48 protein-coding genes and 1 tRNA gene (1 of these 49 running past the window's edge) are annotated in these 57,671 nt (G+C 66.5%); 26 read left to right on the top strand and 23 right to left on the bottom strand.

The genetic code is table 11. The annotated features are described in order from the left end of the window. Window positions 1-3,715, top strand: the 3' portion of a protein-coding gene (gene hrpA, locus D3H34_RS23555) for an ATP-dependent RNA helicase HrpA (RefSeq protein ID WP_434057712.1). The gene continues 251 nt to the left of window position 1, outside the view; the window shows 3,715 of its 3,966 coding nt (coding positions 252-3,966); its start codon lies beyond the left edge, outside the window; the stop codon is at window positions 3,713-3,715. Between the two features lie 45 nt (window positions 3,716-3,760). Here hrpA and D3H34_RS23550 read toward each other — a convergent pair whose 3' ends face one another. From D3H34_RS23550 to lptF, 7 genes are all read right to left on the bottom strand, one after another. Beyond that, window positions 3,761-3,919, bottom strand: coding sequence for a DUF3309 family protein (locus tag D3H34_RS23550; protein WP_093195340.1), 159 nt, complete (start codon window positions 3,917-3,919; stop codon window positions 3,761-3,763). Between the two features lie 125 nt (window positions 3,920-4,044). After that, on the bottom strand, window positions 4,045-4,419 hold the full coding sequence (locus tag D3H34_RS23545; protein ID WP_119556664.1) for a rard protein: 375 nt from the start codon (window positions 4,417-4,419) through the stop codon (window positions 4,045-4,047). Between the two features lie 28 nt (window positions 4,420-4,447). Continuing rightward, on the bottom strand, window positions 4,448-5,620 hold the full coding sequence (locus D3H34_RS23540) for a pyridoxal phosphate-dependent aminotransferase (RefSeq protein ID WP_119556663.1): 1,173 nt from the start codon (window positions 5,618-5,620) through the stop codon (window positions 4,448-4,450). A gap of 31 nt (window positions 5,621-5,651) precedes the next feature. After that, window positions 5,652-6,593 (bottom strand): CysB family HTH-type transcriptional regulator, encoded by a 942-nt coding sequence (locus tag D3H34_RS23535; RefSeq protein ID WP_119556662.1) that lies wholly within the window; start codon window positions 6,591-6,593, stop codon window positions 5,652-5,654. Between the two features lie 63 nt (window positions 6,594-6,656). Next, the gene (locus tag D3H34_RS23530; RefSeq protein ID WP_119556661.1) at window positions 6,657-7,031 is read right to left on the bottom strand and encodes a sirohydrochlorin chelatase; all 375 of its coding nucleotides are present in this window, start codon (window positions 7,029-7,031) and stop codon (window positions 6,657-6,659) included. Beyond that, the gene (gene lptG / locus D3H34_RS23525) at window positions 7,028-8,134 is read right to left on the bottom strand and encodes an LPS export ABC transporter permease LptG (protein ID WP_119556660.1); all 1,107 of its coding nucleotides are present in this window, start codon (window positions 8,132-8,134) and stop codon (window positions 7,028-7,030) included. Before lptG ends, D3H34_RS23530 begins: the two co-directional genes overlap by 4 nt. Next, window positions 8,131-9,279, bottom strand: coding sequence for an LPS export ABC transporter permease LptF (lptF, locus tag D3H34_RS23520; protein ID WP_119556659.1), 1,149 nt, complete (start codon window positions 9,277-9,279; stop codon window positions 8,131-8,133). Before lptF ends, lptG begins: the two co-directional genes overlap by 4 nt. A 21-nt stretch (window positions 9,280-9,300) precedes the next feature. On the opposite strand from lptF, the gene D3H34_RS23515 reads away from it, so the two are divergent. The 4 genes from D3H34_RS23515 (at window position 9,301) to D3H34_RS23500 (ending at window position 13,070) form a co-directional block, all read left to right on the top strand. After that, the gene (locus D3H34_RS23515; protein WP_119556658.1) at window positions 9,301-10,842 is read left to right on the top strand and encodes a leucyl aminopeptidase; all 1,542 of its coding nucleotides are present in this window, start codon (window positions 9,301-9,303) and stop codon (window positions 10,840-10,842) included. Then, the gene (locus D3H34_RS23510; protein WP_119556657.1) at window positions 10,839-11,285 is read left to right on the top strand and encodes a DNA polymerase III subunit chi; all 447 of its coding nucleotides are present in this window, start codon (window positions 10,839-10,841) and stop codon (window positions 11,283-11,285) included. The genes D3H34_RS23515 and D3H34_RS23510 overlap by 4 nt, the downstream gene beginning before the upstream one ends. Then, window positions 11,285-11,725: a hypothetical protein gene (locus D3H34_RS23505; RefSeq protein ID WP_119556656.1), complete on the top strand. Its 441-nt coding sequence runs from the start codon at window positions 11,285-11,287 to the stop codon at window positions 11,723-11,725. The genes D3H34_RS23510 and D3H34_RS23505 overlap by 1 nt, the downstream gene beginning before the upstream one ends. A gap of 136 nt (window positions 11,726-11,861) precedes the next feature. Beyond that, window positions 11,862-13,070: a branched-chain amino acid ABC transporter substrate-binding protein gene (locus tag D3H34_RS23500; RefSeq protein WP_119556655.1), complete on the top strand. Its 1,209-nt coding sequence runs from the start codon at window positions 11,862-11,864 to the stop codon at window positions 13,068-13,070. Between the two features lie 123 nt (window positions 13,071-13,193). Here the strand turns inward: D3H34_RS23500 and D3H34_RS23495 are convergent, their stop codons facing one another. After that, window positions 13,194-13,583: a response regulator gene (locus tag D3H34_RS23495; RefSeq protein ID WP_119556654.1), complete on the bottom strand. Its 390-nt coding sequence runs from the start codon at window positions 13,581-13,583 to the stop codon at window positions 13,194-13,196. Window positions 13,584-13,805: 222 nt separating this feature from the next. Here D3H34_RS23495 and D3H34_RS23490 point away from each other — a divergent pair, with 222 nt between their 5' ends. Beyond that, the gene (locus tag D3H34_RS23490) at window positions 13,806-15,047 is read left to right on the top strand and encodes an EAL domain-containing response regulator (RefSeq protein WP_167481268.1); all 1,242 of its coding nucleotides are present in this window, start codon (window positions 13,806-13,808) and stop codon (window positions 15,045-15,047) included. Window positions 15,048-15,067: 20 nt separating this feature from the next. On the opposite strand, the gene D3H34_RS23485 is transcribed toward D3H34_RS23490, so the two are convergent. Further along, complete coding sequence (locus D3H34_RS23485) at window positions 15,068-18,118, bottom strand: ATP-binding protein (protein ID WP_147400479.1); 3,051 nt, start codon at window positions 18,116-18,118, stop codon at window positions 15,068-15,070. Window positions 18,119-18,364: 246 nt separating this feature from the next. Between D3H34_RS23485 and D3H34_RS23480 the strand changes: the two genes are divergently transcribed. The 6 genes from D3H34_RS23480 (at window position 18,365) to D3H34_RS23455 (ending at window position 24,768) form a co-directional block, all read left to right on the top strand. Next, window positions 18,365-18,895: a fimbrial protein gene (locus tag D3H34_RS23480; protein ID WP_167481267.1), complete on the top strand. Its 531-nt coding sequence runs from the start codon at window positions 18,365-18,367 to the stop codon at window positions 18,893-18,895. A gap of 150 nt (window positions 18,896-19,045) precedes the next feature. Continuing rightward, a complete protein-coding gene (locus D3H34_RS23475) occupies window positions 19,046-19,798 on the top strand; it encodes a fimbrial biogenesis chaperone (protein WP_119556650.1) in 753 nt (250 codons plus the stop codon). Window positions 19,799-19,830: 32 nt separating this feature from the next. After that, window positions 19,831-22,470: a fimbria/pilus outer membrane usher protein gene (locus tag D3H34_RS23470; protein WP_119556649.1), complete on the top strand. Its 2,640-nt coding sequence runs from the start codon at window positions 19,831-19,833 to the stop codon at window positions 22,468-22,470. A 50-nt stretch (window positions 22,471-22,520) separates the two neighbouring features. After that, complete coding sequence (locus D3H34_RS23465) at window positions 22,521-23,510, top strand: fimbrial protein (RefSeq protein ID WP_119556648.1); 990 nt, start codon at window positions 22,521-22,523, stop codon at window positions 23,508-23,510. 59 nt (window positions 23,511-23,569) lie between these two features. Then, entirely contained in the window at window positions 23,570-23,959 is a 390-nt protein-coding gene (locus tag D3H34_RS23460) for a helix-turn-helix domain-containing protein (RefSeq protein WP_119556647.1), read from the top strand. Window positions 23,960-24,078: 119 nt separating this feature from the next. Next, window positions 24,079-24,768, top strand: a complete 690-nt coding sequence (locus D3H34_RS23455; protein ID WP_119556646.1) for a response regulator — start codon at window positions 24,079-24,081, stop codon at window positions 24,766-24,768. Between the two features lie 31 nt (window positions 24,769-24,799). Here D3H34_RS23455 and D3H34_RS23450 read toward each other — a convergent pair whose 3' ends face one another. From D3H34_RS23450 to D3H34_RS23425, 6 genes are all read right to left on the bottom strand, one after another. Continuing rightward, entirely contained in the window at window positions 24,800-25,501 is a 702-nt protein-coding gene (locus tag D3H34_RS23450; RefSeq protein ID WP_119556645.1) for a response regulator, read from the bottom strand. A 307-nt stretch (window positions 25,502-25,808) separates the two neighbouring features. After that, complete coding sequence (locus D3H34_RS23445) at window positions 25,809-28,841, bottom strand: ATP-binding protein (RefSeq protein ID WP_286186127.1); 3,033 nt, start codon at window positions 28,839-28,841, stop codon at window positions 25,809-25,811. A gap of 117 nt (window positions 28,842-28,958) precedes the next feature. Then, window positions 28,959-29,336 (bottom strand): RidA family protein, encoded by a 378-nt coding sequence (locus tag D3H34_RS23440; protein ID WP_119556644.1) that lies wholly within the window; start codon window positions 29,334-29,336, stop codon window positions 28,959-28,961. After that, window positions 29,333-30,136, bottom strand: coding sequence for an alpha/beta hydrolase (locus D3H34_RS23435; protein WP_205736797.1), 804 nt, complete (start codon window positions 30,134-30,136; stop codon window positions 29,333-29,335). Before D3H34_RS23435 ends, D3H34_RS23440 begins: the two co-directional genes overlap by 4 nt. 124 nt (window positions 30,137-30,260) lie before the next feature. Beyond that, window positions 30,261-31,253: a Bug family tripartite tricarboxylate transporter substrate binding protein gene (locus D3H34_RS23430; protein ID WP_119556642.1), complete on the bottom strand. Its 993-nt coding sequence runs from the start codon at window positions 31,251-31,253 to the stop codon at window positions 30,261-30,263. A 49-nt stretch (window positions 31,254-31,302) separates the two neighbouring features. Further along, window positions 31,303-32,340, bottom strand: a complete 1,038-nt coding sequence (locus D3H34_RS23425) for a porin (protein WP_119556641.1) — start codon at window positions 32,338-32,340, stop codon at window positions 31,303-31,305. A gap of 182 nt (window positions 32,341-32,522) precedes the next feature. Between D3H34_RS23425 and D3H34_RS23420 the strand changes: the two genes are divergently transcribed. Then, complete coding sequence (locus D3H34_RS23420; protein WP_119556640.1) at window positions 32,523-33,221, top strand: GntR family transcriptional regulator; 699 nt, start codon at window positions 32,523-32,525, stop codon at window positions 33,219-33,221. A 226-nt stretch (window positions 33,222-33,447) separates the two neighbouring features. Here the strand turns inward: D3H34_RS23420 and D3H34_RS23415 are convergent. From D3H34_RS23415 to D3H34_RS23405, 3 genes are all read right to left on the bottom strand, one after another. Continuing rightward, window positions 33,448-33,538 (bottom strand) — tRNA-Ser (locus D3H34_RS23415). A 35-nt stretch (window positions 33,539-33,573) separates the two neighbouring features. Further along, a complete protein-coding gene (locus D3H34_RS23410; protein ID WP_093239542.1) occupies window positions 33,574-34,503 on the bottom strand; it encodes an SPFH domain-containing protein in 930 nt (309 codons plus the stop codon). 45 nt (window positions 34,504-34,548) lie between these two features. Then, window positions 34,549-34,974, bottom strand: a complete 426-nt coding sequence (locus tag D3H34_RS23405; protein ID WP_119556639.1) for an NfeD family protein — start codon at window positions 34,972-34,974, stop codon at window positions 34,549-34,551. Between the two features lie 217 nt (window positions 34,975-35,191). Here D3H34_RS23405 and D3H34_RS23400 point away from each other — a divergent pair, with 217 nt between their 5' ends. Then, window positions 35,192-37,492: an arginine/lysine/ornithine decarboxylase gene (locus tag D3H34_RS23400; protein ID WP_119556638.1), complete on the top strand. Its 2,301-nt coding sequence runs from the start codon at window positions 35,192-35,194 to the stop codon at window positions 37,490-37,492. A 45-nt stretch (window positions 37,493-37,537) separates the two neighbouring features. Here D3H34_RS23400 and D3H34_RS23395 read toward each other — a convergent pair whose 3' ends face one another. Both D3H34_RS23395 and fabI read right to left on the bottom strand, forming a co-directional pair. Beyond that, window positions 37,538-38,395, bottom strand: a complete 858-nt coding sequence (locus D3H34_RS23395) for a DNA ligase (protein WP_434057711.1) — start codon at window positions 38,393-38,395, stop codon at window positions 37,538-37,540. 58 nt (window positions 38,396-38,453) lie between these two features. Next, window positions 38,454-39,236 (bottom strand): enoyl-ACP reductase FabI, encoded by a 783-nt coding sequence (gene fabI / locus D3H34_RS23390; RefSeq protein ID WP_119556637.1) that lies wholly within the window; start codon window positions 39,234-39,236, stop codon window positions 38,454-38,456. 37 nt (window positions 39,237-39,273) lie between these two features. Here fabI and D3H34_RS23385 point away from each other — a divergent pair, with 37 nt between their 5' ends. From D3H34_RS23385 to D3H34_RS23330, 12 genes are all read left to right on the top strand, one after another. Next, window positions 39,274-41,106 carry an extracellular solute-binding protein gene (locus D3H34_RS23385; protein WP_119556636.1) on the top strand — a complete coding sequence of 611 codons (1,833 nt, stop codon included), beginning with the start codon at window positions 39,274-39,276 and terminating at the stop codon, window positions 41,104-41,106. A gap of 61 nt (window positions 41,107-41,167) precedes the next feature. Next, entirely contained in the window at window positions 41,168-42,199 is a 1,032-nt protein-coding gene (locus D3H34_RS23380; protein WP_119556635.1) for a microcin C ABC transporter permease YejB, read from the top strand. Between the two features lie 7 nt (window positions 42,200-42,206). Next, on the top strand, window positions 42,207-43,244 hold the full coding sequence (locus D3H34_RS23375; protein WP_119556634.1) for an ABC transporter permease: 1,038 nt from the start codon (window positions 42,207-42,209) through the stop codon (window positions 43,242-43,244). After that, entirely contained in the window at window positions 43,241-44,884 is a 1,644-nt protein-coding gene (locus D3H34_RS23370) for an ABC transporter ATP-binding protein (RefSeq protein WP_119556633.1), read from the top strand. The genes D3H34_RS23375 and D3H34_RS23370 overlap by 4 nt, the downstream gene beginning before the upstream one ends. A gap of 19 nt (window positions 44,885-44,903) precedes the next feature. Further along, window positions 44,904-46,112 (top strand): YbfB/YjiJ family MFS transporter, encoded by a 1,209-nt coding sequence (locus D3H34_RS23365; protein ID WP_119556632.1) that lies wholly within the window; start codon window positions 44,904-44,906, stop codon window positions 46,110-46,112. A 187-nt stretch (window positions 46,113-46,299) separates the two neighbouring features. Next, window positions 46,300-46,929, top strand: a complete 630-nt coding sequence (gene rimP / locus D3H34_RS23360; protein WP_119556631.1) for a ribosome maturation factor RimP — start codon at window positions 46,300-46,302, stop codon at window positions 46,927-46,929. Window positions 46,930-46,946: 17 nt separating this feature from the next. After that, complete coding sequence (gene nusA / locus D3H34_RS23355; protein ID WP_119556630.1) at window positions 46,947-48,431, top strand: transcription termination factor NusA; 1,485 nt, start codon at window positions 46,947-46,949, stop codon at window positions 48,429-48,431. A 23-nt stretch (window positions 48,432-48,454) separates the two neighbouring features. Further along, on the top strand, window positions 48,455-51,445 hold the full coding sequence (infB, locus tag D3H34_RS23350; protein ID WP_119556629.1) for a translation initiation factor IF-2: 2,991 nt from the start codon (window positions 48,455-48,457) through the stop codon (window positions 51,443-51,445). A 21-nt stretch (window positions 51,446-51,466) separates the two neighbouring features. Next, the gene (gene rbfA, locus D3H34_RS23345; protein WP_070060772.1) at window positions 51,467-51,838 is read left to right on the top strand and encodes a 30S ribosome-binding factor RbfA; all 372 of its coding nucleotides are present in this window, start codon (window positions 51,467-51,469) and stop codon (window positions 51,836-51,838) included. A 2-nt stretch (window positions 51,839-51,840) separates the two neighbouring features. Next, window positions 51,841-52,797, top strand: a complete 957-nt coding sequence (truB, locus tag D3H34_RS23340; protein WP_119556628.1) for a tRNA pseudouridine(55) synthase TruB — start codon at window positions 51,841-51,843, stop codon at window positions 52,795-52,797. Continuing rightward, complete coding sequence (typA, locus tag D3H34_RS23335; RefSeq protein ID WP_119556627.1) at window positions 52,794-54,629, top strand: translational GTPase TypA; 1,836 nt, start codon at window positions 52,794-52,796, stop codon at window positions 54,627-54,629. Before truB ends, typA begins: the two co-directional genes overlap by 4 nt. A 33-nt stretch (window positions 54,630-54,662) precedes the next feature. After that, a complete protein-coding gene (locus D3H34_RS23330; protein ID WP_119556626.1) occupies window positions 54,663-55,580 on the top strand; it encodes a DMT family transporter in 918 nt (305 codons plus the stop codon). Window positions 55,581-55,593: 13 nt separating this feature from the next. Here the strand turns inward: D3H34_RS23330 and D3H34_RS23325 are convergent, their stop codons facing one another. The 3 genes from D3H34_RS23325 to D3H34_RS23315 all read right to left on the bottom strand — a co-directional run. Next, on the bottom strand, window positions 55,594-56,277 hold the full coding sequence (locus D3H34_RS23325; protein WP_119556625.1) for a hypothetical protein: 684 nt from the start codon (window positions 56,275-56,277) through the stop codon (window positions 55,594-55,596). Between the two features lie 108 nt (window positions 56,278-56,385). Beyond that, window positions 56,386-56,781 carry a COG4315 family predicted lipoprotein gene (locus D3H34_RS23320; RefSeq protein WP_119556624.1) on the bottom strand — a complete coding sequence of 132 codons (396 nt, stop codon included), beginning with the start codon at window positions 56,779-56,781 and terminating at the stop codon, window positions 56,386-56,388. A 77-nt stretch (window positions 56,782-56,858) separates the two neighbouring features. Further along, the coding region (locus tag D3H34_RS23315; RefSeq protein WP_147400477.1) for an anti-sigma factor family protein at window positions 56,859-57,671 on the bottom strand (813 nt) is incomplete at its 5' end.

Here is a 57,671-nt window from a genome sequence, read left to right as displayed (position 1 = left end):
GTTGCCGAAGATCGCGCTGGCGCTCGGGCGCGGCAAGCTCAACGCCGAGCCGGGCAAGGGCCGCCTCATCGGCCACACGCAGCCGCGCCGCATCGCCGCGAGTTCGGTGGCCAAGCGCATCGCTGAAGAACTGAAGACGCCACTGGGCGAGGTGGTCGGTTTCAAGGTGCGCTTTCAGGATCGCCTGAGCCGCGATGCCTCGGTGAAGCTGATGACCGACGGCATCCTGCTGGCCGAGACGCAGACCGATCCGCTGCTGAAGGCCTACGACACGCTCATCATCGACGAGGCCCACGAGCGCTCGCTGAACATCGACTTCCTGCTGGGCTACCTGCGCGAGATCCTTCCGCGCCGGCCCGACCTGAAGGTGATCGTCACCTCGGCCACCATCGATGCCGACCGCTTCGCGCAGCACTTCGCTTCGGCGAAAGGCCCCGCGCCGACGATCATGGTGTCGGGCCGCACCTTCCCGGTCGAGCAGCGCTACCGCCCCTTCGAGGAATCGCGCGAGCACGACCTGAACGACGCGATTGCCGACGCCGTCGACGAGCTCTGGCGCGACCCGCACAACGCGGGCGACATCCTGATCTTCCTGCCCGGCGAGCGCGAAATCCGCGAGGCAGCCGATCACCTGCGCCGCCATGTCAGTCACCAGCCGCTGTTTCGCAGCGCCGAAGTGCTGCCGCTGTTCGCGCGGCTTTCGGGCCCTGAACAGGATCGCATCTTCGAAAGCCACAACGGTCGGCGCATCGTGCTGGCCACCAACGTGGCCGAGACCTCGCTGACCGTGCCGGGCATCCGCTATGTGATCGACACCGGCACCGCGCGCGTCAAGCGCTACAGCTTCCGCAGCAAGGTCGAGCAGCTGCTGGTCGAGCCGATCAGCCAGGCCGCGGCCAACCAGCGCGCGGGCCGATGCGGGCGCGTGGCGAACGGCATCTGCATCCGGCTCTACGACGAGAAGGACTTCGCGGGTCGCCCGCGCTTCACCGACCCGGAAATCCTGCGCTCGTCGCTCGCGGGCGTGATCCTGCGCATGAAGTCGCTGCGTCTGGGCGACGTGGCGCGCTTCCCGTTCCTGGAAGCGCCGTCGCCGCGCGCCATCGCGGACGGCTACCAACTGCTCAACGAACTGGGCGCGGTCGACGACGGCAACGAACTCACGGCCACCGGCGCCGAGCTGGCCAAGCTGCCGCTCGACCCGCGCGTGGGCCGCATGATTCTGGAAGCCCGCACGCGCGGTGCGCTCGAAGAAGTGCTCATCATTGCCTCGGCGCTCAGCGTGCAGGACGTGCGCGACCGCCCCATGGACGCGCAGCAGCAGGCCGACCAGGCGCATTCGAAATTCGACGACGAGAAGAGCGAGTTCAGCGGCTACTTGCGGTTGTGGAAGTGGATCGCCGACGCGCGCGGCGGCCACGGAGACACCCACAAGCTCAGCAACCGCCAGTACGAGCAGTTGCTGCGCCAGAACTTCATCAACATCCGCCGCGTGCGCGAGTGGCGCGACATCCATTCGCAGCTGCTCACGGTGGTCACCGAGCACAAGTGGCGCATCAACAAGGAGCCCGCGGGCTACGACCCGCTGCACCTGTCGATGCTCGCCGGCCTGCTGGGCAACATCGGCTGGAAGCTCGAGGACGACGAGGCCTATCTCGGCGCGCGCGGCATCAAGTTCTACAAGCATCCCGGCGCGCATCTGAAGAAGAAGCCCGGCCGCTGGATCGTCGCGGCCGAACTGGTCGAGACCACGCGCCTGTTCGGGCGCGGCATCGCCAACATCGAGCCGCAGTGGCTCGAACAGGTGGCGGGGCACCTGCTGAAGAAGCAACTGCTCGACCCGCACTGGGAGAAGAAGGGCGCGCAGGTCTCGGCACTGGAGCGCGCGACGCTGTACGGCCTCGTGGTGTACAGCGGGCGGCGCGTCGACTTCACCAAGGTCGATCCGGTCTCGGCGCGCGAGATCTTCATCCGCGAAGCACTGGTCGGCGGTCAGTGGGAGAGCAAATTTCCCTTCCTCACGGCCAACCGCAAGCTGGTGCGCGAGGTCGAAGGCCTGGAGCACAAGGCGCGCCGGCAGGACGTGCTGGTCGACGACGAACTGATCTTCGCCTTCTACGACGCGCAGCTGCCGGCTGACGTGGCCAGCGGCATCACCTTCGAGAGCTGGTACCGCCACGCCTCGAAGGACCAGCCGCGTTTGCTGTACCTCACGCGCGACGAGCTGATGCGCCACCAGGCAGCCGGCATCACGACGCAGTCGTTCCCGCCGACGCTGCGCCTGGGCGGCGTCGACTGCGCTGCGAGCTACCTGCACGAGCCGAGCGACGCGAAAGACGGCCTCACGGTCAGCGTGCCGCTGTTCGTGCTCAACCAGGTGAACGAGGAGCGCTGCGAGTGGCTGGTGACCGGCATGCTCAAGGACAAGATCCAGGCATTGCTCAAGAGCCTGCCGCAGCGACCGCGCTCGCGGCTGGTGCCGTTGCCCGAGTCGGCCACGAAGCTGGCCGAGGAGCTGTCGGCGCCCGAGCTGTTCGGCACCGGTTCGCTCACCGACGTGTTGCTCAAGCGCGTGCGCGACCTGACCAGCATCGACGTGAAGCGTGCCGACTTCAAGCTCGACATGCTGCAGCCGCACCTGTTCATGAACCTGCGCGTCGTCGACGAGCATGGTCGCCAGCTCGGCATGGGCCGCAACCTCGGCGCGCTGAAGGCCGAGCTGGGTGCGCAGGCACGTGGCGCCTTCCAGGCGCTCGCGGGGCTCAACGTGAAGGCGTCGCCGGCGACCAAGGCTGCGCCTGCGAATGAAGGCCGGGCACCGGCGAAGAGCGCCGCACCCGAGAAGGCCACGCCCGCGCTGCCCGCCGGCCAGCGCTACACGACCTGGACCTTCGGTGAGTTGCCCGAGCTGATGGAAGTACGGCGCGGCTCGCAATCGCTCATCGGCTTTCCGGCACTGCGCGACGAAGGCGACGCCGTGACCATCGAGGTGTTCGACGAGCCCGCCGTGGCCGCCGCCAAGCACCGCGCCGGCCTTCGCCGCCTGTTCGCGCTGCAGCTGAAGGACGCGCTCAAGTACCTCGAGAAGAACATCCCCGACCTGCAGAAGATGTCGGTCGCCTACATGCCGCTGGGCACGTCGGAAGAACTGCGCACGCAGATCATCGACGTGGCGATCGACCGCGCGTTCCTGCAGGAGCCGTTGCCGACCGACGAGTTCGCGTTCAAGAAGCGGCTCGAAGAAGGGCGCGGGCGGCTCACGCTGATCGCCAACGAAGTGGCGCGGCTCGCGGGCGTCATCCTCGTGGAGTACGCGGCGGCGGCGCGCAAGATCAAGGACACGAAGATCCAGCCCGAGGCGGTGCAGGACGCTGCGCAGCAGCTGCAGAAGCTTGTCGGCAAGCGCTTCATCGCCGATGCGCCGTGGACGCAGCTGCAGCACTTCGCGCGCTACCTCAAGGCCATCGTGCTGCGCCTGGACAAGCTGCGCGCCGACCCCGCGCGCGACGCCGCCAAGCTGGCCGAGCTGAAGCCGCAGGACCAGCGCTACTGGCGCCTCGTGGCCGAACGCAAGGGCGTGGTGGACGATCGCATGCTCGAATTCCGCTGGCTGCTCGAAGAGTTGCGCGTGAGCTTCTTCGCGCAGGAACTGCGCACGCCGCAGCCGGTGAGCGTGAAGCGTCTCGACAAGGCCTGGGCGCAGCTTCAGGCATGAAAAAAGCCCGCGGCGACGCGGGCTTTCTTCATTGCGGCGCGTGGGCTATATGCGGCCCATGAGCACGAGGATCACCACGATCAGCACCACCAGCCCGAGGCCGCCGCTGGGCCCGTAGCCCCAGGCCCGGCTGTAGCCCCAGCTCGGCAGCGCGCCGATCAGCAGCAGGATCAGGACGATCAGCAGAATGAACGAGAGGGACATGGTTTTCTCCTGGGACGTTTGTTGTAACGAGCTTTCATGCTCAACGCCCCCGGGCGCTGCAAGCGCCGGAGAGCCGCCCCTTCGGCGGTCAGGACTGTCCTACCGTGGACGTCGGCGCTGGGCTTTCAGCCTCGCACGAATTCGATCGACAAGGTCCCCACGGCCGCCAGCACCAGGCTCATCGCCAGGAAGCCCGTGGCCCCCAGCGTCAACAGCAATGCCCGTCGCCAGGGACGTGTGCGGAAGAAGTAGATCGGGATGCCCAGCACCGGAAAAACGCCTGCGAGCAGTGCCGAGCGACCGGGCGCGGGCACGCCGCGCTCCCATCCATCGGCCCGGCACCACATGTAGCAAAGCGCCGAGATGAGGAACACATGCACCACGTCGAACGCCGTGTAGTCCTTGCCCCGCAATGGCGCCACGAAGGCATCCGCCACGCCCACCACGAGGAACGAGAGGGCCAGGGCCAGCAGGATCCAACGCGGCCGGTTCATCGTCATTGCGGTGTCCGGCGCGTGGCTGCCAGCGTCAAAGCTTCGCGAGGCGGTCGAGCGCGGCGAGCAGCGTTTCGTCCTTCTTGGCGAAGCAGAAGCGCACCACGCGCTGGTCGAAGCCGTCGCCGTAGAAGGCCGACAGCGGGATTGCCGCCACGCCGATCTCGCGCGTGAGCCAGAGGCAGAACTCGGCCTCCGACAGGTCGCTCACCGCCGAGATGTCCACGCACTGGAAGTAGCTGCCTTCGCTGCGCAGCAGCTTGAAGCGGGTTTTTTCGGCCAGGCCCGCGGCGAACAGGTCGCGCTTGCGCTGGTAGAAGGCCGGCAGTTCGAGGTACGGCTGGGGGCTGACCATGTACTGCGCCAGCGCGTGCTGCATCGGCGTGTTCACGGTGAACACGTTGAACTGGTGCACTTTGCGGAATTCGGCCATCAGCGGCGCGGGCGCGGCCACGAAGCCGACCTTCCAGCCGGTGACGTGGTACGTCTTGCCGAAGCTGCTGACGATGAAGCTGCGCGCCGCCAGGCCGGGGAAGCGTGCCACGCTTTCATGGCGCGCGCCGTCGAACACCATGTGCTCGTAGACCTCGTCGCTGATCACGAACACGTCGGTGGGCGCGAGCAGGTCTTCGAGCTGGCGCATCTCGGCCTCGGTCCAGACCGTGGCGCTCGGGTTGTGCGGCGTGTTGATGATGATCGCGCGCGTCTTCGGCGTGAGCGCGGCGGCGATCTTGTCGAAGTCGGGGCGGAAGGTGCCGGGCACGAGCGGCACGCGCACGACCTTGCCGCCGGCCAGGTCGATGTTGGGCACATAGCTGTCGTAGCAGGGCTCCAGCACGATCACTTCGTCGCCGGGCCGCACGATGGCCAGGATGGCGGTGATGATGGCCTGCGTGGCACCGGCCGTGACCGTGATCTCGGTGGCGGCGCTGTAGCTGCGACCGTAGAGCGCCTCGATCTTGGCGGCGATGGCATCGCGCAGCGCCGGAATGCCGGGCATCGGCGGGTACTGGTTGTGGCCGGCCGCCATGGCGGCGGCCACGTCTTCGAGCAGCTTCGGATCGCAGTGGAAGTCGGGGAAGCCCTGGCCGAGGTTCACGGCGTTCTTCTCGGCCGCGAGCGTGGACATCACGGTGAAGATGGTGGTGCCGACAGCCGGCAGCTTGGTGGTGATCTCGGGCGTGCGGGGCGTGGATGCGGTGCTCATGGTCGGTCGTCGCGGGGAGAAAGGCTGTGGATCAGAGTTCGTAGTCTTGGTGATGGCCGCTCAGGGCTTTCGCGATCAGGTTGCGGTCGAGCCGATCGGACAGCAGCTCGGCGAACTTGAAGACGAAGTTGCGCAGGTAGGCGCTGCGCTTGAAGGCGACGCGCGCGATGTTCTGGCCGAACACGTGGCCCATCGGGCGCACCACGAGGTCGGCGTTCGACTCGTCGCGCACGGCCATCTCGGCCACGATGCCCACACCCAGGCCCAGGCGCACGTAGGTCTTGATCACGTCTGAGTCGATGGCTTCCAGCGCGATGCGCGGCGTGAGCTTCTTCTGCGCGAAGGCGTGGTCGATGCGCGTGCGGCCGGTGAACGAGGGGTGGTAGGTGATCAGCGGTTCGCTCGCCAGGTCCTCGAGCGAAATGCGTTCCTTGGCCGCCAGCGGGTGGTCCTTGGGCAGCACCAGCACGTGCTGCCATTCGTAGCAGGGCAGTGTGACCAGCTCGGCATAGCCGTCGAGCGATTCGGTGGCGATACCGATCTCGGCGATCTCGTCGATCACCATGCGCGCCACCTGGTCGGGCGAGCCCTGGTGCAGGCTCACGTTGACCTTCGGGTAGGCCTCGCGCAGGTTGGCCACGGGCACCGGCAGCACATAGCGCGCCTGCGTGTGGGTGGTGGCGATGGAGAGCGTGCCGCTGTCCTGCGCGCTGAACTGTTCGCCGATGCGCTTGAGGTTGCCCACCTCGCGCATGATGAGTTCGATGCTCGCGATGACGTGCTGGCCGGGTTCGGTGATGCGCTTCAGGCGCTTGCCGTGGCGGGCGAAGATCTCGACGCCGAGCTCTTCCTCGAGTTCGATGATGGCCTTGGAGACGCCGGGCTGCGAGGTGTGCAGGGCCTTGGCCGCCTCGGTGAGGTTCAGGTTGCGCCGCACGGCTTCCTGAACAAACTTGAACTGGTGCAGATTCATATCAAATTCCGTCTTATTGCGGAATTCATTATGCCTTTGAAGTCTATAAAAATGACCGGGACTTCAGGATTTGATGGCAATCCGGGCCAGCAAGGCGACCAGTTCGGGCGATTCGCCCACGATCGGAGCCAGCGAGAACGCCACGGCAGGCCAGCGCTGGCGCAGGGCGTCGAGCTGCAGCGGCAGGTCCTCGCGCGCGTGCTTGCCCATGCCCAGGAAAAGCGGCACCACGTGCACCGCGGTGGCGCCGTCGGAGATCAGCGTGGCGGCGGCGGTCGGCAGGTCGGGCGCGGCCAGTTCCATGTAGGCACAACTCACGCGCACGGCGGGGTCGTCCTCTCGCATGCGGGCGGCGACGGCCTCGATGGGCTCGCGCCAGCGTGCGTCGCGCGAGCCGTGCGCCAGCAGCACCGTGCCCCGCAGCGACCGCGCGGTCATCGCCTGAGGACCAGCCAGCTGAAGGCGGTCAGCGACAGCACGGAATAGATCATTCCCGGCGCCGCCGCCGTGAGCCAGGGCGACCAGTTGCTGAGGTTGCCGAGGTAGCCGAACACGTTGTTCAGCAGGAAGAAGCTGATGCCGATCATCACGCCGCCGAACACGTAGGTCGTGATGCCGGCCTGGCGGAAGTGCAGGTAGGCGAAGGGCAGGGCGAGCACCACCATCACCAGACACGACAGCGGATAGAACACCTTGCGCCAGAACTCGATCTCGTAGCGCTGCGCGGTCTGCCCGTTGGCGTTCAGGTGCCGGATGTAATCGAACAGGTCGATGGTGCTCATGCGGTCGGGTCGCAGGAGCGCGACGGACACCATTTCGGCCGTGAGCGAGGTCGGCCAGTCCATCTTCTCGACCTGGGTGGTCGTGATGCGGGCCTTGTCCGCGGCGCGCGTTTCGTAGTCCTGCTGCTCGACCTCGGACAGCACCCACTTGTCGCCGAGGATGTGCGCGGACTTGGCCATGAGCTGCTTGCTCACGTAGCCATTGCCGTCGAACTCGAAGATGCGGGTGTTCTGCAGCGAACCGTCACGCGCGATGGACAGCACATTGACCGCATACGACGTGTCGCCGCGCCTCTCCTTGAGCCAGGCGCCGGTGTTGCCGACCAGCGAATAGGTGCCTTGGTAGCGCGATTTGAGCAGCTGGCCGGTGCGCCCCGACAGCGGCGCGATGTAGTCGCCGATGGCAAAGGTGAGCACCACGAAGCCCAGGCCCAGCAGCAGCAGCGTGCGCAGCGCGCGCCACGGGCCGAGGCCGCTGGTGCGCAGGATGGTGTATTCGGAGCTTTGCGCCAGGCGCGCCATCACGAAGATGCACCCGATCAGCACCGTGATCGGCAGCAGTTCGTACAGGTGGCTGGGCACCAGCAGCAGCACGTAGATCAGCGCCTGCACCGGCCCGTAGGCCAGGCTTTCGGGCTTGCCCACGGACTGCAGCTCATCGACGAAGTCGAAGAAGAAGAACAGGCTCAGGAAGCCGAGCGTCACGAAGGCCACGGCCTTCAGTGCCTCGACGTAGATCAGTCGGCGGATGGTTTTCACGAGGTCGGGTCGATCCGGGAAGGCGGTGCGGCCGGCGGCGGGCTGCCAGCAGTGGCGGCGCTGGCGCGGGTCTGGCGGTGGGCCGACCAGTTGTTGTTGCGCAGCGTGAGCCAGGCCGTGGCGAACAGGAAGACGCCGCCGTGCAGCAGGAGCATGAAGGAGCCCATGCCGTAGCGGCCGGAGCTGATCCAGCTCTGGCCCAGGTTCAGCAGGTTGTAGTAGACGACGAAGGCGAACAGCGCGAACACCAGGTTGCCGCTGCGCCCCACGCGCGGGTTGACGCTCGACACCGTCAGCGCCAGCAGCACGAAGTTGATGGCGGCCAGCAGCATGCCGAAGCGCCAGCCCAGTTCGCCCAGGCTGGCGTCGCTGCGGTCGCGCAGCAGCGAAAGCGTGGAGCGCGCGCGCGTGGGCGTGCTGTCGCCGGTGGCGTTCGAGCTGCCGCCGGCGCGCGTGCCGTAGGTCTTGAACTCGCTGATCTTGAGGCCCGACTCCGTGAACAGGGGGCGCTCCAGGCGCTGGCCGTTGCTCAGCAGCAGGAAACGGTGGTTGTCGATGTCCTCGATGCGGCCGCTGCGCGCCGAGGTGGTGATCTGCAGGCCGCGCTCGACGGCCCAGATGAAGACGTTGGTGGCGGTGGCGCCGTCGGGCGTGTCCTTGTCGATGAAGAACACGCGCAGCCGGCCCGAGGACTCACGGAACTCGCCCGGCGTGACACGCTCGATGTCGCTGCGCTGTTCGTACTGCTGGCGCATGCCGATGGTCTGCGAGTTGGCCCAGGGCCAGCCCACCAGCGCCATGGCCGCGATCAGGATCAGCACCGGCCAGGCGAAGCGAAACAGCGGCTGGACGAAATCGGCCAGGCCGCGCCCGCTGGAGAACCAGATCACCATTTCGCTGTCGCGGTACATGCGCGAGAGCGTGCCGACGATGGCGATGAACAGGCTCAGGCTCAGGATGGTCGGCATGTAGCCGAGCACCGTGTACGCCATCACGAGGAACACCTCTTGCGGGTTCACGCTGCCCTTGGACGCCAGCCCGAGCGTGCGGATGAGCATCATGGTCATCACGATGGTGACCAGGACGACGAGGGTCGCTCCGAAGCTGCGCGACAGCTCCTTGCGTAGGGAAGAATGGAATAACATCGTTCGAGGAAAAAAAGGATTATGGACTTTCAACTCAAGACCCTCACCGTCGCCCAGGCCGCCGCCGAGAAATCCGACCTCCTCATCGTGCTGGTCGGCAGCACTCTCCCCACCGCCAAAGACCCCGTTTCCGTGCTTGCCGCCAGTGCCCGCAAGGCCGGCGACCTGCCCGACAAGGCCGGCAAGCTGCTGGCGCTGTACCGCCCCGAAGCCGTGGTGCCCTCGCGCGTGCTGCTCGCCGCCATCGGCGACGGCAAGGCCGCCTCGGTGCGCAGCGCTGTGAGCGCGGCGGTTTCGGCGGCCAAGGCCAACGGTCCCAAACGCGTGGTGATCGTGTTCGCGCAGCCGGCTGATGCCGCAGCTGTCGCCGGTGCCGTCACGGCCGCGGCCGATGCCAGCTATGTCTACACCACGACCAAGTCGAAGACCGAGCCGCGCAGCATCCGCCACCTGACGCTGGGCGTGCCCGAGGCCGTCAGCGCCGTTTCCAAGGCCTTCGACGACGCCCGCGCCACGGTCGCCGGCATCGAGCTGGCCAAGGAGTGGGGCAACCGTCCCGCCAACCACGCGACGCCCACGCTGCTGTCCGAAGCCGCCAAGGGGCTGGCGAAGCTGCCGCGCATCAAGTGCGAAGTGCTGGGCCCGAAGGAGGTCGAGAAGCTCGGCATGGGTTCGTTCGCCGCCGTGGCCCAGGGCTCGGCCGAGCCGCTGCGCTTCATCGTGCTGCGCTACCAGGGCGCGGCCAAGGACGAAGCCCCCGTGGTGCTGGTGGGCAAGGGCATCACCTTCGACACCGGCGGCGTCTCGCTCAAGCCCGCGGCCGAGATGGACGAGATGAAGTTCGACATGTGCGGTGCCGCCAGCGTGCTCGGCACCTTCCGCGCGCTCGGCGCGATCCAGCCGGCGATCAACGTGGTCGGCCTGATCCCGTCGTGCGAGAACATGAACGACGGCAAGGCCGTCAAGCCCGGCGACGTGGTCACGAGCATGAGCGGGCAGACCATCGAGATCCTGAACACCGACGCCGAAGGCCGGCTGATCCTGTGCGACGCGCTCACGTATGCCAAGCGCTTCGACCCTGCCGCCGTGATCGACATCGCGACGCTCACGGGCGCCTGCGTGGTGGCTTTGGGCGGCGTGCGCAGCGGCCTGTTCGCGAGCGACGAGTCGCTGGCCGCCGCGCTCGAATCGGCCGGCGAGGCATCGCAGGACCGCTGCTGGCGCCTGCCGCTGGACGACGACTATGCCGAAGGCCTCAAGAGCAACTTCGCCGACGTCGCCAACATCGCCGGTCGTGCCGGCGGTGCGATCACCGCGGCCAAGTTCCTTCAGCGCTTTGCGGCCGACTACGCCTGGGCGCACCTGGACATTGCAGGCACGGCCTGGAAGAGCGGGGCGGCCAAGGGCTCGACTGGCCGGCCCGTCGGCCTGCTGGTGTCGTACCTGACGAACCGCGCGGGCAGCGGTGCCACCGCTGCTGCCGCACCCAAGGCCGAGAAGGCTGCCAAGCCCGCAAAGAAGGCCGCGGCCAAGCCGGCCCGAAAGGCCCGGTCCGCACAGTGACCGACATCGGCTTTCACTACAACGCGCCCGACAAGCTCACCTACGCTTGCCGGCTGGTTCGCAAGGCCGTGAACACGCGCGGCCTGCGCGTGGTGGTGGTGGTGGGCGATACGCGCGCGCTCGATACGGTGGATGCCGCGCTGTGGCAGCTGTCGCCGGTCGACTTCGTCGCGCATTGCCGCGCCGATGCGCCGGCCCATGTGGTGGCGCGTTCGCCCGTCATCCTGTGCACCGAAGGTGCGGACGCGGCCTCGCTGCCGCACCGCGAGATGCTGGTCAACCTCGGGCTCGAGGTGCCGGCCGGCTTCGAGCGCTTCGAACGCATGATCGACATCGTGAGCGACGAGGCCAACGACCGGCAGGTCGGTCGCACCCGCTGGCGCCACTACGCCGACCGGGGCTACACGATCCAGCCGCACGATTTCGCAAGGAGCGCCTCCTGATGGCCAGCACGCTGCGCACGCCGCCCCGGTTCGTCCCGACGCTGACGACCGTGCTCGAGATACCGGCCGAGCCCGTGCCGGTTGCGGAGACGCTGCGGCCGATGGTTCCCGGGATGGGTGAGTCGGTGTCGCAGCCTTCACCACTAGACCTGGCGAGCGCCGTCGCATTGCCTGCGTCGGTGTCGCTCACGCCGGCTGAAATCGTCAGCCTCGAAGAGCAATTGCTGCACCGCGTGCTGCAGCGTGTCGACCTGTCGCTGGAAGAGCGATTGAGCGACGCCGTGTCAGCTGCCGTTCAGCATCAGCTCGACGAAATGGTGCCGCGTCTGCGCGGCGAAATCGAGGCCGTGCTGCGCGCGCTCGTCATCGAATCCATGGCCGCCGAACTCTGTGAAAACACAGGGGAAAACACAGGGTCTACGCCAGCTTCCGGCGCATAAATCCTCGGCTAAACTGCGCCGCAGGTCGGAAAGGCGTGAGGGTGCCGCTGGTCTGCGGCGCGAAACTTGCGAGGTCTGAACGCCCGGATCAAACGACCGGTTTTTTATTCTTTTCATCCAAGTTCTGGAGGTTCCCATGCAATTGAAATGGACTGCGGTCGCACTGGCTGCAATCACGCTTGTGGCTTGCGGCAAGAAAGAAGAAGCTGCTGCTCCCGCGGCGGCGCCGGCACCCACGGCTGCGGCCCCGGCCCCTGCGGCACCTCCGGCTGACGCCCTGGTCGTGAAGATCGGCCACGTCGGCCCGACCAGCGGTCCCATTGCCCACCTTGGCAAGGACAATGAGCTGGGCGCCAAGATGGCCATCGAAGACCTGAATGCCAAGGGCATGAAGATCGGCGACAAGGTTGCCAAGTTCGTGCTGGTTCCCGAAGACGACGCAGGCGATCCGAAGCAAGGCACGGCCGTCGCCCAGAAGCTGGTCGATGAAAAGGTCAACGGCATCGTCGGTCACCTGAACTCGGGCACCACCATCCCCGCTTCCAAGCTGTACAGCGACGCCGGCATTCCGCAGGTCTCGCCGTCGGCCACCAACCCCAAGTACACCCGCCAGGGCTTCAAGACCACGTTCCGCGTGGTGGCTGACGACACGCAGCTGGGCGGCACGCTCGGCAAGTACGCCGTCGAAACGCTCAAGGGCAAGAACATCGCCGTGATCGACGACCGCACGGCCTACGGCCAGGGCGTCGCCGAAGAGTTCGAGAAGGCTGCCAAGGCTGCCGGCGCGACCATCGTGGGCCACGAGTTCACCACCGACAAGTCGACCGACTTCAACGCCATCCTGACCAAGCTGAAGGCTTCCAAGCCCGATGTGCTGTTCTTCGGCGGCATGGACGCCGTGGGCGGCCCGATGCTCAAGCAGGTCAAGCAGCTCGGCCTGAACGTCAAGTTCATGGGCGGCGACGGCCTGTGCACCGGCGAACTGCCGAAGCTGGCAGGCGACGCCATCGGTGAAGACATGGTGGTCTGCGCCGAAGCCGGCGGTGTCGACGGCGACTTCAAGCAGCCGCTGGAAGACTTCAAGGCCAAGTTCAAGACCAAGAACGGCGTCGAAGTGCAGATCTACGCACCGTACGTGTACGACGCGGTCAACGTGCTGGCCGAAGCCATGGCCAAGGCCGGCTCGTCCGACCCGGAAAAGTACCTGCCTGAAGTGGGCAAGGTGCAATACAAGGGCGTGACCGGCCCGATCGCCTTCGACGAGAAGGGCGACATCAAGAACGGTGCCCTGACGCTGTTCACCTACAAGGGTGGCGTGCGTACGCAGATCGCCGTGGTGCGCTGATCGCATCGCAATCAACGGTCCTTCACCGGACCATCGAATGAAAAAAGGGCCTGCGGGCCCTTTTTTCATGCATAGCGCATTCGCGGGAGGCGTGCGGCGCGGCACGCGTTCGGTCGCTCGGTGTCAGAGCGGGGCCAGGCCCGAGGGGCGGTCGGTGTTGCAGTACTCGATGAAGGCGTCGAGGTCGTGCGACTTGTCGAACACCGCATCGGCGCCCAGTGCCTGGCAGCGCGTGCGGATGTCCGCGGTGACGTAGTTGCTCAGCACCACGACGCGCTGGTCGGCCCGGCGCTTGCGGCAGCCCGACAGCACGCCGAGGCCGGAGCCTTCCTTCAGGAACAGGTCGACGATCAGCAACTGCCAGGCGTCGGGGTGGGCGGCCAGCCAGGCGAGGGCGCCTGATTCGGTTTCGGCGAAGCCGACGACACGGCCGTTGACGAGGTCCTCGAGCGCCGGGACCAGGTTGTCCCTGATGGTCTTGTTGTCCTCGACGAGGAACGTGATGAGGGCCATGCCGCGGATTTGTTCTGTGAACCAATAGCGTAGCGCGCCGGACGCCGCCGCCGCGTAGGAGAAAGGAGACGGACGCACCGAAACCGCGCCTTCGCAACACACATCGGCGCGCGGTCCTAGCGGGTGGCTGGCGAGATTCGGACGGGTCCGATGGGGCATTCGGGCCGCGCCCGGGAAGATGCAGCACAGGTTCTCTTCGCTCCTCTTCCGGGCCCAACCACCATGATCAGAAACGCACTCGTGATCGACCAGGTCGAACGCACCGGCCTCGCGCTGGCCACCTTCATGCGCTACGCCGGCATTCCCCGCGTGGACGTCACGCGCAGCGGCCATGGATTCGTTGAGGCGCTTCAGCAACACCGCCACGACCTGCTGGTGGTGGACATCGACACGCCCGAAGTCACGGGCCTGCAGATGATCGACGCGGTGGTCGAAGCCGACAGCCCCGCGAAGCTGGTGCTCATGAGCGCCCAGCCGCCGCGCATCCTGCAGGCGGCGGTGGACTACGCCGGGGCCCGTGGTGCACGTGTGCTCTCGGCCATTGCCAAGCCGAGCACCATGGTCACGATGGCGTCCGCGGCGCAGGTGATGGCGCGCGGACGGCGTCACAGGGCCGAGCCGCGACGCGGCACGGCGTTGCCGGCGGGCGACGACGCGCCGGCCTTCACCGCGCAGGTCTTGGGCGCGGCGCTGGCCACGCGCCAGATCACCGCTCACTTCCAGCCCCGGCATTGCGCGCGCACGGGTGTTCTGCGCGGCGCCGAGCTGCAGCCTTGCTGGTACCGGCCCGACGACACCTGGCTGCCCGGCGCGGACTTCCTGCCCGCCATCGCGCACGCCGGCCTGGGCGCGGCGTTGACGCAGCGCATGCTGGACTGCGCCTTTGAACTGCTCGGCTACATGCACCCGGACCACGATCTGCGACTCGGTGTGCGTGTGTCCGCGTCCATCGCCGGCTCGGTGGCCTGGGCGCAGGATGTGGCCGAGCAGGCCGAGCGTGCAGGCATCGCCGCGGACCGGCTCATGCTGGAGATCGCCGAGGACGGTGGTGCCCGCTGCAACGACGTGCTGGCGGGGGCGGTCGCGCACCTGCGGCTGCGGGGCTTCCATTGCGCCATCGACCGCTTCGGTCAGGGCGACTCGACCTTGAGCCGGTGGCTCAAGGTGCCGTTCAGCGAGATCCAGATCGACGCGCGCCAGCTGGCGCAGGCGCGCGAGAACCCGCATGCGCGCCACATCCTCGCGAGCCTCATTGCCATGGCCCGCGAGCAGGACGCGACCTTGCTCGTGAAGGGGGCCGACAGCGAGCAGGACCTCGCATTGGCCCGCAGTGTCGGCTGCCACTTCACGCAAGGTATGCAGCACGCCGAGGCGATGCCCGAGCAGGCCTTCGCGCAGTACGCGGCGCTGCTGCGGTATGCGGCGCAACGCCAGCTGGAGTCACCACAAGCCGTGGCCTGCTGACGTGCGATCGAGGCGCGCGCTCAGCTAGCGCGCTGCGCCAATGCCGCTTCGGCGGCCGCCTGCAGCGCAGTCCAACCGGGGATGAGCTGGGTCATCTCTTCGTGCTTCGCCGACGCGCTGAGCCGTGCACACATGGCGGCGATGACCGGCTCGCCGATCATGGCGAAGGCGCCGCGCACCGCATGCAGCTGATCGCCGATGGCTTGCCGGTCACCCACATCCAGTGCCTTCTGGATCAGCAAGGCGGACGACGCCAGCGACGTGACCATGGCCTCGTGCAGGGACGCGTCCAGGGGGCCGTGCGGCCCGTTCGTGTCTACCGAACGATCGGCAACGTCGACGGCGGGGATTGACGGGGCCGCGCCCACCGTCCTGGCAATCGCCTGCTCCAATGCCGGCAGCAGCACCGGCTTGAGCAGCACGCCCGCGAAGCCTGCCAGCGAGCATTGCTGGTAACCCTCCTGCTCCAGGTGCGCCGTGATGGCGACCAGAGGCATCGACGGCAGGCGCTCGCGCAACCGCCGGGCCAGCGTGTAGCCGTCCATGCCGGGCATGTTCAGGTCGGTCAGCACCAGGTCGTAGTGCTGTGTATCGAGCAGCGCCAGCGCGGCTTCGCCATCGGATGCGACATCGGCGGCAATGCCCAGTGTGGCGAGCTGATCGCCGATCAGCACACGGTTGGCCGGGTGGTCGTCGACGACCAGCAGGCGCATGGCGCGGGCTGGCACGCCGTGCAGCGTCTGTGCCGGCTCATGGTCCTCCACGGCGGCATCGTCCTCGGCCAGTGGCACGAGCGGCAGCTCCACCGTGAAGCACGAGCCGGCCCCGGGCTGGCTGCTCACCTGGATTGCGCCACCCATCTTGCGCGCCAGCCGCTGGCAGATCGACAGCCCCAGCCCTGAGCCGCCGAACTCGCGCGCGGTCGAGGGCGAGGCCTGCATATAGGTGTCGAACAGATGGGGAATCTGCTCGGGCGGCACGCCCATGCCGGTGTCGGTCACACGGATCACGACCGGCGAGTCCTGCCCCGGCGACAGCGGGCCGACCTCCAGGGTCACCGCGCCCGTGGCGGTGAACTTGATGGCGTTGCTCAGCAGGTTGACGATGATCTGGCGGATGCGCGTCGGATCGCCTGCATAGCCGGCGGCCAGGCCTGGATGCACCTGGCAGTCGAGGCGCAACCCCTTGGCATGCGCCGAGGGCTCGAACATTTCCACGCAGGCCCGCGCGATGCCGGGCAACGCGACCCGCGCGGTCTCGAGCTTCATCTGGCCCGACTCCATCTTCGACAGGTCGAGGATGTTGTTCACGATCTCCAGCAGCGTGCGAGAGGCCTGGCGCACCGACTGCAGGCGGCGCGCCTGTACCTCGGGCGGCGCGGTCTGGCCGAGCAGTTCGAGGTTGCCCAGCACCGCGTTCAGCGGGGTGCGGATCTCGTGGCTCATGGTGGCGATGAACACCGACTTGGCGCGGTTGGCCGCCTCGGCCGCCACGCGGGCTTCCTCGCGCTTCTTGTCGATTTCGTTGCGCTCGGTGGCGTCGGAAAAGCTGCAGAGCAGGGCGTCCGCGCCCTGGTAGCGCGTGAGCGTGCATTGCAGCAGCAGCTCGCAGGCCTGGCCGTTCTTCAGCGCCAGCCGCATGTCCGCATCGTGCAGCGCGCCATCGCGACCGCGTTCGCGGTAGAGCGCGGCCATCTGCTGGTGCAGCGGTGCGGTCGGCACGGTGGCCGCCGCGTACAGCTCCATCATGCGGTTCTGCAGCAACACCTCTTCGTCGTCGAGCGCGATCAGGCACACGCCGAACGACGAGGTCGCGATGATCGCGCGGTTGAACTGCTCGCTTTCGTACACCCGCTGCGAGCGGCGGTAGGCGGGCTCGAGCAGCTTGCGCCGGAACAGGAGCAGCAGGCCCCACAGCGCACCCAGCACCACGAGCGTGGCGCCACCGTAGCGCAGCAGCTGCGGCTTCAAGGCGATGAACACCGTACGCCAGGAATAGGCGTAGACCAGCGACCAGTCGGTGCCCGCCAGCGGCGTCGAGAGGCTGAACATGCCCGCGCGATAGGTTTCACGGGGCAGGTCGGCGCTGGCCTCGCGCTGGCTGTGCGCCAGCACGGTGTCCATCAGGGCGGCGCCGTCGATCGCATCACCTGTGCGGTCGGCGGAGAGCAGCACGCGGCCGTGGCGATCGACCAGCATGGCGACCGTGTCTTCCGGTGTCTGCTGGAGACGGTTCTCCAGCACGCTGGCCGGCAGGTTGCTGACGAACACCATGAAGGGGCGGCCTTGCGCGTCGAAGCCGGGCTGCACCAGCTTGAAGGGCGACTGGTCGGGGGCCAGCAGGTCGGGCGCCGGCGGCTGCCAGGCCACGCGGCGCTGCGTGCGCCACAGGTCGGCGAGTGCCGCATCGTGGGCGAGGTCGCCGATGTCGAAGCTCAGGCGTTCGATCAGCGCGGCGGTGTCCGGCAGGCCGGTGCGGGCGAGCACGCCCTGCAGGCCGCCTTCGGGCGTGGGCAGCAGCGAGAGCAGGCGGTGGTCGGGGGTGTAGGTGTAGGCGCCGAGCGGCGAATTGCGCAGCTGCGCGACGGCGGTGACGCTGTAGGCCTGCGTTTCGAGCATGCCCAGGTGTGGCGCGAATTCACTCAGGTCGTGGGTCTTGTGCGTGTCGACCGCGGCGAGGGCCGGCGTGAGCTTCGGCTGCAATTGCAGCACCACGTGGCCGCCGTTGTGCACGAAGGCGTCCAGGGTGCCGGGGCCGGGCGGTGTCCTGCTGTTCCAGAGCAATTCGGCGTTCACCACGCCGCGCCGCATGGCGGCCTGCTTTTCCTCGATGTCGAGCTGTATCCGCGCGCTGTGCGCCGCCAGCGTGGTGCGCAGATTGGCGAAAGCGTTGCTCGCCACGTTGGACAGCACCAGGCAGGTGGCCAGGACGATCAGCAGCGACAGCAGGGCGCCGCCGCCGTACAGCAAGGCCAGCTGATAGCGCCGAAGCAGGTTCAGCTCCTGCAATTGCTGGGCTTGGGTCAGGGGGGCGCCCTGTCGGGAGCGGGTGGTGCGGGGCTGGGAGGACATAAGGAAGAGGGTGATGAATAACCAGAGAGCCGGTAAATCATCAATGGTTTCCTTTTATTTCGTGCTCCCCGGATTTATAGGACTCGTCCTATTGAAGAGGGGGATTCTTTAGGCCGAGGCTGATTAATTCGGAGAATTGAAAGAAATTAAAATTCATTCACTCTTTCGACGTACATTGATTCTGAATTGAATTTCTCAATGATGAATTTGTCAGGAGTGTTTTTCAATCAATTTCTTCCAATCATCATGAAAAAAACCCTGCTTTTCTCTACCGTTGTCGCCACCTTCGGCCTGCTGGCCCTGACCCCCGCCCAAGCCTCCGACGGCCAGATCGAATTCGAGGGCAGCATCGTGGCGAGCTCCTGCACGATCAACGGCGATGCGCCCAATTTCAAGATCGACCTGCCGGCGATTGCCAGCAAGACGCTGGCCAGCGCCACGCAAACCGCCGGTCGCGTGCCCGTGCCGATCAAGCTGACGAATTGCTCCCCCGAAGCCGGCAAGGTCCGCGTCCGCTTTGAATCCGGCGTGACGACCAATGCGGCGGGCCGCCTGGTGGTCGACGGCGGCGGTGCCCAGAACGTCGAACTTCAATTGCTCAACAGCGAATTCGACGTCGTCAAGGCCGGCTTCGCCGAAGGCGACCAGAACACCCTGCTGGTGGACACCGAAGGCGGCAGCGCCGACCTCATTTACTACGTCGAGTACTACGCCACCGACGCGGTCAGTCCTGGCGCCGTGAAGTCGCGTGTCCAGTATTCGATCGTCTACGAATAAGCCGCTGAACGCCGCCGCGCCGTCCCCGATCCGGGGGCGGCGAGGTGGAGTCTGTCCGGATCTGCAAGCCGTTTCGGGGACCTCGCACACCACGCACAGACGGCTTCCACATCCGCGCATTCCTCACGCCAAGGACCACGAGAACCGACCATGAAGATTTTTCGCAAGCTCTGCTTCCTCGCCGCCCTCGGCGCAGGTTTCACCGCCCACCTTGCACAGGCCAGCGTGGTCATCGATGGCACGCGCATCGTCTTCCCCGCGCAGGAGCGCGAGGTGACGCTCAAGCTCGCCAACGCCGGCAAGTTTCCCGCGCTGGTGCAGGCCTGGCTCGACAAGGGCGACCCCAGCGTGTCGCCCGAGAAGGCCGACGTGCCGTTCACGATGACGCCCGCGGTGTTCCGCCTGGACCCGAACAAGGCCCAGGCCCTGCGCATCATCTATACGAAGGAGCCGCTGCCGCAGGACCGCGAGTCGCTGTTCTGGCTGAACGTGCTGGAAGTCCCGCCGAAGGGCGAGGGCGGCAATCAGCTGCAGCTGGCGTTTCGCTCGCGGATCAAGCTGATGTTCCGTCCCCAGGGACTGGCGGGCAGCGCGGAAGACGCGCCCTCGCAGGTGCGCTGGGAAATGGTTGCAGCCGAAGGCGGCAAGGGCCACGCGCTGCGCGCCACCAACCCGACCGCGTACCACGTCAACCTGGGCCAGGTCGAGCTGGACGCGAACGGCCGGCGCTTCGACGCCGGCAGCAGCTACGTGCCGCCGCACGGCTCGAAGCTGTTCCCGATCGCCGGCCTGGCGCAGCGCCCGAGCGGCCCGGCCGAGGTGGTGTTCTCCGCCATCAACGACTACGGCGGCCCGCTCAAGGGGCGGCAGCCGCTCGGCGTCACCTCGCCTGCAGGCCGTTGACCCGGTTCCGATCACTTTCACCTTCCATCACCATGTACCGCGCTTCACCGCTTACCGCCTGCCGACAGACCCTGCGCCCCGTGTGCGCGGTGGTGCTGTGCGCGCTCGCGGGCTGGCAGGCGAACGCGCAGGCCAGCACGGCGGCCGGCGGGCCGTCGGCGGCAGCGTCGACGGTCGAGTTCGACATCGACTTCCTGGCGCCGGGCAGCAGCAAGGGGCTGGACCTGACCCGCTTCAACCGGGGCAACCATGTGGCTGCGGGCACGTACGCCGTCGACCTGAGCGTGAACGGCGGTTGGATCGGGCGCACCGATGTGATCTTTCGGGTTGCCGATGGTGTGGATGAGGGCGCGCAGGCGCAACCCTGCTTCGACGCGCAAGCCATGGCACGCCTGGGCATCGATGTCGAGAAGCTCGCCCCCGAGGTGCTCGAATGGCTGGCGGCCCCGCAGGCCTGCCTGCCGCTTGCGCAGAGCCTGCCCGAGGCGTCCTTCGATTTCGACTTCGGTGAGCAACGCCTCATGCTTAGCGTGCCGCAGATGGCGATGAGCCGCCGCGCCCGGGGCTACGTGAGCCCCGAGTTCCGGGACGCGGGCGTGACCGCGGGGTTCCTGGACTACAACTTCAATCTCTACAGCTCGCGCCAGCGGCATGCCGACAAGGCGCGGACCGAAGGCTATCTGGGCATGCGCTGGGGCTTCAATGCCGATGTCTGGCGCGTGCGCCACCACGGCGCCTTCAGCTGGAAGTCCGACGGCGGCAGCCGCTACCAGCGCAACGCCACCGTCGTGCAGCGCGACCTGCCTTCGCTCGGCGCGCAACTGACGCTGGGCGAGGCCCACACCTCGGGCGAGCTGTTCGACTCGACCGGTTTTCGCGGCGTGCGCCTGGCGACCGACGACCGCATGCTGCCGCAATCGCTGCGTGGCTACGCTCCCGTGGTGCGCGGCACCGCGCGCAGCAACGCCAAGGTGACGGTGATGCAGGGCACCACCGTGATCTACGAAACGACCGTGGCGGCCGGCGCCTTCGAGATCGACGACCTCTATGCCACCGGCTTCGGCGGCGACCTGAGCGTGTCCGTCACCGAGGCGGACGGCAGCGTGCACACCTTCCTGGTGCCCTATGCGGCGGTGCCGCTGTCGCTGCGCCCCGGCATGAACCGCTACAGCGTGACGGCCGGCACGGTGCGCGACAGCCAGCTGCACAGCAGCCCCGGCTTCGTGCAGGCCACCTGGCAGCACGGGTTCAGCAACCTCCTGACCGGCTACGGCGGCGTGAACCTGGCCGAAGGCCATGGCGCCGTCATGCTGGGCGGTGCCTTCAATACCTCGTTCGGCGCCATCGGTGTCGACTACACCCAGGCCACCACCTCGCTGAACGGCCAGCCCCGCATGAGCGGCGGGAGCGCGCGCATCAGCTATTCGAAGGACCTGCCCCAGACCGGCGGGAACATCGCGCTGGCCGCCTACCGCTATTCCACCGAGGGCTACGCCGACTTCAACACCGCCATGCGCATGCGCGACCTGGCTGCGCGCGGCCTGCCTGTCGAGGCCGTGGCACGCCAGCGCCACCGCACCCAGGCCACCTTCAACCAGAAGCTGGGCAAGAAGCGCGGCCAGTTGCAGATGACGGTGTCGGCCACGGGCTACTGGAACCGCGATGCGTCCGACGTGGGCTACTCGGTGGGCTACAGCAACCAGTACAAGCGCATGAGCTACGGCCTGCAGGTCTCGCGCCAGCGCATGGCGAACGGCCAGTCCGGCACGCGTTACTACGCCAACGTGTCGATCCCGCTGGGCAAGACCGATCCGGTCATGCTTTCGGCGAGCGCGGCGCGCGACAGCGACGGCCGGCTGACGGCCCAGTCGACGCTCTCGGGCACGGCGGGGGCCGACGGCGCACTGTCGTACGGCGTCACCGCCCATCACAGCGCAGGCGGCGGTCGCGAGGCCGCCACCGGCGGCAGCGCCAACCTGCAATACCGCACCTACGCCGCCGACCTGTCGGCCACGCTGGGCGTGAGCCCCGGCGCCTGGCAGGCCTCGGTCGGCGCGCGCGGCGCCGTGGTCGCCCATCCCGGCGGCATCACGCTGTCGCAGCCCGTGTCGGAAACCTTCGGCATCGTCGAAGCGCCCGACGCCGAAGGCGCGCGCGTCGCGAATGCCGCCGGCGTGCGGGTCGACAGCCGCGGCTATGCGGTGGTGCCGTACCTCACGCCATACGCGCTGAACAGCGTGGACATCGATCCCAAGGGCCTGTCGACCGACGTGGAACTGAAGGGCACGAACCAGCAGGTGGCGCCGACCGCCGGGGCCGTGGTGCTCCTGAAGTACGCGACCGTGTCCGGCCGCGCCGTGATGATCCGCGCCACCCAGGCCGACGGCGAACCGCTGCCGTTCGGCGCGGTGGTGCAGGACCCCGCGGGCGCGTCGGTGGGCGTGGTCGGCCAGGCCAGCCGGATCTTCGCGCGCGGCCTCGAAGACGAAGGCCGGCTGACGGTGAAGTGGGCGGAAGGCGCGGCATCGCAGTGCCGCATCGACTACCAGTTGCCCACGCGGCCCGTGCATGCAGCCGAGGCGAAAGCCGACAGCTACGAACAGATCGATGCGGTGTGCAGTGCGGCCCCGGCGCAAGTCGCGGCGGTACCGCCCGTGTCCGTGACCCGATAGGCGGACCCGATGTCCGTTCCTGTCGCCAACCCGATTTCGAAAGTCCGACGATGAAAAAACTGCTTCATATGGCCATGACGGCCGGCGCGTTCATCCTGCTGAACGCGGTGTCCACCCACGCCCAGGCGCAGGAGCCGTGCGCCGATCCTTTCCGCTACGACCTGATGGGGCCGGCGACGATCAGCTTCAACCCGAGAGTCGATGTGGGGAGCACGCTGTGGAGTGGCGCTGTCAGCGCCGTGTCCAGTGGCGGCGGGTGCACCGTGCCGTCGGCAACCTACACCATGTACTTCGAAGGCACTGCGGGCCAGGCGGGGACGCAGCTCTACGAGACCGGCATCCCCGGCATCGCCTACCGCCTCAAGTTCGGTGCGTTCTGCACGACCAACTGGTGGCCTGCGCAATGCACGATGAAGTTCGGCGCCCTGGCCGTGTTTTCCCATGCGCTGACCATCGAACTGGTCAAGACAGGTCCGATCACGGGTGGCGGTGTGCTGACCGGGACCTACGGCAAGTGGTTCGGCGGCGCCGCCAGGCATGTCTACAAGGTCTATTCGTGGTCCGGCGCCACGACGCTGCGCCCCATCGTTCCGACCTGCGCGGTGATGTCCGAGTCGCGTTCGATCTCGGTCGGCCTCGGCGACGGCATTCCGGCGCGCACCTTCACCGGCATGGGCACTCACTCGACGGCCGCGCCGTTTCACATCGCGCTCCAGTGTTCGGGAGGCGACGAGGGGAAGACCACGGGCGTCCACGTGACGCTGACGGACCAGACGAACCCCGCCAACCGCTCGAACATCCTGTCGCTCACGCGGGACTCGACCGCCACGGGCATCGGCATTCAGGTGCTCAAGGACTCGACCGTGCTGAGCTTCGGCCCCGATTCGAGCGAGGCGGGAAACATGAACCAGTGGTCCGCGGGGGAGGCGGCCAACGGCGTCTTCACGATCCCGCTGAGCGCGCGCTACGTGCAGAACGACTGGCTCGTGCGAGGCGGCAAGGCCAGCGGCCGCGCGACTTTCACGATGAGCTACCAGTAACGACAGCCACAGCGCCAGGTGCGCACACACAGGATTTTTCAAAGGGAAGAGTTATGCGAATGATCGGAAACCGGCTTCACAAGGAGCGCAGCAGACTGGGGCTGAGCGCCGCGGCCATTGCGGTGCTCGGCGGTGTGGACGGCAGCACGCAGGAGTCGTTCGAGCGCGGGGAGGACTACCCCGACGCCGCCTACCTCGCGACCATGGCCGTCATCGGCATCGACGTGCTCTATGTCGTGACCGGCATGCCGACGTGCACCGAGGAACTGTCCGTGAGCCGGGACGAAGTGGCCCTGCTGCGCGCCTACCGGACCTCGGACGACCACGGAAAGAAAGCCGCGCAGGCGACGCTGCAGGCCATGGCGCAGACTTTCCCGGGCGACATGGTCTCGCCCGGCGCGCTGGGCGAGACCTCCACCGAAGCGCCGCACCGGCCCCAGACTGCCTGACATCGGCGGGTCCGAAAGTGGAGGGCGACAGGTAAGATGCCGCCGCAGCGGCTGCACTCATGCAGCGCACAGAAAAACAGGCGCCCCATCGCGCTCACAAGGGGCGAGTGGAGAAGGAAATGGATCGTTTCGAAATCCGAGTCATTCTGGCGGACGACCATCCAGGCATGCTGGCCGGCGTCAAGCACGAGCTGGCCTCCGTCGAGACGCTGTCGCTTGTCGGCGAGGCGGCCAATTCGACCGGCCTGATGGCCTTGCTGGAAACAACGCCCTGCGACGTGCTGGTGTCCGACTACGCGATGCCGGCCGGCGAGTATGGCGACGGGGTTTCGCTGTTCAAGCTCATCAACCGCCGCTACCCCGACATCCAGATCGTGGTGCTGACCATGCTCGACAACCCGGCCGTGCTGCACACGCTGGTGTCCAGCGGCATCCGTTGCATCGTGAGCAAGTCCGATGCCGTGACCCATCTGATTCCCGCCATCCATGCCGCACGCACCGGCGGGACGTACTACTCGCCCACCATGGACGGGGTGGTGCGCTCCATCGACTGGGACGTGCGCAGCCGCAACACCGCGGGCGTGCTGAGCCAGCGGGAGTCGGAGGTGGTGCGGTTGTATGCGTCGGGCCTGACGGTGACAGAGATCGCCGAGCAGTTGCACCGCAGCAAGAAGACCATCAGCACGCAGAAAACCAAAGCCATGGAAAAGCTCGGCATCGCGCGCGATGTCGACCTGCTGCGCTACGCGATGGAAAACGGCCTGACGGCAGCCGCGGCTACTGCCGCGACCGACGCTCCGCAGGAGTAGGCGCAGGCCGTCTTCCCGGCCCGGCCCGGGATCAGTGCCAGGGCAGCGCCGTCAGGCCCTGCGTCGGCGGCACGGCCGACGTGTTCGTGAGTCCCATCTCCATGCCGTAGCGCACGAGGTCCATGTCGCGCAGGATGCCGAGCTTGGTCATCGCCGAGCCCTTCTGCGTGCTGATGGTCTTCTTGCTGCGATGCAGCCGCTCGGCGATCTCGGTCACGGTCAGCCCCGAGACGAACATGCGCACCACTTCCAGCTCCCGCTTGGAGAGCGTGGCGTGGGGCTGGGTGTTGGTTCGGCCCGGGTCGGTGCGGGCGGCGATCTCCGCCATGCTGGGCGAGAGGTAGCGGCCGTTCGCGTAGGCCGCATGCACCGCCGGCAGCAGGTGGCTCACCGAGTCGGCCTTGTTCACGATGCAGGGCACGCCGATGTCCAGCAGCGAATGGATGATGCCCGGGTTGTCGAGCATGGTCATCACCACGATCTTCAACAGCGGGTAGCGCTGGCGCACGAGCGAGAACAGCGTGATGCCGTCGCCGTGCAGGCCGCCGGGCATGGCGTAGTCGGACACCAGGATCTGGCAGTCGTGCAGCTTGAGCAGCTCCATCATTTCCGTGGAGTCGCGCGCGGCACCCACGACGGTCACCGCATTGCTTTCGCGCAGCGTGCTCTCGATGCCGATGCGAACGGCGGGATGATCGTCCGCGATCAGGACGCGGAGGTGGAGTGGCTTCATGGCGGATCCCGTTGAACAGAAAGAGTGGTCGTGCCAGCGCAAGGTGCGGCAGGAAGGGCCACTGCTGTTGTCGAAGATGCATTCAAGGGGCCGTGAAGACAGTGTCCAGGGCCGCTCCAGCAGAGGCTGTCTGGACTTTATGTGTCGCCCCTTCGTCCGTTAAGCGGCCTGATCCGATAGCGGGCCACGGATGCATAGGACCAGTCCGAATCTGTCGGACATGAGGCCAAAGAGGCTAGGACATGAAGCTGTGCGTGTCGGCCTGGGTCCGAAAACGGCTTCGGACCGCGCCGGGTTCGGACCGGGTTCAGATCGAGGCGACGGCCTTGGGGGCCCTGCGTTCGAGCGCAGTGTGGGCCGCACGCTCGAAGCGATCGAAGGCCTGCGCCAGCGCCGGCAGGTCCGCATCGCGCAGCTGCGCTTCCATGGCGGCGCAATCGGCCGCGAGCCCGGCTTCGTGGATCAGCGCGAAGGAACCGCGCAGCGAATGCAGCCCGGCTCCGAGCGCGACGGCATCGGCTGTGCCCAGGGCCGTCCGGATGGCTGCCGCGGTGTCGTTCAGCGATCGCGCGAGTGCCTGATGCACCGAGTCGGGCAGGGTGCCCTGGGCAATGTCTTGCCGGTGAGCGTTGGCGGGTGGCTCGGTGTGCGGGCCCTGCTGGGTCAACTGCCGCACGGTCCGGTCGAGCGTGTCGAGCAGGATGGGCTTGATCAGCGCGGTGTCGATGCCCGCCGACTCGCAGCGCTCGCGTTCGTGCACTGCAACGTCGGCCGTGAGCGCAACGATGGGCACGCGCGAACCCTGCGCCCGCAGCGCGCGCGCCAGGGTGTAGCCGTCCATGCCCGGCATGTTGATGTCGGTGATGACCAGGTCGTGCCGGCGCGTGGCGAACAGGTCGAGCGCCTGCAGGCCACCTGACGCCTGGTCGGAGGTGTAGCCCAGCGTTTCGAGCTGCATCTTGACCAGTTCGCGGTTGGCCGGGTGGTCGTCGACCACGAGGATGTGCGCCGTGGTCGTGCCGGCCTGCGCATCGGCGGTGGAAGGCGCGGGGGCGCGCGCAAGCAGGGCGGGCGCGGCGGGCAATGGCAGCGTGACCAGGAAGGTGCTGCCCTTGCCCGGCGCACTCACGACCTGGATGTCGCCGCCCATGAGCCCGGTCAGCCGGCGGCACAGCGCCAGCCCGAGACCGGTGCCGCCGAAGCGGCGCGCGATGCTGCTGTCGGCCTGCGTGAAGGGTTCGAACAGCGCCTTCTGTTGTGCTGCCGTCATGCCGATGCCGGTGTCGCTGACGCCGATCACCACCGGCGACGCGGGATCGGTGTCGTCCTTCAGGTAGACCTCGAGCAGCACATCGCCGGTCTCGGTGAACTTGATGGCGTTGCTCAGCAGGTTCATCAGCAACTGGCGGATGCGTGTCGGGTCGCCGAGGTAATGCGGCGCCAGGGCGTCGTCGATGACGACATCGAGCCCGAGCCGCTTGGACTGCGCCAGCGGCGTGAAGACCACGATCACCTGTCGCGCGATGTCCGCAAGGTCGAAGCGGATCGACTCCAGGCGCATCTGGTCCGACTCGATCTTCGAGAAGTCCAGGATGTCGTTGATGATGCCCAGCAGCGCGGTCGACGAAGAGGTCACGGCACCGAGCCGCTCGTTCTGCGACGGCGACAGCGGCGAGCGCTGCAGCAGCTCGAGATTGCCCATGATCGCGTTCAGCGGCGTGCGGATCTCGTGGCTCATCATGGCCAGGAAGGCCGTCTTCGCGTGGTTGGCCTGGTGCGCGGCTTCGCGGGCGCTCTCCAGTGCGCGCTCGGCGTTCTTGCGCGTCGTGATGTCGGAGAAGTTGCACAGCAGCACGTCGTTGCCCTGGTACTTGGTGCGCACCACGCTCACCAGCAGCTCGTTGACTTCGCCGTTGGCCAGCGTCACGGGCAGCTCCAGGTCGGGCAGCCATTCGGGCGAACCGGGGGCGTCGTCGTACAGGCGCAGCAGGCGCTGCGGCAGCGGCGGGTCCTCGGGGCGCGCGTTCTCGGTGCAGGCCTGCATCACCTGGTTCTGCAGCAGCACTTCACCCGAGGGGTAGCCCAGCAGCGCCAGGCCCGAGGGCGTGGTCGCGACCATGGTGCGGTTGAGGTTCTCGCTCTCCACGATGCGCTGGGAGCGTGCGTAGCCGGGCCGGAACACCTTGCGGTCGAGCAGGATCAGCGCGGCCCAGATGAAGGCGATGAGCAGCAGCATGGCGCCGGTATAGATCGCAAGGCGCGGCCAGAGCTCGGAGGCGATGGTGCGCCACGAGAACGCGTAGAGGTAGGTCCACGTCGCGTCGGCGATCGGCTCGCGCAGCGTGAAAAGCCCGTCGCGGTATTGCAGGCTCGCGCTGCCGGGGGCCAGCGACGCCTGGGACTGCTGCAGCGCCCGCGCCTGCAGGCCTTCGGTGCCCGTCGGACCGTGCGCCTCGGCAATCACGCGGCCCGAGGGGTCCACGAACATCGAGATCTCGTCGTGGCGCTCGTTCGACAGGCGTGAGGTGATGATGTCCAGGGGGTAGTCGTTCACCAGCACGACGAAGGGTTGTCCCTCGTGAAAGCCGGGTTGCGCCAGGCGCAGGACGGTCTCGCCAGTGAAGGGGCTGATCGCCGGCGGCAGCCAGACGGCCGTGGCGGTGTCGCGAAGCCGGGCGACGACGGCCGGGTCGTGGAGGTCGCCGAGGTCGGGCGCGATGCGCTTGAGCAGCTCCGCGGTGCTGCGCGCGCCGTGGATGCCGAGCAGGTCGCTCGTCGCGGGCGCGGGAACCACGGCGAGGAAGCTCAGGTCGGGTGCGTAGAAGTAGCTCGAATGCAGCTGCAGCGTCTTGGTGTAGGCCGCCGAGCGGTAGCCGACTTCTTCGGCCAGCCCGAGGTACTGCGCGAACGACTCGGCCGGACGCTGCGCCGACAGGTCGCCCAGCAGCAGCATCGGCGGGAATCCCTTGTTGCTCGGCAGGACCATCCGGCCCTGTCGGGCGGCGAACTCGTCGATCAGCGGCCTCTGGGCGCGGGCGCGCCGCTCCCAGGCGCCTTCCTCATGAAAGATGTTGATCCGCACCGAGCCCTGGCGCACGAAGAGTTCCAGGTGCAGCAGCGCCTTGCGCACCGTGAACTCGGCCTGTCGCTCGGCAACGTAGTCGCGCACCTGCGCAGAGAGCATCAGCCCCGTGGCGACGAGCAGCACCAGGGAAGTGACGGCGCCGCCCACGTACAGCATGGCGCGCTGGTAGCGGTTCAGCAGGCTGATCACGCCGCGTGGCGAGGCGCGAGAGGAGGCCCCGGGACTGAAGAAGCGTCGGATGTCGCTGGGCGTCATGGCGTCCGTGTGACCGGGGCAAGAAGAAGATGGTCGCCATGGTAGGGCACTGGCGTGCCCGCGCGTGCGCTCACGGCGTCATGAATCTCGATGCGCCCGCTGTGGCGCATGTGGATTTCAAGGGCCGATGGCTGCGTAGACGACCATTTCCACGCGCATGCCGGGCACGACCAGGGCCTTGACGACAACGCTGGAGCGATTGGGGTAGGGCGCGGCGAAGAACTCCCTGTAGACGGCGTCGACGGCAGGCATGTCGCGCTCGTCGGTCAGGTAGATCAATACCTGGGCGACGTCGCTCATCCGGCCTCCCGCGGCAAGCACGGCACGCTGGATGTTCTCCAGCGTGAGGCGTGCCTGTTGCGCGATCGGTCCGGTGTCGATGGTGCCGTCCGCGCGCACGGCGGCATGTGTCGTGAACAGCAATCCGCCGGCCTTCACGGCCCACGAGAACGGCTGTGCAAGGGCCGGCAGCCCGATGTCGATCACTTCCTTCATGGCTGGTGGTCCTTCACGAGGTCTGCAAGCCGGCCGTACCACGGCGCTGCCGGGTCGCGAAGGCTGGTGTGGGTGGCGAAGTGGTCGAGTCCGGGCTCGACATGCAAGCGGCTCGGCCCCGGTTGCCGGGCCAGCAGGGCCGCCATCCGGCGGTTCGAGTGGATGACCCTGGCGCTGTCCGAATCGCCGTGGCTGAGCCACATCGGGACGTCGTTTCCTGCGGTCCAGCACAACGGGCTCATCAATGCGTCTTCGGAGGCGTCGTTCAGCACCATCGTGTAGATGCGCTCCTCCAGGCTGTCCGCCGGGGGCTCGGGGTGGTGCAGGTCCATGATGCCGCTGATGGGAAGGCAGGCGCGAATGGCAGCAGGAGGAATGCCTGCCTGCGCAGCGTCCTGGCGGCGCAAGGCCACCAGGGCCGCCAGGTGGGCGCCAGCGGAGTGCCCCGCCAGATAGATCCGGTCGCCGCGGCCACCGAAGTCGGCGGCATGCCCGATCGCATGCGCCACCGCGGCCAGGCTGTCGTCGAAGGCCGCCGGCAACCTGTGCGCCGGTGCCAGCCGGTAGGCAGGTGTCACCAGCGCCATGCCGAGTCCGACCACGATCGGCGCCATGAAGGCGACGTATTCCTTGTAGCCGTTGGTCCAGCCGCCGCCGTGCCAGAACACCAGGATCGGCGCGTCGTGCGCGCCTTCGCGGTGGTAGACGTCGTAGCGTTGCTGCGGATCGGCGCCATAGGCGCAATCGCGTGTCACGACGATCTCCGGTGGCAGCGGCTGGCTCCTCGCCCAGTCCAGCACGGTCTCCTCATAGGCTTGCGCGGCTTCGAAAGGAAGGGGCGGTTGCCCGGCCAGGACGAATGGGTTGTGCTCGTTGCTGTTCACGTGTCTGGGTTGCCTCTCTGTCGGGTTCTCGATGCCTGCATCAATCGGCCTTGATGCCGAACTCGGTGACCAGCTTCCCGTAGCGGGCGTAGTCGCCGGCCACCAGCCTGGCGAGCTGTGCCGGGTCGCCACCGGCGGGTGACAGGGCGACGGCATCCATGCGGGCGATCACGTCCGGCATCTTGAGGATTTCGTTGACGTGCCGGTTGAGCAGTTGAACCACTTCCGCGGGCATGCCCTTCGGTCCCATCAGCGCCTGCCATGCGCCGACTTCGGCCCCCTTGTAGCCTTGCTCCGCCAGGGTCTGGACATCGGGAAGGAAGGGCGAGCGCTTGGCGTCCGCGACGCCCAGAACAACCAGTTTCCCCGCCTTGACGTACGGCGCCACCGGGCCCAGCGTCGAGTACATCATCGGAACCTGGCCACCCAGCAGGTCGGCCACCGCCGGCGCGCTGCCCCGGTAGGGAATCTGCGTGAGCTTCACGCCGGCCGACCTGTCGAACAGCTCCCCGAGGATGTGCATCGGCGAGCCCGCGCCGGGGCTAGCGTAGGAACCGACCTTGCCTTCCCTGATCTTTGCGACCAGCTCCTTGACATTGGAGGCGCCGGTGGAGGTCGTCGCCACGACGAAGAGGGATTGGCTGCCGAGCTGGACGATGGCGGTGAGCTCGGAGGCCGGATCGGTGGACGTGCCCGTCCCCTTGAGCACATGCGGCGTGATGGCGATGGTGTTGGGCGCCAGCAGCAGCGTGTAGCCGTCGGCACGCGCCTTGGAAACGTACGCAGTGCCGATGGTGCCGGCTGCGCCCGTGCGGTTCTCGACCACCACAGGCTGCCCCAGGCGCGAGGTCAGCTTGTCGCCGATGACGCGTGCCAGCACGTCGGTGTCGCCGCCGGCCGGATAGGCCACGACGATCGTGATGGGCTTGCTCGGATAGCTCTGTGCCTGGGCGGTGGGGGCCGAGCAGAGAGCTGCAGTGGCCACCGAGAAGGCGACCGAGAGGGCCTTGCGGCGCGTGGATGTGAAGGTCATGGAAATCCTTGGGGAAACAGCCGGAAGAAAAAGGGAGTCGGGTGCGTGGTCAGAACGCATGGCGAATGCCGAAGTTGTAGGCCCTGTTGCCCAGGCCTTGCTCGGTTGCGTTGCCGACACGGTAGAAGCCCGTGGCGGCACCGGCTTTTGCGTTGTTGTGGATGCGGGCGATCGAGGCGTAGAGGCTGGTGCGCTTCGACAGGAAGTACGTGTAGCCCAGCGCGATCTGGTTGGCATCGTTGTTGGCGAAGGTCCGGTCGTTCTTGCGGATGTAAGACGCCATGAAGCGGCTGGCCCCGTAAGGCACCGAGACGCCCACCAGCACGTCGCGCGAGTCGTCGTTGACCAGACCGAACACGGCCGCCCCCTTGTTCACGACATAGTTGAAATGGGCCGTCGCCACGCCGAAGTCGTACTTCGCGCCGAGGAAGGTGATCCTGGCGGGCACCGCCTTCGCATTGTTGACGTTGTGGTACCCCAACTTCACATAGACCGGCCCGGAGACATAGCCGATCGCGGCGCCGAACTGGCGATTGGCGCGGCTGTCGCTGGTGGCTTCGCCGAACCCGTAGACCACGTCCGCCGTCAGGCCCGACTTGGCTGTGTAGGCGTAGCGCACGGTGTTGTCCATGCGGTTGTTGCCGCCGGCACCGCCCGCACTGATCAGGTTCGCGGAGTCGCCGGCCATGCCCGTGACGAAGGGGTCCGTCTCTGTCTGGATGAGGGCGACTGGCGTGTACTGCCGCCCGAGCGTGATGCTTCCGAAGTTGCCCTGGAGGCCCACGATCGATTGCCGCCCGAAGCCGAGGCCGCCTTGCCCGAGGGTGCCCGTGTCGGCATTGATCCCCATCTCCAGGGCATAGAACGCCGAGAGGCCGCCGCCCAGGTCCTCGGTCCCGCGAAAGCCGAGCCGGGACCCCGAGGCGATGCCGCTTGTCAGCTTGCTGACGCTGGCGCCCTTGGGGCCGCCGCTTTCGCGGACGAAGCCGATGTCGATCACGCCGTAGACGGTGCTGGTGCTCTGCGACCAGGCGGAGCCGGTCGCCAGGCCAAGTGGCAGGAAAAGTGCGAAGAGTCTGGGTTTCATGGTGTGGGGCAGGTGGATGGAAACGGCCTCACCGCGCGCAAGAACAGGTGTTCCGCTCGGGGGTCAACGTCGCCCCGGGAGCCTGCATGCGATAATTTTCTTGTTTGCAAAAACGCAGTGATTTCATGAAATATAAAATCTTTCATGAAAAATATCGTTAAGCATAAAAACCTATTTACTTCATGAATCAATCTGCGGTAGATGACGCGCCGATGGACGCGGGGTCGCGCACCGAACGTGCGTACCAGCGCCTTCGACAGGAAATCCTTGTGGGGGAACTGGCGCCGAATGAGCGCTTGCGCGTCGCCGATCTCGAAGCGCGTTTCGAGCTGGGGTTGACACCCATCCGCGAGGCGCTTGCCCGCCTGGCGAGCGAAGGGCTGGTGTCGATGGAGGCGCGCCGCGGCGCGCGCGTGCTCGAAGCCTCGCCCGCGGAGCTGGCCGACCTGATGAAGACCCGCCGCGAGATCGAACGCCTGTGCCTGACCGAATCGATCAAGCGCGGCGATTCAAAGTGGGAGGCGGAAGTCCTGGCTTCGCTGCATGTCCTCGGACGCGCGCCGCTTCCCGATTTCGGCGATCGGTCCGCGATGGCATCGGAGTGGGAAGCCCATCACCGGCGGTTTCACGCGGCGCTGGTCAGCGCCTGCGGTTCGGAGTGGCTGCTGCGGTTCTGGAACCAGCTTGTCGACCATTCCCAGCGCTACAGAAAAAACCGCCTCGAAGGCCCCTTGGTGGCGAGAGACGTTCAAGCCGAACATCAGGCCATCCTCGACGCGGTGTTGCGACGGGATGCGGATGCCGCGGTCGCCTTGATGGACCGGCATCTGAGAGACACGGAAGAAGCGGCGCTCGCTGCGCTTCGTCAGGCAGGCAACTGAGCGGATCGGTGAGCGGCGGTTGAGGGCGCTGTCGCGTGACGGAGCGCGGGACTTCAATGGCCGTCACGATGACGGCATGTCGCTCACGATCAACTGGATTCTTGTTGAGAGCCCACCCAAGAAAACGATGGACCGGGCCTGCGATCGCGGCGGCTCGCGCGCAGGTTTTTTCTTTGACAAGCAGAAATGAAAAACGGGGCACAAGGCCCCGTATTCACTAACCAACTGGCGGAGCAGGCGGGATTCGAACCCGCGGAGGGCTATTAACCCTCACACGCTTTCCAGGCGTGCGACTTAAACCGCTCATCCACCGCTCCGAAGCCCACGATTGTAGCGCGGCTTATGGCCGTTTTCAGGTCGGGCCCGAGCTTTTGCCTGTTTGGATCATGCGCATGGCCGAAGAGATCAGCGCAGCCGTCTCGGTCATGTTGCTCGGCACGATCAGCGTGGTCTTCGAGTCTGCAGCCACCTTGCCGTAGGCATCGACGGCGCGCTCGGCCACCTTCAGCTGCACGGCCTGTTCGCCGCCCGGCTGGCGGATGGCGGCGGCCACGCGCTCGATGGCGTCCGCCGTGGCGGTGGCCACGGCCGTGATGGCGGCGGCTTCACCCTGCGCGTTGTTGATCTGCGCCTGCTTCTCACCCTCGGAACGGGCGATGAAGGCTTCGCGTTCACCGGTGGCGATGTTGATCTGTTCCTGGCGACGGCCTTCCGAGGCTGCGATGAGCGCGCGCTTGCCGCGTTCGGCGGTGATCTGCGCCTGCATGGCCAACAGGATTTCCTTCGGCGGCGTCAGGTCCTTGATTTCGTAGCGCAGCACCTTCACGCCCCAGTTCAGCGCGGCCTCGTCGATCGCGGCCACCACCTGGGCGTTGATCACGTCGCGTTCCTCGAAGGTCTTGTCGAGCTCCAGCTTGCCGATCACGCTGCGCAGCGAGGTCTGTGCGAGCTGGGTCACGGCCACGATGTAGTTCGACGAGCCGTAGCTCGCGCGCATCGGGTCGGTCACCTGGAAGTACAGGATGCCGTCGACCTGCAGCTGCGTGTTGTCGCGCGTGATACAGATCTGGCTGGGCACGTCGAGCGGGATTTCCTTCAGGCTGTGCTTGTAGGCCACACGGTCGATGAACGGAATCAGGAAGTTCGGGCCGGGCGTCATGGTGCCGTGGTACTTGCCCAGGCGCTCGCGCACCCACGCGTTCTGCTGCGGCACGAACTTGACCGACTGGCTGATGAAGATGATCGCGATGACCAGGATGATGAGAGGAACGGAAAATTCCATGGTGTGCTTCCTTTTCGAATGCGTTTTTCTGACTGACGGATTGAACTAGATCTTGTCGACCACGAGGCGACTGCCGATCACCTCGACCACACGGTGTTCGCCGGTGGAAGGCACATGGCCCGCGCGCAGCACGACGGTCCATTGCGAGCCGCGATAGCGCACGGTGGCGGTGCCGTCGGGGTTCCAGGCATCGACGAACACGCTCTCGCCGATGTCCAGGTTGAGATCGCGGTTGGCCTCGCTGGAGGGCGCGGCGGGGCGGTTGCGTCGGATCAGGTACCAGGTCACGACCGCGCCCACGCCGACCACGGCGGCCACCAACAGCTGCGTCACAAGGCCGAAGCCCAGGTGCGCGGCGATGGCTGCGGCAGTGAAGCCGGCGGCCAGCAGCAGCAGGTACACCGTGCCGGACAACAACTCGGCCACGATGGCCGCCCCTGCGATCAGCCACCAGAAGGTGGGATTTCCCATGGCAACTCCTCTCTTCTCTTGTTACTTTGACCTCCGCCATTCTGCGGCATGACGCGCCAAGCGCTTGTGTTGCGTAGGGGTATGGCGCCCGGTGGGGCCCACCCCAGGCGGCGCACCCCGCAGGGCTTGCACAAAGCTGACGCGATCCGTCATCCGAATTCCGTACACTTCGCGCCTCGCTCATTGCCTGTCTGACTGTCTGTCCGGAGCCCCGCTCATGAAATTCCGCTTTCCCATCGTCATCATCGACGAGGACTTCCGCTCCGAAAACACTTCGGGCCTCGGCATCCGCGCGCTCGCGCAGGCCATCGAGACGGAGGGCTTCGAAGTGCTGGGCGTCACCAGCTACGGCGATCTGAGCCAGTTCGCCCAGCAGCAAAGCCGCGCCAGCGCCTTCATCCTGTCGATCGACGACGAGGAGTTCTCGGTCGGCCCCGACCTCGACCCGGCCGTGCTGAGCCTGCGCAACTTCATCGGCGAGGTGCGCCGCAAGAACGCCGACGTGCCGATCTACATCTACGGCGAGACGAAGACCTCGCGGCATCTGCCCAACGACATCCTGCGCGAGCTGCACGGCTTCATCCACATGTTCGAGGACACCCCCGAATTCGTGGCGCGCCACATCATCCGCGAGGCCAAGAGCTACCTGGAAGGCGTGCAGCCGCCGTTCTTCAAAGCGCTGATCGACTACGCCGAAGACGGTTCGTACTCGTGGCACTGTCCGGGCCACTCGGGCGGCGTGGCGTTCCTGAAGAGCCCGGTGGGCCAGATGTTCCACCAGTTCTTTGGCGAGAACATGCTGCGCGCCGACGTCTGCAACGCGGTGGAAGAACTGGGCCAGCTGCTCGACCACACCGGCCCGGTGGCGGCCAGCGAGCGCAATGCGGCGCGCATCTTCAATGCCGATCACTGCTTCTTCGTGACCAACGGCACCAGCACCAGCAACAAGATGGTCTGGCACCACACGGTGGCGCCCGGCGACGTGGTGGTGGTCGACCGCAACTGCCACAAGTCGATCCTGCACGCGATCATCATGACGGGCGCGATCCCGGTGTTCATGAAGCCCACGCGCAACCACTTCGGCATCATCGGCCCGATCCCGAAGAGCGAATTCGAGCAAAGCGCCATCAAGGCCAAGATCAAGGCCAACCCGCTGCTGGCCGACGTGGACCACAACAAGGTCAAGCCGCGCGTGATGACGCTCACGCAGTCGACCTACGACGGCGTGATCTACAACACCGAGACCATCAAGGGCATGCTCGACGGCTACGTCGACACGCTGCACTTCGACGAGGCCTGGCTGCCGCACGCGGCCTTCCACCCGTTCTACGGGGCCTACCACGCGATGGGCAAGCGCCGCGTGCGCCCGAAGGAATCGCTGGTGTTCGCCACGCAGTCGACGCACAAGCTGCTGGCCGGCATCAGCCAGGCCAGCCACGTGCTGGTGCAGGACTCGCAGAACCGTGCGCTCGACCGCGACCTCTTCAACGAGGCCTATCTGATGCACTCGTCGACCAGCCCGCAGTACGCGATCATCGCGAGCTGCGACGTGGCCGCCGCGATGATGGAGCCGCCCGGCGGCACCGCGCTGGTGGAGGAGAGCATCCTCGAAGCGCTCGACTTCCGCCGCGCCATGCGCAAGGTCGAGGAAGAGTTCGGCAAGGACGAGTGGTGGTTCAAGGTCTGGGGGCCCGAGAAGCTCGTCGACGAGGGTATCGGCCGCGCCGAAGACTGGATCATGCACGGCGAGAAGAACGGCAAGCCCAAGAGCAAGAAGTCGCCGCGCAACTGGCACGGCTTCGGCGAACTGGCCGATGGCTTCAACATGCTCGACCCGATCAAGTCGACCATCGTCACGCCGGGCCTGGACCTCGAAGGCAACTTTGCAGAGACCGGCATTCCCGCCAGCGTGGTGACCAAGTTCCTCGCCGAGCACGGCGTGATCGTGGAGAAGACGGGCCTGTACAGCTTCTTCATCATGTTCACCATCGGCATCACCAAGGGCCGCTGGAACACGCTGCTCACGGCGCTGCAGCAGTTCAAGGACGACTACGCGCGCAACCAGCCGATGTGGCGCATCCTTCCCGAGTTCTGCCAGCAGCACCCGGGCTACGAGCGCCTGGGCCTGCGTGACCTGTGCCAGCACATCCACCAGCTGTACGCGCGCTACGACGTGGCCCGCCTCACGACCGAGATGTACCTGAGCGACCTGACGCCGGCCATGAAGCCCAGCGACGCCTTCGCCCACATCGCGCACCGCAAGACCGAGCGGGTGGAGATCGACGACCTCGAAGGCCGCATCACCACCAGCCTGATCACGCCGTACCCGCCGGGCATTCCGCTGCTGATCCCGGGCGAGGTGTTCAACAAGAAAATCGTCGACTACCTGAAGTTCTCGCGCGAGTTCAACACGCAGTGCCCGGGCTTCGAGACCGACATCCACGGCCTGGTGGCGCGCCTCGACGAGACGACGGGCAAGAAGCGCTACTACGCGGACTGCGTGCGTCAGGACAAGTGAGTGCAAGGCGTGCCCCGGTGAGGGGCACGCGCGGTGCGCGAAGTTCTAGCTTTCGCGCACCCGCATGAAGCGGGCGAATTTGGGCAGCCCGCTCGGGTGCGTGCCGTTGTAGCGGTAGGTCACTAGGCTGCCGATCGGTGGCGGCTGGTCGCGTTCGGCGTCGGTCAGGCCGGTGCCAAGCCGGAAGCGTTGGCCGCCGGGCATCTCGACCACCAGCGCGCCGAGCCGGCCGTGGTGCTTGCCCTTGCCGGGCAGGTGCGCGACCACGCGGGCCTCGGCGTCTTCGAACAACTTGACCTTGAGCAGGTCGTTGTTGCGCTCGCCGCGGTACATCGACGCGCCCCGGTGCAGCATCAGGCCTTCGCCGCCCATCTTCACGGTCTTTTCGAGCAGTGCCTGCAGTTCCTCGTGCGTGGTCGCAGGCTGCTGCGGCACGGGCAACACCCAGGGGGCGTCGGTGATCGGAAGCAGCTTGCGCAGTGCGGCGAGGCGGGTGTTGAAGTCGCCGCCCTGGGCGGGCAGGTCGAACACCATGAAGCGGATCTCGTGCCACGCGGTGTCGCTGGGCGTCTGGCTGCGCACGGTGGACAGCGTGTGATTGAAGCGCCCGCGTCCGGCCCACAGTTCGCCGTCGAGTGGCTGATTCGGCAGCGAAGCGGTGAACCAGGCAGGCGCCATGACGGGCTCGCCGCCGCGGGTCCAGAGCTTCTTGCCATCCCAATAGCCGCGCACGCCGTCGAACTTCTCGCTGACCCAATAGCCCGCGAGCGACATGCCGGGGCGGTAGACCTCGGCCAGCATCAGGGCCGGGGCGGCCGCGCGCGCGAGCGCGCTGCGGCCGAAGAGGGCCGCGCCGAGTCCCGCGAGGAGGAGGGAGCGTCGATTCAACACGCTGGTCGTCATGAGATGGATCACTACTGACGCCCATCCGGTGGGCGTTGCGGCCTGGAAGGGGGCGAAATTACTCCGCCATGCCTCCGACCACGTTGCTGAAGCCGCCGTCCACATAGGTGATCTCGGCGGTCACGCCGCTGGCGAGGTCGCTCAGCAGGAAGGCGGCCACGTTGCCGACCTCTTCGATGGTCACATTGCGGCCGATCGGCGAGGCGTCGGCCACGGCCGCGAGCATCTTGCCGAAGCCCTTGATGCCGCTGGCAGCCAGCGTCTTGATCGGGCCCGCGCTGATGCCGTTCACGCGCATGCCCTTCGGGCCGAGCGAAGCGGCGGTGTAGCGCACCGAAGCCTCGAGCGATGCCTTGGCCAGGCCCATCGTGTTGTAGTTGGGCAGTGCGCGCGCGGCGCCCAGGTAGGTCAGCGTGAGCAGCGACGACTTGTCGTTGAGGTAGGGCAGGGCCGCCTTGGCCATGGCCGGGAAGCTGTACGCACTGATGTCGTGCGCGATCTTGAAGCCTTCACGCGTGAGGCCGTCGAGGAAGTCGCCCGAAATCGATTCGCGCGTGGCGAAACCGATGCTGTGGACAAAGCCGTCGAAGGTCGGCCAGGTCTGGGCGAGGTCGGCGAAGAGCTTGTCGATCTGTGCATCGTCGCTCACATCGCAGTCGAAAATGAGCTTCGAGCCGAAGTCTGCGGCATATTCGGTGATACGGTCCTTGAATCGCTCGCCGACGTAGCTGAAGGCGAGTTCCGCGCCCTGGTCATGACAGGCCTTGGCAACGCCATATGCAATGGAGCGATTGCTCAACACACCGGTGATCAACAGTTTCTTGCCGGAAAGAAAGCCCATGAAGTTGCCTCGTGAAAATCTTGGGCAGAATTCTCGCATGCGGTTTCTCTGCGTCGGTTGGCTCTTGGCATGCGTGATTCCCGCGTGGGCAGCGCATGGATACGCGCTGTGGGACGACCTGAAATACGCCCCGGGCTTCAAGGCCTTCGACTACGTCAATCCCGAGGCGCCCAAGGGCGGGGAACTCCGGCTGGTGAGCAACCTGCGCTATTCGACCTTCGACAAGTACAACCCCTTCACCCTCAAGGGCTCGCCGCCGGCCTACCTGCAGCAACTGCTCTTCGAGACTTTGTTGAGCCCGTCCCTGGATGAGACGGCCGCTGCCTACGGACTGCTGGCCGAGGACGTGGAAGTGGCGCCCGATCGTTTGAGCGTGGTGTTCCGGCTGCGCCAGGAAGCCCGCTTTCACGACGGTAGTCCGGTGGAGGCGGCCGATGTGAAGTACACGATCGATACGTTGCGCAGCCCGCAGGCGATGCCGCAATACGCCACCTTGTTGCAGGAGGTGCGCGACGTACAGGTTCTCGACCGGCTCACGGTGCGTTTTCGCTTCAAGCGGCCGGACCGCGAACTCCCGTTGACTGTCGGCAACCTCGTGCCGATCTTCAGCCGGCATTGGGGAATGAAGGACGGCAAAGCCAAGCCCTTCGACCAGATCGTGACCGACACGCCGATCGGAAGCGGACCCTACCGCATCGGCCCGGTGGTCTTCGGGCGCGACATCACCTACGTGCGTGACCCGAACTACTGGGGACGCGATCTCAATGTGCGTCGTGGCCAGGCGAACTTCGAGCGCATCACCGTCAAGATCTACAGGGACAACACGGCCAGGCTCGAAGCCCTCAAGGCCGGCGAGTTCGACTTCATGAGCTTCTACTCGGCCGGCGACTGGGCGCGGCGTGTGAGCGGACGGCGCTTCGACAGCGGCCAACTGGTCAAGAAGGAGTTTGCCCACAAGCATCCTTCGGGATACCAGAGCTACGTCCTCAACACGCGACGTCCTCTGCTCAAGGATGTCCGGGTTCGCGAGGCGTTGGGCCTGGCCTTGGACTACGACTGGATGAATCGGCAGTTGTTCTACCGAGGCTATCCACGCGTGCACGACCTGTTCGGCAATACGCAGTGCGAGGCGACTGGATCGCCATCTGCCGAAGAGCGCGCCTTGCTGGAGCGCTGGCGTGGCAAGGTGCCGGACGCGGTGTTCGGGCCCATGTACACGCCGCCAGCGACCGAAGGCGAGGGCCGGTCGCTGCGTGACAACCTGCGCCGCGCGCGCGACCTGCTGCACGAGGCCGGCTGGGACTACCGCGACGGCGCCCTGCGCAACGCACAAGGCCAACCGATGGTGTTGAGCTACCTCGACAGTCGCGAGGGCGGCATCCGCACCGTTTCGCCATGGGTCCGCAATCTCGAGAAGCTCGGCGTCCGGCTGAATTTCAATGCGGTGGACTATGCGCTGTACCAGCAGCGCATGGACCAGTTCGACTTCGACATCGTCACCATCAACTTTCAGGGCACCCACAATCCGGGCCAGGAGATGCTGGAGATTTTTGGCAGCAAGGCCGCGGACGTTGAAGGCTCCGGCAACTTCACCGGCGTCAAGAGCCCTGCGATCGACGACCTGCTCGGACGCGTGATCGGCGCGACTTCGAAGGAAGAGCTGTTGCCCGCTTGCCGTGCGCTCGATCGCGTCGTCATGCACAGCCACCTGTTGATCCCGCAATGGACGATGACTGCGCACCGCATCGTCTACGACGCGTGGCGCACCTCACATCGCGAGCCCATGCCACCGTATGCGCTGGCCGAGGAGTGGGCCATGCTCACCTGGTGGCGCGGCCCGGGCGAGCCGGGCAAGGCAGGTGCACGATGATGGCTCGACATTTCCTTGTGAATGACGTGCGCTCCCACGCGCCGGGTACGGAGCATTTCCAATGACCGGATACATCCTGCGCCGGCTGCTCCTGATGATTCCCACCCTGTTGGGAGTCATCGTCATCACCTTCGGTGTCATCCAGTTCGTGCCCGGCGGCCCGGTCCAGCAATACCTGATCGAATCGCGTGTGGCCGCAGGCGGCTCGGGCGCCGATTCAGGCGGCGGCACTTATCGGGGCGGGCAGGGCGTGGACCCGAAGCGGCTCGAGGAGATCAAGGCGCTTTATGGTTTCGACAAACCACCCCTTGAACGGCTCACCCAGATGCTGGGCCGGTTCGCACGGTTCGACCTCGGCCAGAGCTTCTTCCAGAACAAGAGCGTGTGGGCCCTGATCGTCGAGAAGCTGCCGGTGTCGCTCAGCCTGGGCCTGTGGACCTTTCTCATCAGCTACGCGATTGCCGTACCGCTCGGTGTGGCCAAGGCGGTGCGCGCGGGATCCCGCTTCGACCTCTGGACTTCGCTGCTGGTTCTGGTCGGCTATGCGATTCCGGGCTTCGTGCTCGGCGTCGCGTTGCTGGTGATCTTTGGCGGGCAGTTGCAGTGGTTCCCGCTGCGCGGGCTCACGTCGTCGAACTGGGAGGAGTTGAGTTGGGGCGCACGCATCGTCGACTACCTCTGGCATATCACGTTGCCAGTGACGGCCATGGTGCTCGGCAGTTTCGCGATCACTGCGATCCTGACCAAAAATTCCTTCCTGGAGGAAATCCGCAAACAGTACGTGCTGACAGCGCGGGCCAAGGGCCTCAAGGATCGCCAGGTGCTATGGAAGCATGTGTTTCGCAACGCGCTGATTCCCATCGTGACGGGTTTTCCTGCAGCCTTCATCGGTGCTTTCTTCACCGGCTCGCTGCTGATCGAAACGCTGTTCTCGCTCGACGGACTCGGCCTGCTGAGCTACGAAAGCGTGATCCGGCGCGACTACCCGGTGGTGCTGGGCACGCTTTATTTCTTCACGCTGATCGGCCTGTTGACCAAGCTGGTCAGCGACCTCTGCTACGTCTGGGTGGACCCGCGTGTCAAGTTCGATTGATTCCTCCATGGCGGCTCCAGCCTCTGTCTCGCCGGGGCGACGTGCCTGGCGGCGTTTTCGGCGCAACCGGTTGGGTTTCTGGAGCCTGATGTTGTTCGGCGCGATGGTGTTGCTGAGCCTGGGCGCCGAGCTGCTGTCCAACGACCGGCCGCTGATCGTGCGCTACGAGGGCCGAACCTACTTTCCCGTACTGCGCGAATATCCCGAGACGGTCTTCGGGGGCGATTTCCAGACGCCGACGGACTACCTCGATCCTTTCATCGAGGCGCGCTTGAAGGCGGGGGACAACTGGGCGCTGTATGCACCGAACCGGTACGGTGCCAACACCATCAATTACTTCGCCAAGGACCCGGCACCCGGTCCGCCGTCGAGGCAGAACTGGTTGGGCACGGACGACCGGGGCCGCGATCTGCTGGCGCAGTTGATCTACGGCTTTCGCGTGAGCGTGCTGTTCGGCCTGGCGTTGGCTGCGATCGGCACGGTGCTGGGGGTGGTGGCGGGTGCCATCCAGGGCTATTTCGCCGGCAAGACAGACTTGCTGATGCAGCGTGCGATCGAGATCTGGGGATCGATGCCCGAGCTCTACCTGCTGATCATCTTCAGTGCCATCTTTGCGCCCAGCGTGGCGCTGCTGCTCATCATCCTGAGTTTGTTCGGCTGGATCGGCCTGGCTGACTACGTGCGCGCCGAATTCCTGCGCAACCGGCAGATGGACTACGTGCGGGCTGCGCGCGCGCTGGGGGTGGGCAATCTGCAGATCATGTGGCGGCACATCCTGCCCAACAGCATGGTTCCCGTCGTCACCTTCTTGCCCTTTCGCATCAGTGCGTCGATCCTGGCATTGGCCTCGCTCGATTTCCTGGGGCTGGGTGTGCCACCGGGCACGCCCTCGCTGGGTGAGCTGCTCAACCAGGGCAAGTCCAGCATCGATGCCTGGTGGATCTCGCTGTCGACGTTCGGTGTGCTGGTGCTCAGCCTGACGCTGTTGACCTTCATGGGCGATGCGCTGCGCGACGCGCTCGACCCCCGGAAGGCCGACAAATGACGGCGGGGCACGACACGAAGAACCAGTCCCTGCTCGACGTGAAGGGGCTGCGCGTCACCTTCGGCGACAAGCCCGTGGTGCACGGTATCGACCTGCAGATCGCCGCCGGTGAAAAGCTCGCGCTGGTCGGTGAGTCGGGTTCGGGCAAGACCGTCACGGCGCTTTCGCTGCTGCGGTTGGTGCAGAACGCCGACCTGGCCGGGGTGGCGACCCTGTCAGGTTCGCCGCAGGGCGCGACCGGTTCGCGCGACCTGCTGTCGATTCCGGAGCGCGAGCTGCGCGGCATCCGCGGCAAAGAGATCGCGATGATCTTCCAGGAGCCGATGACCGCGCTCAATGCGCTGTACACCGTGGGCGACCAGATCGCCGAGGTGCTCGAGCTGCACGAAGGGATGTCGGCTCGCGCCGCGCAAGAGGCTGCCGTCCAACTGCTCGCCGACACCGGCATTCCCGAGCCGGCTCGGCGGGCGAGGGCGTTCCCGCACCAGCTGTCGGGCGGGCAACGCCAGCGCGCGATGATCGCGATGGCCCTGGCCTGCAAGCCGCGCCTGCTGCTGGCCGACGAGCCGACCACGGCGCTCGACGTGACAGTTCGGGCGCAGATCCTCGAACTGCTGGCCGACCTGCAACGCAAGCACGGCATGGCCGTGCTGCTGATCACCCATGACCTGAACCTGGTGCGCCGTTTTGCCGACCGCGTGGCGGTGATGGAGCGGGGGCACATCGTCGAGCACGGCCCGGTGGGCACCGTGTTCGAGGCGCCGCAACACGCCTACACCCGCAAGCTGATCGACAGCCATCCGGCGCGCGACGTGGCCGAGGCTGCCACCGATGGCGCGGCGGCGCCCGTGCTCGAAGCCCGGGCGCTGCGGGTGAGCTATCCGGTGTCGCGTCCCGGCTTTGCGGGCTGGTTCCGCAAGGGCGAGTTCGTCGCGGTGCAAGGGGCTGACTTCCGGATCGCACCGGGCGAGACGCTGGGCGTGGTCGGGGAGTCCGGCTCGGGCAAGTCGACGCTGGCGCTGGCTGCGCTGGGCCTGCTCAAGCATCGGGGTGAGCTGCAGGTGACGGGGAAGGGGTGGGCGGTGGACCGCGCCTCCGACCTGGCGTTGCGCCGCACGATGCAGGTGGTGTTCCAGGACCCGTTCTCGTCGCTCTCGCCGCGCATGACAGTGGAGCAGATCGTGGGCGAGGGGCTGCGCGTGCACGCGCCCGAGCTCGACGCTGCCGCCCGCCGAACGCGCGCGCTCGCGGCACTGGCCGACGTGGGGCTGAGCGAGGCGCAGTTTCCCGCGCTGCTCGATCGGTATCCGCACGAGTTCTCGGGCGGGCAACGCCAGCGGCTGGCGATCGCCCGGGCGCTGATCGTCGATCCGCGCTTGCTGGTCCTTGATGAGCCGACCAGCGCGCTCGACGTGACCATCCAGAAGCAGGTGCTCGGCCTGCTTCAGCGGCTGCAGCGCGAGCGGGGGCTGAGCTACCTCCTGATCACGCACGATGTCGAGGTGATCCGCGCGATGGCGCACCAGGTCATCGTGATGAAGGACGGCGCGATCCTCGAATCCGGGCCGGCCCTGCGCGTCCTCGATGCTCCCGAGCATCCCTACACACAAAAGCTGGTGGCGGCGGCGCTGCTGGAATAGAAAACGGAGATCGCGAGAAATGTCGGGAATCGGACACGACCGGCGCGGAGCCTGGCGCGCGGCGCTGGCCTGCATGGTTACGCTGGCGGTGGCCATGGGCCTGGGGCGCTTTGCCTTCACGCCCATGCTGCCCATCATGCTGAGCGAGGGAAAGCTCGAACTGGCCGGCGGCGGCCTGCTGGCCTCTCTCAATTACCTGGGCTATTTCTTCGGCGCGGTCAGCTGCGCGGCCATCGGCATCAAGGCGTCGAGCATGGTGCGCGGCGGTTTGCTGGCCACGGCGGCCCTGCTGGTCGGCATGGGGTTGCTGCACAGTTTCATTGGGTGGGGCGTGCTGCGCGCGGCTGCCGGGGTGATGAGCGCCTGGGTTTTCGTCTTCGCCTCGGGATGGGGGCTGCGCCGGCTCGCTGAGACGAACGCGCCCACGCTGGCTGGCGTGATCTATACGGGGCCGGGTATCGGGATCGCCATGACCGGGCTCTTGGGTGGCGCGCTGGGCCGCTGGGGTTCGGAGGCGGGCTGGATCGGCCTTGGGTTGCTGGCGGTGGTGCTGATCGCCGTGATCTGGCGGGTGTTCGACGACGGCGAACGGGTGGGGGCCGTGGCTGGCGGGGCGGCGGGCAATTCGGCTGCCGTCGCCGCCGCCGCCTTGGGGTCGCCTTCGGCACGCAGCGACGCGATCTGGCTGGTTGCGCTCTATGGGCTGGCCGGCTTTGGTTACATCATCACCGCCACCTTCTTGCCCGTGATCGCCCGACAGGCCTTGCCGGGATCGCCATGGCCGGATTTCTTCTGGCCCCTGTTCGGGGCGGCCATCATTCCGGGTGCGCTGATTGGCGCCCGCGCGCCGGTGCATTGGGATAACCGGCTGCTGCTGGCCGCCGCCTATGCCTTGCAGGCGTTGGGTGTCGTTTTCTCCGTGGCCTGGCCAACGATTGCTGGGTTTGCGCTCGGCAGCCTGTTGCTTGGCATGCCTTTCACCGCCATCACGCTTTTCGCCATGCGGGAGGCGCGCCGCCTGCGCGGCAATGCGGCGGCCGGGCTGATCGGCTATGCCACGGCGTCCTATGGGGTGGGGCAGATCATCGGGCCGCTTTTTGCGGCACCTTTGGCCCAGCGCACAGGCTCTTTCGAGCTGCCATTGCTGGTGGCGGCGGCCGCATTGGCGCTGGGGGCGGTGCTGTTTGCCGTGGTCTGGTCGAAATACCGGCGCCCGGTTGCTGCTTGAATGCCTATGCCCTTCATTTATTCACGCGAATAGCATATAATTCGAGGCTCACGACCAAACGGGCGGGTACCAACCGCCCGTTTTTTTTGGTCTATGCATTCTCAAGCAGCAATTATTTGGCGTCGTGGCATCCGTGGTGGGCGGGTGCTGCGGCTTGGGTATTGATTCAGAAGGCGCTTTCAAACACGTGGCATTGCAGCAAACAGTAGAACAAACCGTGGCCGGTCTCGGCTACGACCTGGTTGAGATCGAACGCTCGGCCGGGGGATTGCTGCGCGTGACGATTGATTTGCCCTGGACGCCCCCCACCTCCGAAGCTGTGGCGGCCGGTGTGCCCGAGCCCTTCGTGACGGTGGAAGACTGCGAGAAGGTGACGCGCCAGCTGCAATTCGCGCTGGAAGTCGATGCGGTCGATTACAAGCGGCTCGAGGTTTCCTCGCCCGGTATCGACCGTCCGTTGCGCAATGAACAGGATTTCGAGCGATTCGTGGGCGCGGTGATCGACATCACCCTCAAGGCGCCCATGGGCGCTGCCGCGGCGGGCCAGGTGTCGGCCAATCGCAAGAAGTTTCGCGGCACGCTGGAGCGTGCCGAAGGCGGTTCGGGCTGGCAGATCGTCTGGAGCGATGCCCCCGAGACCAAGCCCGGTCAAAAAGTGAGCAAGAAGCGCGCGCCTGCACCGTTGCATGCGCTGGGCTTCGTATTGGACGAGTTGCGCGACGCGCGGCTCGCGCCGATTGTGGATTTCAAGGGCCGCAAGGCCAAAACCCAACCGGGTTTTTCGGATATTGACGACGGAACGAACGTTCCGGACTGAACAAGAGGAGTGGTGGCATGAATCGCGAAATGTTGATGTTGGTGGATGCGATCTCGCGCGAGAAGAACGTCGAGCGCGACGTGGTCTTCGGCGCAGTCGAGTCCGCACTGGCGCAAGCCACCAAGAAGCTCCATCAGGGTGATGTGGATATCCGCGTGGCGGTCGACCGCGACAGCGGCGACTACGAAACCTTCCGCCGCTGGCATGTCGTGCCCGATGAGGCCGGCCTGCAACTGCCCGACCAGGAAATCCTCCTGTTCGAAGCCAAGGAAGAGATGTCGGACATCGAAGTCGGCGAATACATCGAAGAAGCGGTGGATTCGGTGCCGATCGGCCGCATCGGCGCCATGGCCGCCAAGCAGGTGATCCTGCAGAAGATCCGCGACGCCGAGCGCGAGATGCTGCTCAACGACTTCATGTCGCGCGGCGACAAGATCTTCGTGGGCACCGTCAAGCGCCTGGACAAGGGCGACATCATCGTGGAAGCCGGTCGTGTCGAAGGCCGCCTGCGCCGCAGCGAGATGATCGCCAAGGAAAACCTGCGCAACGGCGACCGCGTGCGCGCCATGATCATGGAAGTCGACCTGACGCTGCGCGGCGCGCCGATCATCCTGTCGCGCTCGGCTCCCGAGTTCATGATCGAGCTGTTCCGCCAGGAAGTGCCCGAGATCGAACAAGGCCTGCTCGAAATCAAGAGCTGCGCCCGTGACCCCGGGTCGCGCGCCAAGATCGCTGTGCTGTCGCACGACAAGCGTGTCGACCCCATCGGCACCTGCGTCGGCGTGCGCGGCACCCGCGTCAATGCCGTGACCAACGAGCTCGCCGGCGAGCGCGTGGACATCGTGCTGTGGAGCGAAGATCCGGCCCAGTTCGTGATCGGCGCCCTGGCGCCGGCCAACGTCTCGTCGATCGTGGTCGACGAAGAGAAACACGCCATGGACGTGGTGGTCGACGAGGAAAACCTCGCGATCGCCATCGGCCGCGGCGGCCAGAACGTGCGCCTGGCTTCCGACCTCACCGGTTGGAAGATCAACATCATGGACGCGAACGAGTCGGCCCAGAAGCAGGCGACCGAAACCGACGCCAGCCGCAAGCTCTTCATGGAAAAGCTCGATGTCGACGAAGAAATCGCCGACATCCTGATTTCGGAGGGTTTCAACAGCCTCGAGGAAGTGGCCTACGTGCCGATTTCCGAAATGCTTGAGATCGAGGCCTTCGACGAAGACACCATCAATGAGCTGCGTGCGCGTGCAAAGGATGCGCTGCTGACCATGGAAATCGCCAAGGAAGAGGGTGTCGAAACCGTTTCGCAGAACCTGCGCGACCTCGAAGGCCTCAATCCCGACCTGATTCCGCAGTTGGCTGAAGCGGGTGTGAACACCCGTGACGACCTGGCCGACCTCGCGGTCGATGAACTCACCGAAATCACCGGCCTGAGCGCCGATGACGCCAAAGCCCTCATCTTGAAAGCCCGCGAACATTGGTTCGCCGGCCAAGAGTGACGGTATGGAGGCACGAAAGCAATATGTCCAGTACCACTGTCGCCGAGTTCGCGAACGAGCTCAAGAAGACTCCCGAAACCTTGCTTGACCAGCTCAAGAGCGCAGGCGTGCCCAAGGCGGCCGTCACCGATGCACTCACGGAGGCTGACAAGCAGCGCCTGCTTGGCTTCCTCAAGGCCAGCCATGGCACGGCCGAGCCCGAGCGCAAGAAGATCACGCTGACCAAGAAGTCGACCAGCGAGATCAAGCAGGCCGACGCTACCGGCCGTGCCCGCACCATCCAGGTCGAGGTGCGCAAGAAGCGCACCTTCATCCAGCGCGATGAGGGCCACCCGGCCACGGCCGAGCATGCCGAGCATGTGGCGGAGGCGCCCGCAGGCGCACCGGCCGCACCTCAGATCGACGAGGCCGAACTGGCCCGCCGCGAGGAAGAAGCACGCCGCCAGGCCGAGCTGATCCGTCGCCAGGAAGAAGAACTGGCCGAAAAGCGTCGTCTGCGCGAAGAAACCGAAGCCCGCGAACGCGAGCAGGCTGAAAAGGCCGAGCGCGCCGAACAGGCCGAGCAAGCCGCCCAGGAAGCCGTGCGCATCGCCGCCGAGAAAAAGGCTGCGGTCATCGCGGAAGCGGCGGCAGTGAACGCCGCCGCCAAGTCGGCAGCCGCCGCGCCCGCTCCTGCAGCAGTGGCGGCAGCTGCCGCCGCAGCCGCTGCCGCAGAGCAGCAGGCTGCCGACACCAAGCTCGCCGCACAGGCCGCCGCTGCGCAAGCCAAGGAAGACGCCAAGGCCAAGGCTGCCGCCGAATCGAAGGCCCGTGCCGACGAAGAAGCCGCTCGCGCCAAGGACCTCGACGAGCGTCGCCGCAAGGCCCTCGCCGAAGCCGAAGCCATCCGCGCCATGATGAATGCACCGGCCCGCGTGCTGGTGCCGCACAAGGCGCCCGAGAAGCCGCAGCCTGAAAAGTCGACGGTCAAGGGCACGCTGCACAAGCCGGCCACGCCTCCGGGCCGTCCTGGCGCTCCCGCTGCAGCCCCTGGTGCCGCAGCGCCGGCCGCCGCCGGTGCAGGCAAGGAAGTCAAGTCCGCCAAGCTCTCGTCGAGCTGGGCTGGCGATCCGGCCAAGAAGAAGGAAATCAAGACCCGCGGCGATGCCAGCGGGGGTGTCGGTCGCGGCAACTGGCGCGGAGGCCCGCGCGGCCGTCGTGGCAATGACCGTGGCGGTCATGACGAGCAGCACGTGCCGGCCGCACCGGTCGAGGCACGCGTGCTCGAAGTGCACGTGCCCGAAACCATCACGGTGTCGGAGCTCGCGCACAAGATGGCCGTGAAGGCGCAGGAAGTCATCAAGCAACTGATGAAGCTGGGCATGATGGCGACCATCAACCAGTCGCTCGATCAGGACACCGCGATGATCATCGTGGAGGAAATGGGCCACAACGCGGTGGTTGCCGCGCTGGACGACCCCGAAGCCTTCACCGACGAGGACGTGTCGGCACAGCAGGCCGAAGCCCTGCCGCGCGCACCGGTCGTGACCGTCATGGGTCACGTCGACCACGGCAAGACCTCGCTGCTGGACTACATCCGCCGTGCCAAGGTGGCCGCGGGCGAAGCCGGCGGCATCACGCAGCACATCGGCGCGTACCACGTCGAAACCGAACGCGGCATGGTGTCGTTCCTCGACACCCCGGGTCACGAGGCGTTCACCGCCATGCGTGCCCGCGGTGCGCAGGCCACCGACATCGTGATCCTGGTGGTGGCGGCCGACGACGGCGTCATGCCCCAGACCAAGGAAGCCATCAAGCACGCGAAGGCGGCCGGTGTGCCGATCGTGGTCGCGATCAACAAGATCGACAAGCCCGATGCCAACCTGGACCGCGTGAAGCAGGAACTGGTGGCTGAAGAGGTCGTGCCTGAGGAATACGGCGGCGACGTCCCGTTCGTGGGCGTGTCGGCCAAGACCGGCCAGGGCATCGACGATCTGCTCGAGCAGGTGCTGCTGCAGGCTGAAGTGCTGGAACTGAAGGCGCCGGTGGATGCCGCCGCCAAGGGTCTGGTCATCGAAGCGCAGCTCGACAAGGGCCGCGGTCCCGTCGCGACCGTGCTGGTGCAGTCCGGCACGCTCAAGACCGGCGATGTGGTGCTGGCCGGTTCGACCTATGGCCGCGTGCGCGCCATGCTGGACGAAGACGGCAAGGCGACCAAGTCGGCAGGTCCGTCGATCCCGGTCGAAATCCAGGGTCTGACCGAAGTGCCGCAGGCTGGTGACGAGTTCATGGTGATGAGCGACGAGCGCCGTGCGCGCGAAATCGCGACCTACCGCGCGGGCAAGTTCCGCAACACCAAGCTGGCCAAGGCGCAAGCCGCGAACCTGCAGAACATGTTCACCGACCTGTCGGCGGGCGAAGTGCAGACGCTGCGCATCATCATCAAGGCCGACGTGCAGGGCTCGCAGGAAGCATTGGCCCAGTCGCTGCTCAAGCTGGCGACCGAAGAGGTCAAGGTGCAGGTCGTGTACGCCGGCGTCGGCGGCATCAGCGAAAGCGACATCAACCTCGCGATTGCGTCGAAGGCAGTGGTCATCGGCTTCAACGTGCGTGCCGATGCCGGTGCGCGCAAGCTGGCCGAAGGCAATGGCGTGCAGCTGAACTACTACAGCATCATTTACGACGCCGTCGACGAGATCAAGGTCGCGATGTCGGGCATGCTGGCGCCGGAGCGCCGCGAAGAAGTCATCGGCTCGGCCGAGATCCGCACGGTGTTCGTGGCCTCGAAGATCGGCACGGTGGCGGGTTCGTACATCACTTCGGGCTCGGTCAACCGCAGCGCGCATTTCCGCCTGCTGCGCGACAACGTGGTGGTCTACACCGGCGAAATCGACTCGATCAAGCGCATGAAGGACGATGTCCGCGAAGTCCGCGAAGGTTTTGAGTGCGGTATCAAGCTCAAGAACTACAACGACATTAAAGAGGGCGATCAGCTCGAGTTCTTTGAGATCAAGGAAATCGCCCGGACGCTGTAAGCGTTCGAAGCGAGAAAGTCCATGCCGAAAAGAAAAGCCGCTGCCCCCAACCGCGCGTTCAAGGTTGCCGACCAGATCCAGCGCGATCTGACGGAGCTGATCGCGCGCGAGTTGAAGGACCCGCGCGTGGGCATGGTCACGATCCAGGCGGTCGAGGTCACGCCCGACTACGCGCATGCGAAGGTCTTCTTCAGCCTGCTCACGGGCGACGTGGCCGAGACCACCGAGGCGCTGAACCAGGCTGCAGGGTTCCTGCGCAACGGCCTGTTCAAGCGCCTGCACATCCACACCGTGCCGACGCTGCACTTCCTGTTCGACCGCACCACCGAGCGTGCGGCCGACATGAACGCGCTCATCGCACAAGCCGTCGCTTCGCGCTCGAAAGACGACTAGCCATGAACGCGCCACGCACACGGGTGCAGCGGCGCCCTGTGCATGGGGTGTTGCTGCTCGACAAGCCGCTGGGGTTCTCCAGCAACCAGGCCTTGCAGAAGGCCAAGTGGTTGTTGCGCGCCGAAAAGGCGGGCCATACCGGCACGCTCGACCCGCTCGCCACCGGCGTGCTGCCGCTGTGTTTCGGCGCCGCCACCAAATTCAGCCAGTTGCACCTCGACGCCGACAAGACGTACGAGGCCGTGGCACGCCTGGGCGTCAAGACCTCCACGGGTGACGCCGAAGGCGAAGTGATCGCCGAGCGCCCGGTGCAGGTCTCGCCGGAAGACCTGGCCCGCGTGCAGGCGCAATTCACCGGCCCGATCCGCCAGGTGCCGCCGATGCACAGCGCGCTCAAGAAAGACGGCAAGGCGCTGTACGAGTACGCGCGCGAAGGCATCGAGATCGAGCGCGCGCCGCGCGACGTCGTCATCCACACGCTCGCGCTGACGCGGCTGGACGACACCACCGTTCGCATCGTCGCGAGCGTGAGCAAGGGCACCTACATTCGCACCCTGGGCGAGGACATCGGCGAGGCGATGGGCTGCGGCGCGCACCTGACCTCGCTGCGCCGCACCGCCACGGGCGGCTTCGGGCAGGCGCAGTGCGTCACCATCGAAGCGCTCGAAGCCATGAGCGAAGACGAGCGCATGGCGCAGCTCCTGCCGGCCGAGGCGCTGGTCGACGGCCACAGCCGCGTCACGCTCGCCGCTGAAGATGCCGCACGTTTTCTTTCGGGCCTGCGCCGCCGCGGCGGCTGGGCCGATGCCGAGGCGGTGGCCGTGTTCGGCACCGACCCGCAGGCGTTCCTGGGCACCGCCCATGTGAGCGCCGGCGAACTGATCCCGGGGCGCTTGCTGAACCCCATCGAAATTCAGCAAATTCTTTTGAACGCACCACAGACCGAAGCGACACCATGAGTACCAAGCAAATCCGCAATATCGCCATCATTGCCCACGTGGACCATGGCAAGACCACCATGGTCGACCAGCTGCTGCGCCAGTCGGGCACCTTCGCCGACCACGAGAAGGTCGTTGACACGGTGATGGACAACAACGCCATCGAAAAGGAACGTGGCATCACGATCCTGGCCAAGAACTGCGCCGTGACCTGGGAAGGCACGCACATCAACATCGTCGACACCCCGGGCCACGCGGACTTCGGCGGTGAAGTGGAACGCGCACTGTCGATGGTCGACGGCGTGGTGCTGCTGATCGACGCGCAGGAAGGCCCGATGCCCCAGACGCGCTTCGTGACCAAGAAGGCGCTGGCCCTGGGCCTGAAGCCGATCCTGGTCGTGAACAAGGTCGACAAGCCGGGCGCGAACCCCGACAAGGTGGTCAACGCTGCCTTCGACCTGTTCGACAAGCTCGGTGCGACTGACGAACAACTCGATTTCCCTGTGGTGTATGCCTCGGGCATCAACGGCTGGTCGTCGCTCGAAGAAGGTGCGCCCGGTGAGCAGTGGGGCCCCGACATGTCGGCCCTGTTCAACACCATCCTGAAGCACGTGCCGTCGCAAAAGGGTGACCCGAACGCGCCGCTGCAGCTGCAGATCTCGGCCCTCGACTTCTCGACCTTCGTCGGCCGCATCGGCGTGGGCCGCATCAGCCAGGGCACGCTCAAGCCCATGTCGGACGTGCTGGTCATGGAAGGCCCGGACGGCAAGAGCATCAAGGGCCGCGTCAACCAGGTGCTGACCTTCCAGGGCCTGGACCGCGTGCAGTCGACCGAAGCCGGCCCCGGCGAAATCGTGTTGATCAACGGCATCGCCGACATCGGCATCGGCGTGACGGTGACGGACGTCGCCAACCCGGCGCCGCTGCCGATGCTCAAGGTCGACGAACCGACCCTGACCATGAACTTCTGCGTGAACACCAGCCCGCTGGCCGGCCGCGAAGGCAAGTTCGTGACCAGCCGTCAGATCTGGGACCGCCTGCAGAAGGAACTGCAGCACAACGTGGCGCTGCGCGTGAACGAGACCGACGAAGAAGGCATCTTCGAAGTCATGGGCCGCGGCGAACTGCACCTGACCATCCTGCTGGAAAACATGCGTCGCGAGGGCTATGAAATGGCCGTCTCCAAGCCGCGCGTGGTGTTCCGCAACGTGAACGGCGAGAAGCACGAGCCGATCGAAATGGTCACGGCCGACATCGAGGAAGGCCACCAGGGCGGCGTGATGCAGGCACTGGGCGAGCGCAAGGGCGAGCTGGTCAACATGGAATCGGACGGCCGTGGCCGCGTGCGTCTGGAGTACCGCATTCCGGCGCGTGGCCTGATCGGCTTCACGAACGAATTCCTGAATCTGACGCGCGGCTCGGGCCTCATCAGCAACATCTTCGACAGCTACGAACCGCACAAGGGCGACATCGGCGGCCGCAAGAACGGCGTGCTGATCTCGATGGACGACGGTGAAATCTTCACCTACGCGCTGGGCAAGCTGGACGACCGCGGCCGCATGTTCGTGAAGGCGAACGACCCGGTGTACGAAGGCATGATCGTCGGCATCCACAGCCGCGACAACGACCTCGTGGTGAACGCCACCCGCACCAAGCAGCTCACGAACTTCCGTGTCTCGGGCAAGGAAGACGCTGTGAAGATCACGCCCCCGATCGACCTCACGCTCGAGTACGGCGTGGAGTTCATCGAGGACGACGAGCTGGTCGAGATCACGCCCAAGAGCGTGCGCCTGCGCAAGCGCTTCCTGAAGGAGCACGAGCGCAAGCGCGCCAGCCGCGAAACCGCGGCCTGATCGTCACCCACGCCTGCAGTCCGGCTCCGGGTCATGCGCCTCACGCACGGCACCGCGGTGTGGCTGATGGTCGTCGTGACCCTGATGTGGGGCACGGCGGGTGTCGTCACGCGGCACCTGGCGCAGGCGCACAGTTTCGAGATCACCTTCTGGCGCAGCCTCTTCACGATGCTGGCGCTGCTGGTGATCTTGCCGCTTTGGCGGGGCCCCAGGGTGTTCTCGCAGCTTCGACGCGGCGGGCGGGCACTCTGGATCTCGGGTGTCTGCTGGGCCGTGATGTTCACGGCCTTCATGGTGGCGCTGACCCTGACATCGACTGCGAGCGTGCTGGTCACGATGTCACTCGGGCCGCTCTTCACCGCACTGGCCGCGCGCCTGTTCATCGGTCATCGGCTGCCTGCACGCACCTGGGCGGCCATCGTGGTCGCCGGGCTGGGCATCGGCTGGATGTACGGCACGCAACTGCTGGGAGGCGGGGGCGGTTCGCTGGTCGGTACGCTGGTGGCGCTGTGCGTGCCGCTGGCTGGCGCGACCCAATGGACCGTGGTGCAGCATGCGCACGCCAAGGGACAGGACGTCGATCTCGTGCCCGCGGTGCTGATCGGCGCAGCGATTTCCGCACTCGTCACGCTGCCTCTGGCCTGGCCGTTCCGCGCGGGCCTGCACGACCTGGGCTTGCTGGCGTTCCTGGGTGTCTTTCAGCTGGCGATTCCCTGCGTGCTCTCCGTGCTGTGCGCGCAGGTGCTCAAGGCGCCCGAGGTGGCGTTGCTCGCGCTGCTCGAGGTGATCTTCGGCATCGCGCTGGCCTGGCTCGGCGCCGGCGAGACGCCCGCGGCCCCTGTACTGACCGGCGGCGTGCTCGTGATCGGGGCGCTGGTGTTCAACGAGTTGCTCGCGCTGCGCGGGCGTCGCACCACGCTGGCGGACAGCGCGCTGCCGGGCGCGCACTGAGCCGCGGCGGCCTTCAGCGGCCGAAGATGAACCAACCGATCACGGCCACGATGGCCAGCAGCGCCAGCCTGAACTTCCAGGTGGTGGCCTGGTTCTGACGCGCGAACTCGCGCTTCCATTCGGAGAACATCTGCGCATCGGCGGTGATGGCCGCCTGGGCCTCGTCGACGATGCGGCGGTGGTCGGCTGTCGTCGCGAACGGCGGCTCGGCCGCGACACGGGCGCGCGTGGCATCGAACACTTCCTGGTCGAGCAGGCCCTCGGTCACCATCCAGCCCAGCGCGGTGCCCAGGGCCGCGGGAGCACCGACGACCGGTGCCGACAGCAGCGCCATGTCACGGGTCGCGGTGTCGATGAGCCCCTCCTTGAAAAGCGCATCCACCGCCTCGTGGGTGACGCCGGTGGCGCCGATCTCCAGCATGTCTTCCGCGTCGTAGGCGATGTCTTCCGCCTCGCTGAAGTCGGCCGATGGCTCTGAGGTGTCCTCGTCTTCGAGTTCGTCGATGACGGCATCCACTTCTTCTTCCGTGATCAGTGCCTTCGCGCGCATCCAGGCCAGCGCGTGCGTGGGGCTGGGCAGCAGGGGGAGGGCGGCGTACTCGGGGTGTGCCAGCACGGTGTCGTGCTGCGCATCGGTGATCAGGCGGTGGGCGAGCAGTGCCTGGAAAGCATCGCGGTTGGTGTCGCTGGAAATCATCGGGCCATTCTGCCGCGGCTGCGACCCCATCCGTCTCGGCCGCAGGCACCATGAAAAAAGCCTCGGCGGGGCCGAGGCTTTCATCACGGATGCGAGGTCAGCGCGCCATCAGGGGCGGGCCACCTTCCAGGCACCGTTGGCGACGCCGTCGCCGGTCTTGTCGCCGGCCTTGGTGTCCTTGGCCCAGTAGTACAGCGGCCAGCCCTTGTAGGCCCACTGCTTCTTGCCGTCTTCACGCACGACGATGGTGTAGCCGCCCATCGGCTTGGCGGCATCGGCCACACCGAGCGGTGGCCAGTTGGTGGCGCATTGGCCGTTGCAGGCCGAGGTGCCGGCGTTGGCGGTGTCACGGGCGAAGGTGTAGAGCGTCATGCCGTTCGGGCCGACCAGCACGCCGTCGGCGGTGCGGGTGGGCGTGTCGGGCGCTCCAGCGGTCTTGGTGGACATGCCGCCGCAGCCGGCGAGCAGGGCCGCTGCGAGGATCGAGGCGCTGAGCAATTTCATGCAGTTTCTCCTTCAGTTGAAAAATCAATCGCGAAAACAAGCCAGGTGAATGCGCGAACCGGCAGTTTATGCCGTCGCTACGATAACTCGCGGTAGGCCAGGGTCGCGAGTCTCAGCAGCGCATCGCGCGACAGGCGACCGGCCACGGCATAGCCGAAACCCCGGTCGATCCAGTAAAAGCTCGGCACGGCACCGTCCGAGGCGAAGCGGAAGGCGGTTTCACCCGATGCAGCAGCGCCTGCGGCCTGCGCGTCGAGCGAGCCGATGTAGAGCGTGATGCGCTCGCCCGCCGGGTCCTCGAACATGAACTGCGCTCGCGCGCCGGTTTCGCCGGGCAACAGGCGGCCGCCGACCAGCGTGTAGCCCAGGGCGGACAGGTCGGGCACCTTGAGGGGGTGGTCGAGGCGCTTGGACAGCCACTGCACAAGGTGCTGCTGCTCGGCGGCGGCCACTTCGACGGGATGCCGTTTTTCGGGCGCGTAGACGACGTGGGCCACCGAGGCGTCGCGTACGAACTCGCGCACGGCCGGTGCGCGCGCCAGCGAGGCCCCGGAGGCTCGCGGCGCGCCCGACCACTGGGCATTGCCAAGCCAGCCGGCAGCGAACGCGATCAGCAGGCCGGCGGCCATGCCACCCCAGCGCAACCAGGGAGCGCTGCGGCCGGCCTCCATTTGGTGCCGTTCGAGCACGCTCATCAGCGGTGCAGGCACGGGCTCGTCGAGCAAACCGCCGTGCAGGCGGCGCAGCGCGTCGCGCTGGGCATGCCAGGCGGCTACACGGGCGGCGACGGCTGGATCACGTGCCAGCGCTTCCTCGACCGCCTCATGGCGTTCCGGCGGCAACTGGCCGTCGACCCAGGCATGCAGCTCGTCGTCGGTGGGGGGCGGGGT

It is taken from the genome of Acidovorax cavernicola (assembly GCF_003581445.1).
This window is presented reverse-complemented; position numbering and strand designations above follow the sequence as displayed.

Coding starts and splice junctions, on each gene's coding strand:
- D3H34_RS23550 (WP_093195340.1), bottom strand. CDS start 3,919: ATGTCCCTCTCGTTCATTCTGCTGATCGTCCTGATCCTGCTGCTGATC.
- D3H34_RS23545 (WP_119556664.1), bottom strand. CDS start 4,419: ATGACGATGAACCGGCCGCGTTGGATCCTGCTGGCCCTGGCCCTCTCG.
- D3H34_RS23540 (WP_119556663.1), bottom strand. CDS start 5,620: ATGAGCACCGCATCCACGCCCCGCACGCCCGAGATCACCACCAAGCTG.
- D3H34_RS23535 (WP_119556662.1), bottom strand. CDS start 6,593: ATGAATCTGCACCAGTTCAAGTTTGTTCAGGAAGCCGTGCGGCGCAAC.
- D3H34_RS23530 (WP_119556661.1), bottom strand. CDS start 7,031: ATGACCGCGCGGTCGCTGCGGGGCACGGTGCTGCTGGCGCACGGCTCG.
- lptF (WP_119556659.1), bottom strand. CDS start 9,279: ATGTTATTCCATTCTTCCCTACGCAAGGAGCTGTCGCGCAGCTTCGGA.
- D3H34_RS23515 (WP_119556658.1), top strand. CDS start 9,301: ATGGACTTTCAACTCAAGACCCTCACCGTCGCCCAGGCCGCCGCCGAG.
- D3H34_RS23505 (WP_119556656.1), top strand. CDS start 11,285: ATGGCCAGCACGCTGCGCACGCCGCCCCGGTTCGTCCCGACGCTGACG.
- D3H34_RS23500 (WP_119556655.1), top strand. CDS start 11,862: ATGCAATTGAAATGGACTGCGGTCGCACTGGCTGCAATCACGCTTGTG.
- D3H34_RS23495 (WP_119556654.1), bottom strand. CDS start 13,583: ATGGCCCTCATCACGTTCCTCGTCGAGGACAACAAGACCATCAGGGAC.
- D3H34_RS23490 (WP_167481268.1), top strand. CDS start 13,806: ATGATCAGAAACGCACTCGTGATCGACCAGGTCGAACGCACCGGCCTC.
- D3H34_RS23485 (WP_147400479.1), bottom strand. CDS start 18,118: ATGTCCTCCCAGCCCCGCACCACCCGCTCCCGACAGGGCGCCCCCCTG.
- D3H34_RS23480 (WP_167481267.1), top strand. CDS start 18,365: ATGAAAAAAACCCTGCTTTTCTCTACCGTTGTCGCCACCTTCGGCCTG.
- D3H34_RS23475 (WP_119556650.1), top strand. CDS start 19,046: ATGAAGATTTTTCGCAAGCTCTGCTTCCTCGCCGCCCTCGGCGCAGGT.
- D3H34_RS23470 (WP_119556649.1), top strand. CDS start 19,831: ATGTACCGCGCTTCACCGCTTACCGCCTGCCGACAGACCCTGCGCCCC.
- D3H34_RS23465 (WP_119556648.1), top strand. CDS start 22,521: ATGAAAAAACTGCTTCATATGGCCATGACGGCCGGCGCGTTCATCCTG.
- D3H34_RS23460 (WP_119556647.1), top strand. CDS start 23,570: ATGATCGGAAACCGGCTTCACAAGGAGCGCAGCAGACTGGGGCTGAGC.
- D3H34_RS23455 (WP_119556646.1), top strand. CDS start 24,079: ATGGATCGTTTCGAAATCCGAGTCATTCTGGCGGACGACCATCCAGGC.
- D3H34_RS23450 (WP_119556645.1), bottom strand. CDS start 25,501: ATGAAGCCACTCCACCTCCGCGTCCTGATCGCGGACGATCATCCCGCC.
- D3H34_RS23445 (WP_286186127.1), bottom strand. CDS start 28,841: ATGACGCCCAGCGACATCCGACGCTTCTTCAGTCCCGGGGCCTCCTCT.
- D3H34_RS23440 (WP_119556644.1), bottom strand. CDS start 29,336: ATGAAGGAAGTGATCGACATCGGGCTGCCGGCCCTTGCACAGCCGTTC.
- D3H34_RS23430 (WP_119556642.1), bottom strand. CDS start 31,253: ATGACCTTCACATCCACGCGCCGCAAGGCCCTCTCGGTCGCCTTCTCG.
- D3H34_RS23425 (WP_119556641.1), bottom strand. CDS start 32,340: ATGAAACCCAGACTCTTCGCACTTTTCCTGCCACTTGGCCTGGCGACC.
- D3H34_RS23420 (WP_119556640.1), top strand. CDS start 32,523: ATGAATCAATCTGCGGTAGATGACGCGCCGATGGACGCGGGGTCGCGC.
- D3H34_RS23410 (WP_093239542.1), bottom strand. CDS start 34,503: ATGGAATTTTCCGTTCCTCTCATCATCCTGGTCATCGCGATCATCTTC.
- D3H34_RS23405 (WP_119556639.1), bottom strand. CDS start 34,974: ATGGGAAATCCCACCTTCTGGTGGCTGATCGCAGGGGCGGCCATCGTG.
- D3H34_RS23400 (WP_119556638.1), top strand. CDS start 35,192: ATGAAATTCCGCTTTCCCATCGTCATCATCGACGAGGACTTCCGCTCC.
- D3H34_RS23395 (WP_434057711.1), bottom strand. CDS start 38,395: ATGACGACCAGCGTGTTGAATCGACGCTCCCTCCTCCTCGCGGGACTC.
- fabI (WP_119556637.1), bottom strand. CDS start 39,236: ATGGGCTTTCTTTCCGGCAAGAAACTGTTGATCACCGGTGTGTTGAGC.
- D3H34_RS23385 (WP_119556636.1), top strand. CDS start 39,274: ATGCGGTTTCTCTGCGTCGGTTGGCTCTTGGCATGCGTGATTCCCGCG.
- D3H34_RS23380 (WP_119556635.1), top strand. CDS start 41,168: ATGACCGGATACATCCTGCGCCGGCTGCTCCTGATGATTCCCACCCTG.
- D3H34_RS23375 (WP_119556634.1), top strand. CDS start 42,207: ATGGCGGCTCCAGCCTCTGTCTCGCCGGGGCGACGTGCCTGGCGGCGT.
- D3H34_RS23370 (WP_119556633.1), top strand. CDS start 43,241: ATGACGGCGGGGCACGACACGAAGAACCAGTCCCTGCTCGACGTGAAG.
- D3H34_RS23365 (WP_119556632.1), top strand. CDS start 44,904: ATGTCGGGAATCGGACACGACCGGCGCGGAGCCTGGCGCGCGGCGCTG.
- nusA (WP_119556630.1), top strand. CDS start 46,947: ATGAATCGCGAAATGTTGATGTTGGTGGATGCGATCTCGCGCGAGAAG.
- infB (WP_119556629.1), top strand. CDS start 48,455: ATGTCCAGTACCACTGTCGCCGAGTTCGCGAACGAGCTCAAGAAGACT.
- rbfA (WP_070060772.1), top strand. CDS start 51,467: ATGCCGAAAAGAAAAGCCGCTGCCCCCAACCGCGCGTTCAAGGTTGCC.
- truB (WP_119556628.1), top strand. CDS start 51,841: ATGAACGCGCCACGCACACGGGTGCAGCGGCGCCCTGTGCATGGGGTG.
- typA (WP_119556627.1), top strand. CDS start 52,794: ATGAGTACCAAGCAAATCCGCAATATCGCCATCATTGCCCACGTGGAC.
- D3H34_RS23330 (WP_119556626.1), top strand. CDS start 54,663: ATGCGCCTCACGCACGGCACCGCGGTGTGGCTGATGGTCGTCGTGACC.
- D3H34_RS23325 (WP_119556625.1), bottom strand. CDS start 56,277: ATGATTTCCAGCGACACCAACCGCGATGCTTTCCAGGCACTGCTCGCC.
- D3H34_RS23320 (WP_119556624.1), bottom strand. CDS start 56,781: ATGAAATTGCTCAGCGCCTCGATCCTCGCAGCGGCCCTGCTCGCCGGC.